At 72.4% G+C, this 56,275-nt stretch carries 53 protein-coding genes and 2 pseudogenes (1 of these 55 cut by a window edge); 22 read left to right on the forward strand and 33 right to left on the reverse strand.

Features of this window, described 5'->3' with window-relative positions; all coding sequences use genetic code 11:
• Together ACQP10_RS22085 and ACQP10_RS22090 are read right to left on the reverse strand one after the other, a co-directional pair.
• Positions 1-58, reverse strand: the beginning of a protein-coding gene (locus ACQP10_RS22085) for a rod shape-determining protein (RefSeq protein WP_433539626.1). 668 nt of this gene lie to the left of the window's left edge; 58 of the gene's 726 nt are visible here — the first part of the coding sequence; it begins with the start codon at positions 56-58; its stop codon lies off the left edge, out of view.
• A gap of 594 nt (positions 59-652) precedes the next feature.
• On the reverse strand, positions 653-1,042 hold the full coding sequence (locus tag ACQP10_RS22090) for a hypothetical protein (protein WP_346022264.1): 390 nt from the start codon (positions 1,040-1,042) through the stop codon (positions 653-655).
• Positions 1,043-1,265: 223 nt separating this feature from the next.
• On the opposite strand from ACQP10_RS22090, the gene ACQP10_RS22095 reads away from it, so the two are divergent.
• From ACQP10_RS22095 to ACQP10_RS22105, 3 genes are all read left to right on the forward strand, one after another.
• Complete coding sequence (locus ACQP10_RS22095) at positions 1,266-1,622, forward strand: hypothetical protein (RefSeq protein ID WP_346022265.1); 357 nt, start codon at positions 1,266-1,268, stop codon at positions 1,620-1,622.
• A 34-nt stretch (positions 1,623-1,656) separates the two neighbouring features.
• Entirely contained in the window at positions 1,657-3,957 is a 2,301-nt protein-coding gene (gene secD / locus ACQP10_RS22100) for a protein translocase subunit SecD (protein WP_433539627.1), read from the forward strand.
• Positions 3,958-4,106: 149 nt separating this feature from the next.
• Positions 4,107-4,814, forward strand: coding sequence for an RraA family protein (locus ACQP10_RS22105; protein ID WP_433539628.1), 708 nt, complete (start codon positions 4,107-4,109; stop codon positions 4,812-4,814).
• A gap of 283 nt (positions 4,815-5,097) precedes the next feature.
• Here the strand turns inward: ACQP10_RS22105 and ACQP10_RS22110 are convergent, their stop codons facing one another.
• The gene (locus ACQP10_RS22110) at positions 5,098-5,493 is read right to left on the reverse strand and encodes a cupin domain-containing protein (RefSeq protein ID WP_399500878.1); all 396 of its coding nucleotides are present in this window, start codon (positions 5,491-5,493) and stop codon (positions 5,098-5,100) included.
• 52 nt (positions 5,494-5,545) lie between these two features.
• Here ACQP10_RS22110 and ACQP10_RS22115 point away from each other — a divergent pair, with 52 nt between their 5' ends.
• A complete protein-coding gene (locus ACQP10_RS22115; RefSeq protein WP_433539629.1) occupies positions 5,546-6,550 on the forward strand; it encodes a GlxA family transcriptional regulator in 1,005 nt (334 codons plus the stop codon).
• Positions 6,551-6,633: 83 nt separating this feature from the next.
• Here the strand turns inward: ACQP10_RS22115 and ACQP10_RS22120 are convergent, their stop codons facing one another.
• The 13 genes from ACQP10_RS22120 to ACQP10_RS22180 all read right to left on the reverse strand — a co-directional run bounded on the left by ACQP10_RS22120 (position 6,634) and on the right by ACQP10_RS22180 (position 19,961).
• On the reverse strand, positions 6,634-9,618 hold the full coding sequence (locus ACQP10_RS22120; RefSeq protein ID WP_433539630.1) for a BTAD domain-containing putative transcriptional regulator: 2,985 nt from the start codon (positions 9,616-9,618) through the stop codon (positions 6,634-6,636).
• A gap of 74 nt (positions 9,619-9,692) precedes the next feature.
• Positions 9,693-9,833 carry a hypothetical protein gene (locus ACQP10_RS22125; RefSeq protein ID WP_433539631.1) on the reverse strand — a complete coding sequence of 47 codons (141 nt, stop codon included), beginning with the start codon at positions 9,831-9,833 and terminating at the stop codon, positions 9,693-9,695.
• Between the two features lie 54 nt (positions 9,834-9,887).
• Positions 9,888-10,664 carry a hypothetical protein gene (locus tag ACQP10_RS22130; protein WP_346022272.1) on the reverse strand — a complete coding sequence of 259 codons (777 nt, stop codon included), beginning with the start codon at positions 10,662-10,664 and terminating at the stop codon, positions 9,888-9,890.
• 2 nt (positions 10,665-10,666) lie between these two features.
• On the reverse strand, positions 10,667-11,857 hold the full coding sequence (locus ACQP10_RS22135; RefSeq protein ID WP_433539632.1) for a hypothetical protein: 1,191 nt from the start codon (positions 11,855-11,857) through the stop codon (positions 10,667-10,669).
• A complete protein-coding gene (locus tag ACQP10_RS22140; protein ID WP_433539633.1) occupies positions 11,854-12,984 on the reverse strand; it encodes a hypothetical protein in 1,131 nt (376 codons plus the stop codon). The genes ACQP10_RS22135 and ACQP10_RS22140 overlap by 4 nt, the downstream gene beginning before the upstream one ends.
• Positions 12,981-14,171 carry an MFS transporter gene (locus tag ACQP10_RS22145; protein WP_346022275.1) on the reverse strand — a complete coding sequence of 397 codons (1,191 nt, stop codon included), beginning with the start codon at positions 14,169-14,171 and terminating at the stop codon, positions 12,981-12,983. Before ACQP10_RS22145 ends, ACQP10_RS22140 begins: the two co-directional genes overlap by 4 nt.
• Complete coding sequence (locus ACQP10_RS22150) at positions 14,168-14,881, reverse strand: hypothetical protein (RefSeq protein WP_346022276.1); 714 nt, start codon at positions 14,879-14,881, stop codon at positions 14,168-14,170. Before ACQP10_RS22150 ends, ACQP10_RS22145 begins: the two co-directional genes overlap by 4 nt.
• Entirely contained in the window at positions 14,865-15,590 is a 726-nt protein-coding gene (locus ACQP10_RS22155; protein WP_433539634.1) for a hypothetical protein, read from the reverse strand. Before ACQP10_RS22155 ends, ACQP10_RS22150 begins: the two co-directional genes overlap by 17 nt.
• 478 nt (positions 15,591-16,068) lie before the next feature.
• Positions 16,069-16,272, reverse strand: a complete 204-nt coding sequence (locus ACQP10_RS22160; RefSeq protein ID WP_346022278.1) for a penicillin acylase family protein — start codon at positions 16,270-16,272, stop codon at positions 16,069-16,071.
• Complete coding sequence (locus ACQP10_RS22165; protein WP_433539635.1) at positions 16,263-16,403, reverse strand: hypothetical protein; 141 nt, start codon at positions 16,401-16,403, stop codon at positions 16,263-16,265. Before ACQP10_RS22165 ends, ACQP10_RS22160 begins: the two co-directional genes overlap by 10 nt.
• A 14-nt stretch (positions 16,404-16,417) precedes the next feature.
• Positions 16,418-18,730 carry an FtsX-like permease family protein gene (locus ACQP10_RS22170; RefSeq protein WP_433539636.1) on the reverse strand — a complete coding sequence of 771 codons (2,313 nt, stop codon included), beginning with the start codon at positions 18,728-18,730 and terminating at the stop codon, positions 16,418-16,420.
• Positions 18,727-19,437 (reverse strand): ABC transporter ATP-binding protein, encoded by a 711-nt coding sequence (locus ACQP10_RS22175; RefSeq protein ID WP_346022281.1) that lies wholly within the window; start codon positions 19,435-19,437, stop codon positions 18,727-18,729. Before ACQP10_RS22175 ends, ACQP10_RS22170 begins: the two co-directional genes overlap by 4 nt.
• Positions 19,434-19,961: a PadR family transcriptional regulator gene (locus ACQP10_RS22180; protein WP_179828522.1), complete on the reverse strand. Its 528-nt coding sequence runs from the start codon at positions 19,959-19,961 to the stop codon at positions 19,434-19,436. The genes ACQP10_RS22175 and ACQP10_RS22180 overlap by 4 nt, the downstream gene beginning before the upstream one ends.
• 138 nt (positions 19,962-20,099) lie before the next feature.
• Here ACQP10_RS22180 and ACQP10_RS22185 point away from each other — a divergent pair, with 138 nt between their 5' ends.
• From ACQP10_RS22185 to ACQP10_RS22210, 6 genes and pseudogenes are all read left to right on the forward strand, one after another.
• Complete coding sequence (locus ACQP10_RS22185) at positions 20,100-20,633, forward strand: PadR family transcriptional regulator (RefSeq protein ID WP_346022282.1); 534 nt, start codon at positions 20,100-20,102, stop codon at positions 20,631-20,633.
• The gene (locus ACQP10_RS22190) at positions 20,630-21,370 is read left to right on the forward strand and encodes an ABC transporter ATP-binding protein (protein WP_346022283.1); all 741 of its coding nucleotides are present in this window, start codon (positions 20,630-20,632) and stop codon (positions 21,368-21,370) included. The genes ACQP10_RS22185 and ACQP10_RS22190 overlap by 4 nt, the downstream gene beginning before the upstream one ends.
• Positions 21,371-21,375: 5 nt before the next feature.
• Positions 21,376-23,163, forward strand: a complete 1,788-nt coding sequence (locus ACQP10_RS22195) for an ABC transporter permease (protein ID WP_433539637.1) — start codon at positions 21,376-21,378, stop codon at positions 23,161-23,163.
• Between the two features lie 100 nt (positions 23,164-23,263).
• Positions 23,264-24,022 carry a DeoR/GlpR family DNA-binding transcription regulator gene (locus tag ACQP10_RS22200; protein ID WP_229811600.1) on the forward strand — a complete coding sequence of 253 codons (759 nt, stop codon included), beginning with the start codon at positions 23,264-23,266 and terminating at the stop codon, positions 24,020-24,022.
• An 11-nt stretch (positions 24,023-24,033) separates the two neighbouring features.
• Entirely contained in the window at positions 24,034-25,347 is a 1,314-nt protein-coding gene (locus ACQP10_RS22205) for an MFS transporter (protein ID WP_433539638.1), read from the forward strand.
• 81 nt (positions 25,348-25,428) lie between these two features.
• Positions 25,429-25,602 (forward strand): annotated as a pseudogene (locus ACQP10_RS22210) (nitroreductase/quinone reductase family protein); the annotation flags it as partial.
• A gap of 9 nt (positions 25,603-25,611) precedes the next feature.
• Here ACQP10_RS22210 and ACQP10_RS22215 read toward each other — a convergent pair.
• Positions 25,612-26,376, reverse strand: coding sequence for a class I SAM-dependent methyltransferase (locus ACQP10_RS22215; protein WP_433539639.1), 765 nt, complete (start codon positions 26,374-26,376; stop codon positions 25,612-25,614).
• 135 nt (positions 26,377-26,511) lie between these two features.
• Here ACQP10_RS22215 and ACQP10_RS22220 point away from each other — a divergent pair, with 135 nt between their 5' ends.
• The 6 genes from ACQP10_RS22220 to ACQP10_RS22245 all read left to right on the forward strand — a co-directional run bounded on the left by ACQP10_RS22220 (position 26,512) and on the right by ACQP10_RS22245 (position 31,359).
• Positions 26,512-27,102 carry a TetR/AcrR family transcriptional regulator gene (locus ACQP10_RS22220; protein WP_433539640.1) on the forward strand — a complete coding sequence of 197 codons (591 nt, stop codon included), beginning with the start codon at positions 26,512-26,514 and terminating at the stop codon, positions 27,100-27,102.
• 79 nt (positions 27,103-27,181) lie between these two features.
• Positions 27,182-27,469, forward strand: coding sequence for a hypothetical protein (locus tag ACQP10_RS22225; RefSeq protein WP_433539641.1), 288 nt, complete (start codon positions 27,182-27,184; stop codon positions 27,467-27,469).
• Positions 27,466-28,569 carry a sensor histidine kinase gene (locus ACQP10_RS22230; RefSeq protein WP_433539642.1) on the forward strand — a complete coding sequence of 368 codons (1,104 nt, stop codon included), beginning with the start codon at positions 27,466-27,468 and terminating at the stop codon, positions 28,567-28,569. Before ACQP10_RS22225 ends, ACQP10_RS22230 begins: the two co-directional genes overlap by 4 nt.
• Positions 28,566-29,222 carry a response regulator gene (locus tag ACQP10_RS22235; protein WP_389998863.1) on the forward strand — a complete coding sequence of 219 codons (657 nt, stop codon included), beginning with the start codon at positions 28,566-28,568 and terminating at the stop codon, positions 29,220-29,222. The genes ACQP10_RS22230 and ACQP10_RS22235 overlap by 4 nt, the downstream gene beginning before the upstream one ends.
• Positions 29,223-29,487: 265 nt before the next feature.
• Positions 29,488-30,063, forward strand: a complete 576-nt coding sequence (locus tag ACQP10_RS22240; protein ID WP_346022291.1) for a TetR/AcrR family transcriptional regulator — start codon at positions 29,488-29,490, stop codon at positions 30,061-30,063.
• Between the two features lie 51 nt (positions 30,064-30,114).
• Entirely contained in the window at positions 30,115-31,359 is a 1,245-nt protein-coding gene (locus tag ACQP10_RS22245; protein WP_389998868.1) for an MFS transporter, read from the forward strand.
• Positions 31,360-31,541: 182 nt separating this feature from the next.
• On the opposite strand, the gene ACQP10_RS22250 is transcribed toward ACQP10_RS22245, so the two are convergent.
• On the reverse strand, positions 31,542-32,570 hold the full coding sequence (locus ACQP10_RS22250; RefSeq protein ID WP_346022293.1) for a DUF418 domain-containing protein: 1,029 nt from the start codon (positions 32,568-32,570) through the stop codon (positions 31,542-31,544).
• 551 nt (positions 32,571-33,121) lie between these two features.
• On the opposite strand from ACQP10_RS22250, the gene ACQP10_RS22255 reads away from it, so the two are divergent.
• Entirely contained in the window at positions 33,122-34,372 is a 1,251-nt protein-coding gene (locus ACQP10_RS22255; RefSeq protein ID WP_433539643.1) for a methyltransferase, read from the forward strand.
• Positions 34,373-34,464: 92 nt separating this feature from the next.
• Here the strand turns inward: ACQP10_RS22255 and ACQP10_RS22260 are convergent, their stop codons facing one another.
• Positions 34,465-35,229, reverse strand: a complete 765-nt coding sequence (locus ACQP10_RS22260; RefSeq protein WP_346022295.1) for a TSUP family transporter — start codon at positions 35,227-35,229, stop codon at positions 34,465-34,467.
• Between the two features lie 261 nt (positions 35,230-35,490).
• Here ACQP10_RS22260 and ACQP10_RS22265 point away from each other — a divergent pair, with 261 nt between their 5' ends.
• Positions 35,491-36,906, forward strand: coding sequence for an FAD-dependent oxidoreductase (locus ACQP10_RS22265; RefSeq protein ID WP_346022296.1), 1,416 nt, complete (start codon positions 35,491-35,493; stop codon positions 36,904-36,906).
• Between the two features lie 81 nt (positions 36,907-36,987).
• Here ACQP10_RS22265 and ACQP10_RS22270 read toward each other — a convergent pair whose 3' ends face one another.
• The gene (locus ACQP10_RS22270; protein WP_399500858.1) at positions 36,988-37,815 is read right to left on the reverse strand and encodes an alpha/beta fold hydrolase; all 828 of its coding nucleotides are present in this window, start codon (positions 37,813-37,815) and stop codon (positions 36,988-36,990) included.
• A gap of 576 nt (positions 37,816-38,391) precedes the next feature.
• On the opposite strand from ACQP10_RS22270, the gene ACQP10_RS22275 reads away from it, so the two are divergent.
• Entirely contained in the window at positions 38,392-38,679 is a 288-nt protein-coding gene (locus ACQP10_RS22275; protein WP_246424779.1) for a Fe-S cluster assembly protein HesB, read from the forward strand.
• A gap of 129 nt (positions 38,680-38,808) precedes the next feature.
• Here the strand turns inward: ACQP10_RS22275 and ACQP10_RS22280 are convergent, their stop codons facing one another.
• A complete protein-coding gene (locus ACQP10_RS22280; RefSeq protein ID WP_346022298.1) occupies positions 38,809-39,282 on the reverse strand; it encodes a hemerythrin domain-containing protein in 474 nt (157 codons plus the stop codon).
• A gap of 71 nt (positions 39,283-39,353) precedes the next feature.
• Positions 39,354-40,535: a zinc-dependent alcohol dehydrogenase gene (locus tag ACQP10_RS22285; RefSeq protein ID WP_433539644.1), complete on the reverse strand. Its 1,182-nt coding sequence runs from the start codon at positions 40,533-40,535 to the stop codon at positions 39,354-39,356.
• Positions 40,536-41,008: 473 nt separating this feature from the next.
• Here ACQP10_RS22285 and ACQP10_RS22290 point away from each other — a divergent pair, with 473 nt between their 5' ends.
• On the forward strand, positions 41,009-41,584 hold the full coding sequence (locus ACQP10_RS22290) for a hypothetical protein (protein WP_346022300.1): 576 nt from the start codon (positions 41,009-41,011) through the stop codon (positions 41,582-41,584).
• A gap of 332 nt (positions 41,585-41,916) precedes the next feature.
• Here ACQP10_RS22290 and ACQP10_RS22295 read toward each other — a convergent pair whose 3' ends face one another.
• The 9 genes from ACQP10_RS22295 to ACQP10_RS22335 all read right to left on the reverse strand — a co-directional run bounded on the left by ACQP10_RS22295 (position 41,917) and on the right by ACQP10_RS22335 (position 52,497).
• Positions 41,917-42,636, reverse strand: coding sequence for an aspartate/glutamate racemase family protein (locus ACQP10_RS22295; protein ID WP_346022301.1), 720 nt, complete (start codon positions 42,634-42,636; stop codon positions 41,917-41,919).
• The gene (locus ACQP10_RS22300; protein WP_346022302.1) at positions 42,627-44,045 is read right to left on the reverse strand and encodes an NAD(P)/FAD-dependent oxidoreductase; all 1,419 of its coding nucleotides are present in this window, start codon (positions 44,043-44,045) and stop codon (positions 42,627-42,629) included. Before ACQP10_RS22300 ends, ACQP10_RS22295 begins: the two co-directional genes overlap by 10 nt.
• Positions 44,046-44,163: 118 nt before the next feature.
• A complete protein-coding gene (locus ACQP10_RS22305) occupies positions 44,164-45,042 on the reverse strand; it encodes a family 3 encapsulin nanocompartment shell protein (protein ID WP_346022303.1) in 879 nt (292 codons plus the stop codon).
• A gap of 64 nt (positions 45,043-45,106) precedes the next feature.
• The gene (locus ACQP10_RS22310) at positions 45,107-45,937 is read right to left on the reverse strand and encodes a class I SAM-dependent methyltransferase (protein ID WP_179828481.1); all 831 of its coding nucleotides are present in this window, start codon (positions 45,935-45,937) and stop codon (positions 45,107-45,109) included.
• Between the two features lie 231 nt (positions 45,938-46,168).
• Entirely contained in the window at positions 46,169-46,996 is an 828-nt protein-coding gene (locus ACQP10_RS22315) for an SDR family NAD(P)-dependent oxidoreductase (RefSeq protein WP_189248851.1), read from the reverse strand.
• 373 nt (positions 46,997-47,369) lie between these two features.
• Complete coding sequence (locus ACQP10_RS22320) at positions 47,370-48,359, reverse strand: sulfotransferase (RefSeq protein WP_433539645.1); 990 nt, start codon at positions 48,357-48,359, stop codon at positions 47,370-47,372.
• A gap of 15 nt (positions 48,360-48,374) precedes the next feature.
• Positions 48,375-49,628 (reverse strand): MFS transporter, encoded by a 1,254-nt coding sequence (locus ACQP10_RS22325; protein ID WP_389998899.1) that lies wholly within the window; start codon positions 49,626-49,628, stop codon positions 48,375-48,377.
• Complete coding sequence (locus ACQP10_RS22330) at positions 49,628-51,127, reverse strand: DegT/DnrJ/EryC1/StrS family aminotransferase (protein WP_433539646.1); 1,500 nt, start codon at positions 51,125-51,127, stop codon at positions 49,628-49,630. Before ACQP10_RS22330 ends, ACQP10_RS22325 begins: the two co-directional genes overlap by 1 nt.
• Positions 51,128-51,900: 773 nt before the next feature.
• Complete coding sequence (locus ACQP10_RS22335; RefSeq protein WP_346022309.1) at positions 51,901-52,497, reverse strand: TetR/AcrR family transcriptional regulator; 597 nt, start codon at positions 52,495-52,497, stop codon at positions 51,901-51,903.
• A gap of 117 nt (positions 52,498-52,614) precedes the next feature.
• Here ACQP10_RS22335 and ACQP10_RS22340 point away from each other — a divergent pair, with 117 nt between their 5' ends.
• Together ACQP10_RS22340 and ACQP10_RS22345 are read left to right on the forward strand one after the other, a co-directional pair.
• Positions 52,615-53,445 (forward strand): SDR family NAD(P)-dependent oxidoreductase, encoded by an 831-nt coding sequence (locus ACQP10_RS22340; RefSeq protein ID WP_389998905.1) that lies wholly within the window; start codon positions 52,615-52,617, stop codon positions 53,443-53,445.
• A 97-nt stretch (positions 53,446-53,542) separates the two neighbouring features.
• The gene (locus ACQP10_RS22345) at positions 53,543-54,436 is read left to right on the forward strand and encodes an SDR family NAD(P)-dependent oxidoreductase (RefSeq protein WP_433539647.1); all 894 of its coding nucleotides are present in this window, start codon (positions 53,543-53,545) and stop codon (positions 54,434-54,436) included.
• Positions 54,437-54,507: 71 nt separating this feature from the next.
• On the opposite strand, the pseudogene ACQP10_RS22350 reads toward ACQP10_RS22345, so the two are convergent.
• Both ACQP10_RS22350 and ACQP10_RS22355 read right to left on the reverse strand, forming a co-directional pair.
• A pseudogene (locus ACQP10_RS22350) lies at positions 54,508-54,672 on the reverse strand (transposase); the annotation flags it as partial.
• A gap of 113 nt (positions 54,673-54,785) precedes the next feature.
• A complete protein-coding gene (locus tag ACQP10_RS22355; protein ID WP_433539648.1) occupies positions 54,786-56,060 on the reverse strand; it encodes a C39 family peptidase in 1,275 nt (424 codons plus the stop codon).
• Positions 56,061-56,275 lie beyond the last annotated feature (215 nt).

A 56,275-nucleotide genomic window follows, 5' to 3' on the forward strand; every position in this document is an offset into this window, starting at 1 on the left:
GCCGGTCGGCGATGGCGCACCCGCCCGACGACACCGACCGGGTGCGTGCGGTGCCCACGTCGAGCGCCACGAAGCCCCGGCGGGCGGGGGCTCATCGGAGGCGCCGCCGGTGAGCTCCGGGGTGCGGGCGTCCGCCGGTTCCCGGCCCGCCGCCGCGCGGGACCGCGGAACGGCGGTGGCGAGCCGGTCGTGCGGCAGCCCGCCGCCCTCCTCCGGCCGGGCCGGGGACTGTTCGCGGTGCTGCGGATGGGTGTGGGCTGATCTGACATCGGCCATGGCGGTGATCGCTCCTAGCGTGTGCCCGAAAGCAGGCTCACCCCGCTCACAGGCGGGGGCCACGGCGGCGTCTCGGCCCCGCGGCAGGCGGCGAGGAGCCCGGCGCGCGCTGCGCCGGGTCCCCGCGGCGTGAGCGGCCGAGGACACCGGATGAACGAAAGGCGGCGACCAGGTCCCGTCCCGTGGCTCTCCGCCGCGCCGCGCGCCGGCCGTACGGCGCCCCGCAGGGCAGGACGGCGAAGGCGGCGTAGACGGCGAAGGCGCGGCCCCGGACGTGTTCCGCGGGCGCGGCCTCGGGGCGGAGCCCGCGGCTGACGGCGGCCGCGACCGGCGGAACCGGTCCGGGCGGCCGCGGCGGAGAGCCGCGGGACGGGACCTAGATCGAGGAAACCCGGGCCGGCGGGCTGCGCGACCCCGCGATGCGGTGCGCGAACTGCTGCGGATCACGGATCAGGTCCGCGTCCGGGCCCGGCGACGGCAGCAGCGCCAGGTGAGCGGCGTCCTGCTGCCGCTCGCCGCGCGACGGCCACAGCGACAGGACGTGGTGCTCACGGGCTCCGGCGGCCTGCGGCGGCAGGCTCGCGGGCGCGTCGTCCCACGTGCCCGTGCCCCACACCGGGCCGGACGACTGCCCCGCCCGGTGGGCGGGCTCCCCGCCGTTCCAGGCGCCGGGCGAGCCGGACAGCAGCAGGGACAGCAGAACCAGGCCCATCACGGCGACGGCCGCGACGGACCCGCCCGCTGTGCTGCGCCGTGGCCTGGTCATGAGGCCGACCATAGCCCAGACGGTGCGAAAAGGCATGTCCATTCGTTGCGGCTCCGTTCCGGCGTGCATCGCGGGGGTGCGGGCGGGCACGGTCCGCCGAATCCTCCTGCCCGGGGAGGCCGCCGCGTGGACCGTGGGTGCGGGCGGGCACGCGCCGGGGTACGGTGGCCGCGACACCCCCCTTTTTTCTTTCCGTTTTTCTTTCCGTCGGCCAGGAGGAGACGTGCGCAGCAGACTGCCCGCCGTCCTGCTCCTGTTGCTGTCGGCGTTCGTTCTCCTGCCGCCTCCCGGTGACGCCCACCGGCCCGCCGACGCGGCGCCGGTGGCCTGGTGGAGCGGCCCGGCCCTCCATGCCGCGGCGGATCCGGCCGTCCACGCCGGGGCGGACCCGGTTCTGCCGCGCCTGCACCCCGCCCGTGGCACGCCCGCCCCGCCGGCGTGGCCTGCCGTCCTGCCGCCCGTCTGGGAGCCGGGCGGCACCCTGCGGCCGGCCGGCATCGCGGCCGGCCCCGCTCCGGCGGCGCCGCTGCCGCGCCCGCGCCGGGCCCCGGCCCGCGCACCGCCCTCCACGACGCGCTGACGTCTCTTTTCCCCGACAGCCCGTGGAGGCTTCCATGTCACGTGCGCCCCTGTGGCGCGCGGTGGCGGCGTTCGTCATCGTCGCCATCGCCGTATTACTCACCGTCACCAAATCGCCACGCCTGGGCCTGGACCTGCGTGGCGGCACCCAGCTGGTCTTCGAGACCCGGGACTCCCCCACCGCCAAGGCCGACTCCGAGGCCACCGACCGCGCCCTGGACGTGCTGCGCCGCCGCGCCGACGCGCTCGGCGTGGTCGATCCCACCCTGGTCCGCTCCGGCGAGCGGCGGATCATCGTCGAACTGCCCGGCGTGCTCGACCCGCGCCAGGCCGCCCAGGTCATCGGCAGGACGGCGCAGCTCACCTTCCACCCGGTGCTCGGCCAGGCCGACCCCGACCCCAGCCCCGGCGCCAGTCCCAGTCCCAGTCCCAGCACCGACCCCGGCTCCGAGGCGGCCGGGGACGGACAGGTCCTGGCCGACGAGTCCGGGCGGCGGCTGCGGCTCGGCCCCGCCACGATCACCGGGGACGGGGTGAGCGACGCCGCCGCCCGCAACGACCTCCAGCAGGGACCGGCCTGGTTCGTCACCGTCGACTTCCGCGACGCCGCCGCCTGGCAGCGGCTGACCGGCGAGGCCGCCTGCCACGACCCGGGCGACGACCGGCGCCGCGTCGCGATCGTGCTGGACAAGGAGATCATCTCCTCACCCCAGGTCGACACGACCGTGCCCTGCCGCACCGGCATCGCGGGCGGGTCCACCCAGATCACCGGCTCCTTCACCCACCAGCAGGCGCAGGACCTGGCGGTGCTCATCAAGGGCGGCGCCCTGCCCGTCCCCCTCGCCCTGATCGAGCAGCGCACCGTCGGCCCCACCCTCGGCGCCGAGGCCATCGAGGCCAGCGCCGAAGCGGCCATCGCCGGCGTCCTGCTCACCGCGCTGTTCATCATCACCGTCTACCGGTTGTCCGGGCTGCTGGCCGCCGTCGCGCTCGTCACCTACGGCCTCATCTCCTACGCCGCGCTGCTGGCGTTCGGCGCGACGCTCACACTGCCCGGCCTGGCCGGATTCGTGCTGGCCATCGGCATGGCGGTCGACGCCAACGTGCTGGTGTTCGAACGGGCCCGCGAGGAGTACGCCCGCGCGCCGAGACGCGGCCTGCGCGCGGCCCTGAACGCGGGGTTCAAGAACGCCTGGAGCGCCATCGCCGACTCCAACATCACCACGCTGCTGGCCGCCGGGCTGCTGTTCTGGCTGGCCTCCGGGCCGGTGCGCGGTTTCGGCGTCACCCTGGCCATCGGCGTGCTGGCCTCGCTGATCTCGGCGATGCTCATCACCCGCGTCCTGGCCCACCCGATCATCGGCAGGGTCGGCCCCCGGCTGTCCGGGCTGGCCACCCAGGGCCGGGTCCGGACCTGGATCACCCGCCGCGAACCGCGCCTCATGGCCCGCGGCAGACTCTGGCTGGCCCTGGCCGCCACCGCTTTGGTCCTCGCCGTCACCGGACCGCTCCTGCACGGCCTGAACCTCGGCATCGAGTTCACCGGCGGCCGGCTCGTCGAGTTCACCTCTGCCGCACCGGTGAACACCGAGACGGCCCGGCAGGCCGTGGCCGAGGCCGGGCACCCGGCGGCGGTCGTGCACACCTCCGGCACCACGATCTCCGTACGCACCGGCCAGATCAGCGCCGACGACGTGGCCGGAATCGAGCGGGCGCTGGACCGCGACGCCGGCGAGGTGACCAAGCAGCGCGACGAGCTCATCGGCCCCAGCCTGGGCGAGGAGCTGCGCCGCAACGCGGTCATCGCGCTCGCCGTGGCGCTGGCGGCCCAGCTGCTGTACCTGGCGGTCAGGTTCCGCTGGACGTTCGGCACCGCCGCCGTCATCGCCCTCGCCGTGGACACCGCCGCGGTCGTCGGCGTCTTCGCCTGGCTGGGCAAGCCCATCGACGGGGTCTTCCTGGCCGCGATGCTCACCGTCGTCGGCTACTCCATCAACGACAAGGTGGTGGTCTTCGACCGGGTCAGGGAGCTGTGGCAGGCCCGGCGGCGGGACCGCTTCGCCGACGTCGTCAACTCCGCGATCCTGCAGACCGTCCCCCGCACGGTCAACACCGGGCTCGGCGCCCTGTTCATCCTCGTCGCGCTGGCCGTCTTCGGCGGCGACACCCTGCGTGACTTCGCCCTCGCGCTCATCATCGGCATCGTGGTCGGCACGGCGTCCTCGTCGTTCGTGGCCGGCCCGCTGGCGATCGAGCTCGAACGGCTCAACGAGCAGCCGCCGCCCGAGGCGCCCCGGCCGCGCGCCCGCCGGGAGGGCACCGGAGCCGTGGTGTAGGCAGGAGACCCGAAACGGCCGGGGGCCGGGCTCATTGATCCCGGCCCCCGGCCGTGCCAGTCTCGATGGCGACGGCACGGCGGGCGACGGCGCGCCGGGTGACGCCGTGGCAGGCGATGGCGCGGCGGGCGGCGAAAGGGAGCACGGCCATGGACCACCATGAACTTCACAAGCGGTTCGCCGCTCTGACCACCGCCCACCTGGCGGACGCCTGCATCCGCGCCCGCGTCCCGGTGCGGTGCGCGCCCGCGGCCCTGCGCGCCGTGACGCCCGGCGACCGCCTGGCCGGGCGGGTGGCCCCCGCCCGGCACGCCGGCAGCGTCGACGTCTTCCTGGAGGCGTTCGAACGGGCCGCGCCCGGCGACGTGCTGGTGGCCGACAACGGCGGCCGCCTCGACGAGGCGTGCGTCGGCGACCTGGTGGTCCTGGAGGCACAGGCCGCCGGGCTGGCCGGGATCGTGATCTGGGGGCTGCACCGCGACACCGCCGACATCCACCGGATCGGGCTGCCCGTCTTCAGCCTGGGGGCCCTGCCCACCGGCCCGCTGCGCCTGGACGAACGCCCCCCGGGCGCCCTCGCGTCGGCGGACGTGGGCGAGTGGACGGTGGGCCCCGGCGACCTGGTGCTGGGCGACGACGACGGCGTGCTCTTCATCCCCGCAGACCGCGCCGAGGAACTCCTCACCCTCGCCGAGGCGATCCGCGACACCGAGCGGCGCCAGGCCGAGCGGATCCGCGGCGGCGACACCCTGCGCGAGCAGGTGCGCTTCGGCGCCTTCCTCGCCGGGCGGCGGCAGAACCCCTCGCTGACCTTCCGCGACCACCTGCGGGCCGTGGGCGGCGCCATCGAGGAGTGACCGCACCGCCCCGGCGCCGCCGCCGGCGGCCTGACGCCCCGGCTCCGCCACGCCGAACCGTCCGGTACGGCCGCTGGCGCAGCCGGCGCAGGGCCGCGTCGGCGCAGTCCTCGGGGCCGCTGCTGAAGGCGATGGCCGCGCCGGGCGCGTGCCGCCGGACCAGGTTGACCACCCTCTCGAAGAACTCGAGCACCGGCGCGATGGTCTCAGGTGGCGCCGCCCGGGGCCGTCCACATCGCCGATCTTCTCGCCGGTCTCCTCGCCGGTCTTCTCGTCGGTCTCCTCAGAGGTCGAGCGCGTGCCCCGTCGTCGCGTCGATGTGATCGGGGATCTCGGCGTGGCGGTCGCCGACCGTCGGTGTCCCGGTGGGCTCGAACATGAGGATCGCGGCCGCGGCGGGAGCGGACGGCCTGTGCTCCACACCCCGGGGGACGGTGAACACCGCCCCCCGGGGGAGCCGGACCGTGCGCTCCCCGCCGGGCTCGCGCAGGGAGATGTGCAGTTCCCCGTCGAGCACCAGGAAGAACTCGTCGGTGTCGTCGTGGGCGTGCCAGATGTGCTCGCCCTCGACCTTGGCGACGCGTACGTCGTAGTCGTTGACGCGTGTGACGACGCGGGGGCTCCACAGAGTGTCGAAGGAGGCCAGGGCCTTGCCGAGGGTGATGGGTTCGTTGCTCACGAGTGCATCCTGGCCCATCGGGCACGACCGGCGGGAGTGCTAGGAATAGCACATGACGCAAGAATCCTCGCATGACGCTCATGCGGCGGTCCCGCGCCGGGTCGTCGTGATCGTGGACGAGAACTCCAACCCCTTCGAGCTGGGCTGCGCGACCGAGGTCTTCGGCCTGCGCAGACCCGAGCTCGGGCGCGATCTCTACGACTTCCGCCTGTGCTCCCCCGAGCCGCGCACACTGATGCGGGACGGGTTCTTCACGCTCACCGGCGTCACCGGCCTGGAGGCGGCCGAAGCGGCGGATACGTTGATCGTTCCCAACCGTCCCGACGTCGAGGTGCCCCGCCGCGCCGCCGTGCTCGATGCGATCCGGCGGGCGCACGCGCGCGGCGCCCGCCTGGTCGGCTTCTGCAGCGGCGCCTTCACCCTGGCCGAGGCCGGGATCCTCGACGGGCGCCGGGCCACCGCGCATTGGCAGTGGGCGGATTCCTTCCGGGCCCGCTTCCCTTCCGTCCGGCTCGAAACAGACGTGTTGTTCGTGGACGACGGTGACATCCTCACCTCCGCGGGGAGCGCCGCCGCGCTCGACCTGGGCCTGCACATCGTCCGCCGCGACCATGGCGCGGAGGTCGCCAACTCCGTGAGCCGGCGGCTCGTCTTCGCCGCGCACCGCGACGGCGGGCAGCGGCAGTTCGTGGAGCGGCCCGTGCCCGATGCGCCGGATGAGTCCCTGGCGCCTGTCCTCTCCTGGGCCCAGGAACGCCTGGACGCCCCGCTCACGGTGGCCGACCTCGCAGCGCGCGCCTCGGTCAGCCCGGCGACACTGCATCGCCGCTTCCGGGCGCAGCTGGGCACCACGCCGCTGGCGTGGCTCACCGTGGAACGGCTTGCCCTGGCGTGCCGGCTGATCGAGCGGGGCGAGCCGCACCTTGAGGCGGTCGCGCGGCGCAGCGGGCTGGGCACCGGCGCCAATCTGCGCGCGCTGATGCGCCGCAGGATCGGGCTCACCCCGTTGGAGTACCGGCGCCGATTCGGCCCGGGAACCGGCCAGGGACCGGCCTGACCCCTGGCAGGACCCTGACAAGCCGTGACTCGACGGCGTTGGACGAGTCGGCCCGGTGCTCCCGAAGACGCGCCCGGTTCCGATCACGCCTCGGCGATCTGGCGTTTGAGCTCGTCCACGGCCGGCAGGCCGAGGCGGTCGGCGATCTCCAGGGCGTCGCCCCAGTGCGTGAGCGCGGCCTCGCGGTGACCGCGGGACGCCGCGACCTTGCCGAGCCCGTCCAGCGCCGTGACCTGCTTGAAGCTCTGGCCTGTGCTCCCGGCGAGGGTCAGCGTCCTGGTAAGGCACTCCTCGGCCAGGTTCGGCTCGCCCATGTCGTGGTGGATCAGGCCGAGGACGAGGAGCGCGTGTCCCTCGATGTCCTGGCTGCCCATGGCGCGGGCCGCGATGAGGGCGCTCCTGGCCTGTTCCAGGGCCGGCTCGTGGCGGCCGAGCCGGCGCAGGCAGTCGGCCAGCAGGAACATGGCGCGCCCCGCGTCCTCCTTCGCGCCGACCTGGTCACTGAGCGTGAGCGCGCGCTGGAGGTAGTCCATGGCCTCCTCCAGGCGGCCCGCGCGCGTGTAGGCCCAGCCCACGTTCATCAGGCCGTTGACCTCGACGGCCTGGTTGCCCAGGGTGCTGTTCAGTTCAAGAGCCGACAGATGGCAGTCGGCAGCCTCGTCGTAGCGGCCGCGGTAGGTGTAGACGACGCCGAGGTTTCCGAGCAGCGCCGCGCGGTCGCGGGGCGTGCCGAGCCGCTCGATCGCGGGCGAGGCCCGGAGCAGGTGGGAGAGCGCGTCGGCGTACTCACCGAGCCGGATGTGCGCGATCCCCATGTTGGCCAGCATGCGGGCCGCGCCGTGGGCGTTCCCGCGCGCCTCCTCGATCGCCAGGCCCTCGCCGAAGGTACGCAGCGCGTCCCGGAACCGGCTGCGGTTGATGTAGGCGAGTCCCAGGCTGCGGCAGAGCAGCGCCTCACCCTCGAGGTGATCTGCCGCGCGGGCCGCCTCGATGCCGTGGGCATAGCAACTCAGCGCCTCGTCCGCGTATCCCTGCCCGAGCAGGAGCGGGCCGAGGACGGCCGCGAGCTGATACGCCCGTGGTCCCGCACCCGCGGTGACCGCCGCGATGGTGCGGTGCTCGGCGGCGATGACCGCTTTCACGTCCTCCGGAGTGGACAGGTCGGGCAGCGCGGAGAGGTAGGCGGCCGTGATTTCCGACGTCTGGCGGCCGGAGTCGATCAGGCGCTCGCACGCGAGGCCCAGATTGAGCAGGTGTTCGTCCAGGCGACGGCGGGCGGCCTCCCGCTCCTGCTCCGGCTCCTCCTGCTCTGCCCGCATTCTGGCGTACTGGGCGATCAGGTCGTGGAAGTGGAACCGGCCGGCGTCGTGCTGGATGAGCAGGTGCACGTCGAGAAGGCCCTCCAACGCGTCCGTGGCCTCCGCGACGGGGACGTCCATCAGCGCGGCCAGGCCGTACTCGTCGAAGTCCGGCCCCGGGTGCAGGCCCAGCAGCCGGAAGGCTTGCTGTTGGGCGGGCCCGAGATGCCGGTAGGACACGGTGAAGGCGGCCATGACGCTTCGGTCACCCGCGGACAGCTCGGCCAGTCTGCGCCGTTCGTCGCTCAGCCGCCTGACGAGGTAGGCGAGCGTCCAGGCGGGACGGTGCCGGAACCGGGAGGCCGCGATCCGGATGGCCAGCGGCAGGAACCCGCACAGCGTCACCACCCTCCCGACCTCGTCGGGAAAGTCCTCGGTGCGCTCGGGCCCGGCGATCCGCCGGAACAGCTCTCGGGCCTCCGAGTCCGTCAGCACGTCGAGGGAGAGCGACGTGGCCCCCTCCAGGGCGGCGAGCCTGCGACGGCTCGTGATCAGGACGGAGGAGCCGGCGGTTCCGGCGAGCAACGGCCGGACCTGGGCGTCGTTCTCGGCGTTGTCCAGCACCACGAGGAAGCGCTTGTGCGCGAGTTCGGAGCGCCACCTGGCCGCGCGCGACACCAGGTCGTGGGGGACGAGTTCCGGGGGGATGCGGATGGAGCGCAGCAGCAGGTCGAGAGCGGCCGCCGGGTCGAGCGGGCGCTGGCCCGGCGTGTGCCCGTGCAGGTCGACGAAGATGCGGCCGTCCGGGTAACGCTCGGTCAGCAGGTGGGCCGCCCTGACCGCGAGGGCGGTCTTCCCCACGCCCGGCATGCCGTCGATGGAGGTGATGACCACCGTCGGGGCATCCGTGCCGTCGGCGGGGTCCAGCAGACGCTCGAGTTCCTTCGCCCGCCCGATGAAGTCGGCGATCTCGTACGGCAGGGTGTCGCTGGGGGCCGGCGGTTCCGGCGGGGGAGCGGCGGCCTCCAGCTCGTTACGGAGGATCTGGGAGTGGAGCGTGCGCAGGTCTGGCCCGGGATCGACGCCGAGTTCCGTGGCGAGGAGCACCCGGGCCTCCTCGTAGGCCGCCAGGGCCTCCGATTGCCGCCCGGCTCGGTAGAGGGCGGAGATCAGCTTGTGACGGAGGCTTTCGCGTAAGGGGTTCTCCGCGACGAGGGCGGTCAGCTCGGGGATCAGGTCGGCACCCTCGCTGTCCGCGAGCCTCAGGCTGATCAGGGTCTCGCGCGCGGCGAGCCGCTGTTCGTTCAGTTTGGCGGCGGCGTTCTCGACGGCCTGCCCCGTCAGGCCGGCCAGCGCGGGCCCCCGCCACAGGTCGAGCGCGGCGGAGAGCGTGCGGATCGCCAGCGCGCGCTCACCCTGCCTGGCCTGCCTGCGGGCGTCGTCGACCCCCTGCTCGAACAGCGCCACGTCGAAGAACGCCTCGCTCGCGCGGATGCCGTACCCGTGACGCTCCGTGAACAGGAGAGAATGCGCGGAGTTCAGCCCTCTGCGCAGCAGATTGATCGCGTTGTGGAGTTGCCGGCGGGCGGTGTCCGGCGGGTTCTCCTCCCACAGGACGTCGATGAGAACGTCCATCGTGACCAGGCGATCGGGGTTGAGGAGGAGAGCGGCGAGCAGCCTCTCCTGCCGTGGTCCGCCCAGACGGTGGGATATCCCGTCGACCCGTACTTCCAGTGGACCTAGGAGCCGGAACTCCACCTCTGCTGGCATGAAGGTGATTATCCACAGTCACCCGACGAATGGACATCCCACCTGATCTATGGAGATCGGGCACCCGGTCGCCACTACCAGCACCACCCCATGCCGACGCAGCCACCGGCCAGCGACCGGGCTTCGGCGGAGGTGGAGGCGGAGGTCGTGCCGAGACCGAGGAGGAAGGCGCAGGCCAGCGCGGCGATGGCGGCGGTAGCACGAGAGATCTTCATGGGAGCTCCTCATGTGGAATTCTGCGAGACCTCGACTGTGGCGGGTGACGCTCTTCAAACGCCATCGGATTTACATCGAGCGAGATAGCGGACCATGTGCTCCAGATCGGTGACCCGCTGGCGGAGCACCTCCGTCTCGCCAGCCACGTCCCTGCCCAGGCGGCTGTCCGGCGGCGGGCAGACGGGGCCGATGAGATCGCGGACGTCGCCGATCCGCAGGATCCCATCCCCCGCCTGGACGAGCAGTCCGTCGCCGTCGGCGGCGAGGACGGTGCCGGGCGGCGCGCACGCGGAGGGCAGGTCCGTGAGGCCGGCGCTGCCCACGGTCAGGCGCATGCCGTCCACGCTGGTCCAGGCGCCGGGGGCGGGGCTGCCGAGCGCCCGGATGAGTGACGCGGTCCGGCCCGCCGGCGCCGACCAGTCGATCAGCCCGTACGGCAGGAGCGGCGGTGGCCCCTCCGGCACGTGAACCAGGGGCGCGGGCCTGCCGGCGAACCGGTCGCGGACGGTCTCGGCGAGCCTGAGCGCGGCCGTACGCAGGTCGTCCTCGCACTTCAGCGGCACGGGTGCGGGGGCCTGCCCGCCGAGGAGGACATCGATCCCGCCGTGCCCGCTCGCCAGCGCCCACGGCAGCGCGTCCAGCCGGTAGGGGAGGTGCCGCCCCCACTCCACGAACACCGGGGCCGGATCGCCGGGCCAGGTCAGGACCAGCGCGTGCCGCTCCCCGGAGGGGCCGTCCTTCGGCGCGGCGGGAGGCCAGCCCAGTTCGGCGAGCGTCTGCGCCACGGCCAGGGTCGTGTATCCGCCTGCGGACGTGATCCCCGGAAGCATGCTCACATCTCCAGCGGGTTCGGACGGCCCGCGTCCCAGTGCCACAGCCGGGCCGCAGAGAGCAGCGCGGCCACGCTCTCGCCGATGTCGCGCAGCGGCACCGACCGGAAGTCGTCCACCGACATCGGCCGGGGCCCGGTCCGGTTCAGCCACCTGGCGAGCTGGCCGGCGAGCCCGCTCATGGTCTGGTGTTCGAAGCTGTGCGTCACGGCGGCCAGGTGCCGGGCCCTCTCCAGCCGTTCCCGGCCGGCGGAGAACTCCGGATCGCCGTCGAACAGCCGCCGCATGTCCCGCAGGACGGCCGCCGAGGGCTGTGCCGTCCCCCAGCTCAGCACGGCCAGATCATGCGAGCCGCCGTGCAGGACGGCCGCCCCGGTGACCCGATGCCCGTGACGCCTCGACACCCGCTCGATCAGTCCGTCGCCGTCGAGGGCGACCTTTCCGGCCACGGCCGCCGCCACGCCCTGAGATGTGGCGGACCTGCTCACCGCCAGCGTGGCCACCCAGGTGCCGTCCAGCTCGGCTACGGCGGGGCTCGCGACCGCGCCGGGCGGGTCGTCCGCGCGCAAAGGGTCGTCCGCGCGCCAGGGGCCGTCCCACGCGGACAGGTGCGTCACGATCTCATCGGCCGGAACCGGCGAGGCCACGATCAACCGCGCGTTGCCGGGACGATAGTGCCGGTCGAGGAAGACCTTCATGTCTTCGTGGCCGATGGCGTGGACGGTGTCCGCGCTCGCCTCGCCCAGCCGGGCCAGATCCGAGCCCGGCAGCGCGGCGGCCGCCATCAGGGGCCCCAGCCGCAGGGCCGGCCTGCCACCGGTGCGCTCCATCTCGATCAGCATGGCGGAGGTCTCGGCGGCCAGCCCGGCGTTGTCCAACTGCCCCGGGTCGAACATCGCCAGCACGCGGTCCACCGCGCTTCTCCAGGTGGTCACGTCCGCCGAGCACTGGAACCGGGTCCAGCCCGACTCCGTCAGCCCGTTGACGGTCACCTCCGCGGCGGGGACCAGCCGCGCCGCATGGGCGATCCGCTCGTGCTCGCACAGATGGGCCAGACCGGCCAGCCCTCCCAGGTCGGCGCCGCATCCCGAGCCCACCTGGAGCACCGCCGCGAACGACCGCGCCCACGGGACGGTGGCCAGGCACACCTCCAGTCCCCCTACCGTGACGTGCGTCAGTTCCACCTCGCTCACCAGGCACTCTCCAGTTCATGTTCCATGCGGTCGTCCACGGCTCCGATCACGGCTCGCGCGGGCCCGCCGTCCGGACGCGGCGGCGTGGCGGCGAGCCGCTCGGCGGTGGCGACGGCCCGCGTCGACATCTCGGCGAGCGTCGGCTGGCCGGCCGACGCCCGCCTGCGCTCGGACACCGCGGCGAACGGATCCTCAAGCGCGGCCCGGGCCTTGACCTGCACCCTGCGGGCCGCCGTTCGCCACTCGACCTCTGAGATGTCGCCCACCCCCGTCGTGAGGGCGACCAGTTCCGCGGCGCACACGCCCACATGCTCGGCGAGTGTCGAAGCGGTGGCCATCAGCACCGGCCGCCCGTGCTCACGCCGGTAAATCGCTCCCCCGCTGTAGGCGATTCCCCGGCGTTCCCGCAGCCGGGCCAGTATCCGGCCCGGCGTCATCGTGCCCAGTGCCTCGCTGATGACGGCCAGCGTCACCTCATCGGCCTCGTCGGCGGAGAACGGCACCGCCACCGCCACCGTGAAACGCGTGGCCGTCGTCCTGACGAATTCGACCCCTCCTGTCCACGTGGCGCCGAACTCCTTCTCATACGCCTGACCGCCGCCGCCGACGAGGGTGTCGCCGGCGAAGCAGGAGTAGCTCAGGCCCTTCACGCATTCGGCGAGATAGTCGCGGAAGTCGGTCACGCCTATCGCGGCCAGCGTCTCGGCGTCGCCGAGGCTGTGGACGCATCCCCGGTGCCCCCATCCCGCGACGTGCAGGCCGTACAGGATGTCCTCGACGTTGGAGTATCTGCGGGCTCCCGCATGAGCGAGCTGGGCCGCCTTGAGCTCCTCCAGCAGGGCTCGCGACGGACTCGGCTCGATCCTCTCCGCCACCATGGCGATGCTCTCCGGGTCGATGCCCGGCCCCCAGAGCGAGAACTGGGAACGGTCGGGCTGCATGGCGTGCCGGTGGACCCAGCCGTTCTCCGCCGCCAGGGCGCCGATCCCCCCGGAGCGCACGTCGACGAGGTAGCGCGCGGTGAGCGCCGCCCGTCCGGCGACCTCTTCCGGGTCGTGCCCGGGGCCGAAAGGCAGGTCCCACGCCGCGGTGTCACCGCGCGAGACGGTCAGTTTCCCGGTTCTCACGCTCGTGACTCCTCGGCGGGAACGGCGAGCCGCGGTCGCATGAGCCGGACCCCGGCCGTGCCCACCGTCGCGATCACCGCCATGATCAGCAGGACCTGGCCGATGCCGAGCGCGACCCCCAGGGCCGGCAGCCCGATCGTGGACACGCCCAGGCAGGCGTTGATGAGCGCGCGGCGCATCGCGAAGATCCGGCCCGCGTTGTCCTTATCCGTCTCGGCCTGGTAGACGATCGAGGCGCCGCCGGCGACGGCCAGGTTCGCCATGCCCGCGACCATGCCGCACACGAAGCAGGTCACCGGGTTCCACCCCACCGCGACCCACTGCAGGACGGCGACGGGAACGGCGCAGAGACCGGCCACCCGCACCACCTCAGCCGCCCGCCCGCCGAAGCGCGTCAGGATGACGGTCGAGGTCAGCAGCCATCCCGCGCCCATGCCGGCGACGTACAGGCCGCTCAGCGCGTCACCGAGGCCGCTGCTCGCGAGGATCACGCACAGCGCGGTGGAGCCGCCGATGAACAGGTAGTAGACCCCCTCGGTCAGGGCCACGGGCGCGAGCCTGGCGCTGCGCATCACGTGCCCGAGCGCGCTGAGCGTCGCCGTCGCGATCCCCCGCTGCGAACGCGCGCCGGGACAGGGGGAGACGGCCGCGGTGAGCCCGGCGCTGACGAGGAACGAGGCCAGGTTCGCGTAGAGCACCCATTCGATGCCCGCCGCCGCGTACACGGCGCTTCCCAGCGCCGGGCCGGCGATGATGGCGACCGAGTTGACCAGGTCGAACCGGGCCGAGGCCCGCGGCAGGAGATCCTCGGGCACCTTCGCGCGGATCATCGCCTGGGTGGCGGGTACCGTCGCGGTGTTGAACGTCCGCACGGCGAAGGCCCCTATGTACACCCCGATCACGCTCGTGTGCTCGGTGGACAGCAGGAGCACCAGGACCGCCACCCCCGAGACGGCCTCGCAGACGATCGTGAGAATCCTGCGGTCGACACGGTCGGCGAGATAGCCGGCCACCGGCGCGAGCAGGACGGTCGGCAGCACGCTCATCGCGAACGCCGAACCCGTGGCCACCGGGGAGCCGGTGACGTCCAGGACCCACAGGGGTAAGGCGATGTACTGCATGTAGCTGCCCAGCAGGGACAGCCCGCCGCCGGTCCAGAGAATCCAGTAGTCCTTGGGCAGCCTCATCGCGTGCCGTCCCATCCCATGAGCCGGGCCGCCATCTCGGGCTTGGTCAGCTCGTGCGGAGCCCTGCCCACGGCTGCCGTGATCTTCCCGGCCAGGTCGCCGAGTTCGCGCAGCGTCCCTCTCCCCGGCTCGTTGCACTCGATCTCCAGCCAGGTCCGCTCATCGAGCGGCTTGGGGTCCGCGGGCCGGGAGATCGACGTGCGGTCCAGGCTGAGCGCGAGGGCTGTGCCGAGCCGCGCCTGCTTCCTGACCTGCACCGCCGTCGCGTACGGCGACAGCGGTAACCGCTGGTGGAAGTACCGCGCCAGGTGGCGCAGCGGCAGGAGCTCCCAGTCCTGGAGGCTCTCCTCGGCCCTGCGGGGATCCACACGTACGGCCAGCTCGGCCGCGTCGCGTCGCCCGTCGCGCCATTCGAGGGTGTGCTTGGCGACCAGCGCGCCGAACGCGCGCATCGTGCCGTGGTAGACCCGCAACGTCAGTGAGAGACCGGCCCTGGCCAGGCTCCAGCCGGGATCGTCGAAGTACACGCTGGAATGGGTCACGTCGTTCGCCGTCCGCACCGGGTAGCCGGCGCTCAGCCCCATCGACCCGAGTGCCTCGGGCACGTCGCCGGGGGTCTGGTCCAGCAGCCACTTGTACTCGTGTTCCACACCCACGGTGTAGGCCGGCAGCCGGTTGATCCCGGAAGCGACCTCATGATCGTCTGTCATGTCCGTCTCCAGTGTCAGGCAGTTCGAGGGTGAAGACATCCACGTCGCGCCGGTCGAGTTCGAGCACGGCCGAGCACACCCGGCGGATGGTGTCGCGCGTGGCGGGCGGAGGCCGGAAGTGCCCGGACTTGGTGTTGGCGACGACGGCGCACACCCTCGGCTCCCCCACGAACACGATCTCCCCGGCCGCCTGCGCCATGAGCCGTTGCGGCACCAGCAGCGGATGGGCGACCCGGACCCCCGCGGCCATCGCGGTGGCCCGCCCGAACACCAGATCGCGCAGCCGGAAGGCGCGGTTCCAGACCACCAGCGTGCCTCGATCGTCGATCACGAACATGTACGGCACCCCCGCCCGGAGCGGGCCGAGCAGAGGACCGGAGACCTCGACGAGCCGGGGGCTCACCACGGGGACGGCCGCCGCGTAACGCTCTTCGAACCGATCGCGATCGAACTCGATCACCAGCGGAGACTCGGACACCACCCTGCTGGACGGGCTGGGCAGCGCCGGGAACTCGCTCACCCGGTAAAGGTCCTGGATGGCCTCGCGCAGCCGGTCCACCCGCGCCGCGATCACCATCGCCCCCGGGTCCCCCGCCAGCACGGTACGCAGCCTGATCAGCTCTTCGGTCAGGACGAACACGAGCGCTTGCGACCTCGGGCCGTACCGCTCGGCCGTCAGCCGTGCCAGCGTGTCGTATTCGGCCGTCAACTCTCTGTGATCGTTAAAGGCAGGCGTCAGCATGTGTTTCCCGGCCCTTTGTCGTAGAGGTGGTGCGCCGGAGGCCGGCGCACCACCTCGCTCCCGTATTAGTTGGGGCTCAGACCGGCCTGCTCGGCGGCGAGAAGCTCGCGGCCGTCGGCGGTGACGTCCAGCTCCTGCAGCGAGGCCACCAGGGTGTTCACGTCCATGTCGTTACCTCCTTTCGGCGGGGATTCCAGCGGGGACCGCTGTGATGTACATGCTTGCGATCCCCGCCATCGAACATCCATCCGGACGCCACCCGGTCGCCACCGAATGCCTTTGACCTGCGTATCTGAAGCTCACCGGCTCGCGCAGGCCGAGGAGCCGGACCCGGTCGGACCTCGTGCCGGCCGGCACCACCGATCCGGCGTCGTGGCCGTGCCGGACGGCTCCCCTGGGACCCGTCCGGCGGGCGCGACGAGGATCGTCCGCGGTGCCCCGGCCTTCAGGCCGGGGGTGAGGACGGCCGCAGCGGCGTCGTCGTCAGGTGCGAGTACGCCCTGATCTCGGTCTCGGTGAACCGCTCCGTCACCCACCCGCCGCGGGAGAACAGCTCGCTCTGGTCGGTGTGGTGCGGCGAGGCCACGCCGGCCGACAGCGAGTACGTCAGCACGGCGCGGGTGCGCGGCCCGGCCGGGGTCAGTTCCACGGCCTCATGAAGCTGGAGCCGGTGTTGACGTCCGGATAGCGGCCCGCCTCGCCGAGCGGGCCGCCGGTGGCGCCCGCCACCACGAGGAGGGAGGCGGCGAGCGCCGCGGCCGGCCGCCGGACACACTTCATGATCATCAATGGTCCTATTCGAAACGGGCGCCCTCGGGCGCGGTCACGCGCCTGAGCAGCGGCAGGCCGGCGAGGACCACCAGCAGGGCGACCAGCAGCCCACCGCCGACGGTCAGGAAGTAGGCGGGGCCGGGCAGCACCGCCGGCGCACTCTTGATCGCCAGCTGGTCGATCAGCGGTTCGGCCACGCCGAAGCCCGCGCCCGCCGCCACCAGGGCGGCCAGTACCACGGGAGCGGCCGTCTCCAGCAGCACCACCTTCGACAGGGTCCGGGTCGGCGTGCCGCACAGCCGCAGCAGCGTGAACGGCTGCCTGCGCTCCACCACGCCTCCGGCAACCGCCACCAGCAGGCCGCAGCCCGCCACCAGCAGGGTCAGCGCGACGATGGCCAGCGCCACGCGTTCCACCTGGTCCAGCAGCACCGCGCGGGCCTGGGCGACCTCGGCGAACGTCAGCGGCGTCTCGGCGCTGCCGGAGCGGGCGACGTACGGGGTGAGCAGTGTGCGGATCCGCTCGCGGACGGCCGGGTCGTCCGCGCGGACCAGCACCGCCGCCAGGGACAGACGGGCCGGGGCGGCTTGGCCGGCGGCCGGGCCGGCGCCTTGGTCGGCGGCCGGGCTGGAGGCGTCCACGATCGGCAGGTTGCGGTCGACGGAGAGCATGTTGTCGCTGGTCAGTAGCCGGTTGAAGTCGGCCGTCACCGCGCGGGCGCCCGGGGCGCAGCGGCCGAGGGCCGGGAAGGCGGTCAGGGCGTCGCACGCGACCACGTGCCCGAGCATGAAGTCGGGCCGGCAGCCGGGGCCCGGGTCGCACGGCGGGGGCCCGTCGGGCGGGGCCGGTTGCCCGATCCTGCGGTGGATCGGCAGCACGGTGACGCCGGGGCGGGAACGGAGCTCGGCGAGCAGTTCGTCGGCCGTGCCGGGCGGCAGCGGCAGGCCCGGGGCGGCGTCGGCGTATCCGAACGACGTCCGCAGGACCTCGCCCAGCGTGCCGCCGCCCGCCGCCGCCTGGCCCGAGACGACGGCGGGGACGATGCCGGCGACGGCCGTGCCGATGAAGACCGCCAGCACGATCCCGCTCACCGACCGGAAGGCCCCCTTCGGGTCGGCCGCCAGCCGCTGCGCGGCCAGCAGCGTCGCCGCGCCGCGGGTGAGGCGGGCGGCCAGCCGCGCGACCAGCATCGTCAGCCACGGCCCGGCCACCATGAGACCGACCATGATCAGCGCCAGGCCGACATCGAGAAGCAGCGCGTCCGGCTCCCTGCCGCCGCTCGCGAACACCGGGCCGGCGAACAGCCCCAGCCCCGCCAGCAGCGGCAGCACCCGCCACCATCCCGGGGCGGAGGCCCGCACCTTGCGCGCGGCGCCGAGCGGTGTGATCCGTACCCGGCGCAGCGACCACAGGGCGGCGCCCGCCGCGGCGAGCGGCACGCCCGCGACCACGGCGGCGTACTGCAGCGGGGTGGGCGCGACCACGTCGGGGAAGAAACGCGAGCCGGTGACGGCGACGCCGGCCAGCGCGGGCCGCACCGCCTGGAAGACCGCGATGCCGGCGAGCGCGCCCAGCAGCGCGCCGAGCGCCGCGTCCACCGAGGCGATCGCGTTGATCTGCCGCGCGGTGGCGCCGGCCAGCCGGATCGCGGCGAAGCGCGCCTCTCGGCGGGCGGCGGCCAGGCGCGTGGCGGTGCCGATGAGGACGATCAGCGGGACGATCAGGCCGATGGCGGCGATGCCGAAGCCGTGCTCGTACAGGGCCGTGGTGTCGTCCGCGGCCGGGGCGGTGGCGACGGCGTCCACGGCCACCGTGCCCGCCATGCCGGCCAGCGCGTCGGGACTCTGGCCGACGACGACGACCAGGTCGTCGGGACCGGACAGCGCCGCCCGTCCGATGAGGCCGGCGCGGGCGCCGGGGAAGCGGTCGGCGAGCTGCTCACGCGGCACGGCGTCCATCAGTTCGGCGAGCGCCGGCGAGACGTAGTGGCGCCCCGCCCCGGGCAGCGCGGAAAGACCGGGAACACCCGGGGCCGGCGTCCGCCCGTCGAGGACGGCGACGTCGAGCCGCTTGATGGGGCGGCCGGCGTAGGAGTCGAGACGGTGGTTCCACAGCACCGCGCCGGGGGTGGCGCCCAGCGCCCAGCCCGCCGGCGCGGAGCCGGTCGTGCACTCCCAGCACGGCCGGTCCGCGGTGGTCCGGAAGGCGTTGAACAGCGCCACCGTGGACAGCAGCACCGTCACCCCCGTCGCCACGGCGGCGGTGACGAGCACCAGCCGGACGATCGCCTCCCGACCGCCGCGCAGCGACAGCCGCAGGCCCAGCCACAGCGTCATCGGACGACCTCGCCGGCGTAGGGGTCGGTGACCCTGCCGTCGCGCACCATGACCTCCCGGTCGGCGCAGGCGGCGACGCGGGCGTCATGGGTCACCACGATCACCGTCGTGCCCTCCTGACGGGCCAGGCCGACGAGCAGCTCCATGACCTTCTCCCCGGTGAGCGAGTCGAGCGCGCCGGTGGGCTCGTCCGCGAAGATCACCTTGGGCCGCGTCACCAGCGCCCTGGCGACGGCCACCCGCTGCGCCTGCCCGCCGGACAGCTCGCCGGTACGCCGCCCGGCCAGGTCCTCCAGCTCCAGCCGCCGCAGCCAGTCGCGCGCCCGCTGGTAGGCCTGCCTGCGCCCGGTCCTGCCGAGCAGCAGCGGCAGGGCGACGTTGTCGGCCGCCGTGAGCTCCGGCACCAGCTGGCCGAACTGGAAGACGAAGCCGAACGCGGTACGGCGCAGCTCCGACCGCCGGGCGTCGCCCAGAGTGTCCAGCCGCCGCCCGTCGAACCAGACCTCGCCCGAGTCGGGGGTGAAGATGCCGGCCAGGCAGTGCAGCAGCGTGGACTTGCCGGAGCCGCTCGGGCCCATGATCGCCAGGACCTCTCCCGCCGTCACCGACAGGCTCGCCTCGCGCAGCGCCGGCGTCCGGCCGTAGGAGCGCCCGACGGAACGGGCCTCCAGCAGCGGGCCGGCCATGGGAAGCGCGTCGATGGTCATGCGCGGCGCACCGTCTCCGCCAGCGCGCCCAGCCGGGCCGTGGTCACGTCGATCCAGCGCAGGTCGGCCTCCAGGTGGAACAGGGCGTGGTCGGCCAGCAGGGCGTCCACGAGGGCGCCGTCGCGTTTGATCTCCGACAGCTCGCGCATGCGCCGCATGTGCGTGGCGCGCTGGACGTCGAGGAAGCGCTGCGCGTCGTGGCCCAGCATCAGCGCCAGCACGACCTTCGTGAACAGCACCGTCTGCAGGAACGGCTCCGCCGCCGCCGGCTCGGCCAGCCACGCCTCCACCTCCTGCCTGCCCAGCGGGGTGATGGCGTAGCGCTTGCGGTCGGGCCCGTCGCCGGGCTCGCTCGGACCGGCCGCGACCTTGCCGTCCCTGGCCAGGCGGCCGAGCGTCGAATAGACCTGCCCGAAGGGAAGCGGCTTGCCCTTGCCGAAGTAGGTGTCGTAGTCGCGCTTCAGGTCGTATCCGTAGCTGGGCTCACGGTCCAGGAGGCCCAGCAGGGTCAAGGGGACTGTCATGACGATCAATATATACCGGGGGTATATACGCGGCGCATACCGCGGCGCGCGACCCCCACCGGCGGCCAGGGGCCGCCGCGGCGCTTTGACACCTCGTACGGCTAACCGCTATCTATTGGCTAACCGTTAGGGGATGGAATGCAGGACGCGGTGCTGGCGATGCTCGCCAAAGAACCATCACACGGGTACCACCTGCGCGCCCGGCTGCGGCACAGCCTCGGACCTCTGGGCGAGTCGATGAACCCCGGCCAGATCTACGTGACCCTGGCCCGGCTGGAAAAAGCCGGGCTCGTGGTCTGCGAACGGGCCGACGGCCTGCCCGAGAAGCCCGAACGCAAGGTCTACGCGCTGACGCCCGCCGGACAGCAACGGGTCGCCGCCTGGCTGACCGAGATCGGCTGGCCGAAACCGGACCTGGCGGAGTTCCACCTCAAGCTCGCCACCGCCGCCGCGGCCCGGCTCGCCGACCCGGTCGAACTCATCGCGGCCCAGCGCCGCGAACTGCTGCGCCGCCTGCGCGAGGCGCAGCAGGCTGCGCTGGCCGAGCCGGCGGGATCGGGCGCCGCCCTGCTGCTGGAAGGGGTCATGCTGCGGCTGCAGGCGGACCTGCGCTGGCTGGACGCCTGCGAACGCGCCTGGTCCAAGGTCGATCACGAAGTCGAGGGTGCATGAACGTGTCAGGTGCCGCAGTCCGGGCCCGCGGCCTGGTGAAGACGCACGGCCAGGGGCAGAGCCGGGTCCGCGCGGTGGACGAGATCGACCTGGAAGTGCCCCAGGGACAGACACTGGCGGTCATGGGCCCCAGCGGCTGCGGGAAATCCACCCTGCTGCACCTGCTCGGCGGCCTGGAACGGCCCACCGGCGGAGAGGTGTGGATGGCCGGACGGCGCATCGACGCCCTGAGCGAGCGAGCCCTGGCGCGCATGCGGCGCCGATCGGTCGGATTCGTCTTCCAGGCATTCCACCTCATGGACGAACTGTCGGCCGCCGAGAACGTGGAACTGCCCGCCCTGCTGGCCGGCCGCTCGCGCCGCCAGGCCAGACGGCGCGCGAACCTCCTGCTGGAACGGGTCGGGCTCGCCGACCGCGCCCGGCACCTGCCGTCACAACTGTCCGGCGGGCAACGCCAGCGGATCGCCGTCGCCCGCGCCCTGGTCAACGACCCCCTGGTCGTCCTGGCCGACGAACCCACCGGCAACCTCGACACCGCGGCGAGCCTCGACATGCTGAGAATCTTCGATGACCTGCGCGCCTCGGGGCAGACCCTCATCATCGTCACGCACGACGAACGGGTCGCGGCCACCGCCGACCGGCTGGTCTCGATGCGCGACGGGATGTTCGTCGACGACACCCGGCTGGCCGGCACCGGCACCGGACGGCTCGGCGGCCTGATCGGGCTGGAGGGCTGAACATCATGGGCTCCACCGTGCTCATCGTGCGCCTGGCACTGGCCGACGTGCGCCGGCACAAGGTCCAGGCCGCGACGCTCCTGCTCGCCGTGATCGTGGCCACCGCCACGATGACCCTGGGCCTGTCCCTGCGCGGTGTGAGCGACGCGCTGTACGAGCAGACCCGCGCGGCCACCGCCGGACCGGACGTGGTGGCGCTCTCCGGCGAGACGGGCCCCACCATGACGTCGGCCCTGACCTCGCTGACGAACGACCCCGAAGTGGTCGCCCACCACGGCCCCTACCGCATCGTCTACGCCGGCCTCACCACGCGCGACTCCATCTCCTCCCCGGTGGTGGTGCAGGGCTTCGCCGAGACACCCGGCACACTCAACCGGCCCCTGGTGACCTCGGGCCACTGGGTACGCCCCGGCGGCACGGTCCTCGAACGCGGCTTCGCCACCGCCCTGGGCGCCGGCGTCGGCGACCACGTCACCATCGCCGGCCGGTCCTACCCCGTCGTCGGAATCGCCGTCACCGCCGCCACCTCCATCTACCCCTGGGCGGCACAGATCGGCCCGTACGGCGGACCCAGCGACTACACCGGCCTGGCCTGGATGACCCGATCGGACGCCCGCGCACTGGCGGCGTCCCGGGACCTCCCGGTGACCACGGCCCTGGACCTCAAGCTGCGCGACCCCGGCGGGGCCGAGGCATTCCTGGCCGCCCACCGAGGCTTCACCCTCAGGGTGAACCTCCACACCTGGCGGTTCACGGCCGAGCAGGACATGGTCATCCTCAAAGACACCCAGCCGATCCTGGTCGTCGGCAGCTGGCTGCTCGGCTTCCTGGCCATCACCGGAGTGGCCGCGCTGGCCGCCGGACGCGCCATCGAGCGGACACGCCGGGCCGGACTACTCAAGGCCGTCGGCGCCACCCCGGGTCTGATCGCCACCGTCCTGCTCACCGAGTATCTGGCGCTGGCGCTGATCGGCGACGCGCTGGGACTGGTGATCGCCCGCCTGACCCTGCCCGCCGTCGCCAGCCCCACTGCCAGCCGGATCGGCACCGCCGAGCTGACCGGCTCCACCGTCGCCGCGGCGACCGTCCTCGCCATGGCGGTGGCGGTGCTGTCCACACTGCGTCCCACACTGCGGGCCATGCGCACGGCGACCGTCACGGCGCTGACCGCCACCGCGCACCAGCCCCGTCACCGCCCCCGGCTCACCGCGCTGTCCGCACTACTGCCCACACCGCTACTGCTCGGGCTGCGGCTGACCGCCCGCCGGCCGGGCCGCGCCGTACTGCAGGCATGCTCCACCGCCACCACGGTGATCGCGATCGTCGCCCTGCTGACCCTCCACGTCCAGCCGGAGAGAGGCTACGGACTGGACGGCTCCTCCGTCCTGCCCAACCTGCGGGGCGAGCACGACCGCCGGCTGCTGCTCGCCGTCACCGTCCTGCTGATCGCACTCGCCGTCGTGAACACCCTCACGTTCACCTGGACCACCGCCATGGAGGCCCGGGCGAGCATGGCCGTCGCCCGCACACTCGGCGCCACCCCGGGACAGATCTCCGCGGGACTGTCCGCCGCCCAGCTCCTGCCCACGCTGCCCGGCGCCGCCATCGGCGTCCCCCTGGGCGCCGGCCTGCTCTCGCTCTTCGCCGCCCACAACGCCGTGGAACCCCCCTCCTCCTGGCTGCTCGCCGCCGCGCTCGCGACCGTCCTGACGACGGCCGCGCTCACCGCCCTGCCCGCACGGCTGGCGGCCCGCGTGCCCGTGGCACAGACCCTCAGCGCCGAAACGGCCTGACCGGCCCGGTACTGCGGACACCGGCGATCCCGGGGAGGGCGGGTGGCCGGGCTCACCCGGCGGCTTGCCAACCGAACATTCATCATGTTCAAATGAACTCGTGGAGAGTTCAGATCGCCTGCGCGCCATCATGTCCGAACTGCGCGCCAAGGACAGCGTCTCAGTGGCCGAACTGGCCGTCGCCCACGCGGTCTCAGAAATGACCATCCGCCGCGACCTCGACGAACTCGCCCAGCAAGGAGTCGTCAGACGCGTCCGCGGCGGCGCCATCAGCCTCCTGCTACGCGGCGAGGAACCCCCCTTCGGCGTACGCGAACGCGAGGCGACCGACATCAAACGCCGCATCGCCGCCGAAGTCGCCACCCTGCTCGCCGACGGCGAGGCCGTCCTGCTCGACGGCGGCACCACCACCCTGGAAGTCGCCCGCGCGATCCGCGACCGCCGCCTGACCGTCCTGCCCCTATCCCTGCAATCCGCCGACGAACTCGCCACCGCACCCCGCATCCGCCTCGTCCTCCCCGGCGGCGAGGTACGGCCCGGCGAACTCAACTTCTCCGGCCCCCTCACCGAGACCTCCATCCGATCCCTGCGCTTCGACACCGCGATCATCGGCTGCTGCGGCCTGTCCGCCGAACACGGCCTGACCGCCCACGACCTGTCCGACGTCGCCGTCAAACGAGCCGCCATCGACTCCACCCGACGCGTCATCGTCGCCACCGACTCCGGCAAGTTCACCCGCACCGCCTTCGGCGCCGTCTGCCCCCTCGACCGCCTCGACATCGTCATCACCGACACCGCCATCCCCCCGGGCGAACACGACGCCCTCACCGCCGCCGGCGTCACCGTCCGCACCGTCTGACCGGAGCGCCCATGCACGTCACCACCCCCGACCGGACGGCCCTCACCCGCGCCCGCATCGCGGTCTACCTGCTCTTCACGCTGGCGGGCATCGCCATCGGCACCTGGACGGCGCGCATCCCCTCCATCAAGGAGGGACTCGACCTCAGCGACGGCCGCCTCAGCCTCGGACTCCTCGGCATCGCGGCCGGGGCCATCACCGGCATGCAGGTGGTGGGCCGCCTCATCGACCGCCACGGCAGCGCCACCGTCATGATCCCCATGGCCTTCGCCCAGGGCATCGTCCTCATCCTGCCCGCCCACGCCCCCGGCCTCACCGCGCTCGCCGCGACGCTGTTCGCCTTCGGCCTGGTCCACGGCACCCTCGACGTGGCAATGAACGCCAACGCCGTCGAGGTCGAACGAGCCGCGAACCGCCCCCTCATGTCGTCCTTCCACGCGGCGTTCAGCATCGGCGGCTTCCTCGGCGCCACCACCGGCGGCCTGCTCGCCCAGACCGGGCTCACCCCCGCCGCCACCTTCACCACCACCGCCGCAGTCCTCACCCTCATGGCACTGTGGGCCGCCCGCTGGGCCCTCCCCCGCTCCGCCGCACCTCCCGGACACCCCGCCGAACCCGCACCCACCGGGCTCCCCGGAACCGCCGGTCCCGCCGCACGGACCACCCCGGAAACCACCACCGCCACCACCACGACCACCGCGGAAGCCACCCCGGCGGCCGCCGCGGGAGCCGCCCCGGGAAGCAACGGGAGCAACACCCCCGCGAAAGGCGCCGCCCACGGCGTGCTCGCCCTGGGCGTACTCGCCATCTGCTGCATGATCGGAGAAGGCGCCGCCGCCGACTGGAGCTCCGTCTACCTCCGCGACAGCCTCGACAGCTCGGCGGGATTCGCCGCGGCCGCCTACGCCGCCTTCTCCATCATGATGACCGCCGGCCGCCTCGCCGGAGACCGGCTGGCCGCCCGGTTCGGCGCGGTGACGCTGGTACGCGGCTGCGGCACGCTCGCCGCGGCCGGACTCGGCGCCGGCCTGCTGGCCGGCAACCAGATCATCGCGGTCCTCGGGTTCGCCTGCTTCGGCGCGGGCCTGTCGTGCATCATCCCCCAGCTGTTCTCCGCCGCCGGCCGCCGCGACCCCGCCCGCGCCGGCCAGGCCCTCGCCCGGGTGGCCAGCCTGGGATACGCGGGCTTCCTGGCCGGCCCCATCCTGATCGGCGGGCTCGCCGAAGTCGTCGGCCTTCCTCTCGCGCTGGCCGTTCCCGCCTTGCTTGCTGGTTTTGTTGCCTTGGGTGCTGTTTTTCTTCGGACAATGACCTTTACAAAGTAGATTATTTATCTCGTGGTCGCCGCCACCGGCGGCGCCGCCGGCCGTCCACTCTGACTCCACAGCCCGCTCGCCCAGCCGCAGGTCGAGGCGCAGGTCGGGGCCGAGGTGTCCGGCGCGGCGGCCCGTCCGGCGACCGAGGGCGAGCGGCTCCGCCCCTGGGAGACGATGACCGGGACATGGCCCCGCCACATCGGCTGCCGGCGAGAGACGTCACGGCGGATCCCGATCGTGGCCATCGAGCGGGCGGCGACCTGACGGATGGACTCAGCGGGCGCCGGCGCGTACGGCGGTCGCGGCCAGGGTGGTGTAGTTCATCGTGAAGCGTCCGCCCAGGGAATCGATGGCCTCCCCGACCGCGCCCAGTATCCCGGCCAGCTGATCGGGACGGAGCCGGGTGAGGCCGCCGGTGGTGGGCAGCAGGTCCAGCCACTGGTCGCGCGTGTAGGACCGCTCCCAGTCGAACCGCCACTGTTCCGGATCGTGGAACTGCCCGGTCTCGCGGATCTGGTCGGCGAACTTCGCGTACGCCGCCTGGTAGAGGCCGAGCGGACGCCGGGCCGGTTGGCCGTTGAGCGGGGAGTCGGGCGCCGCCCGCCGGTAGGCGGCGGCGAACGGTTCGGCCACCTCGGCAGGCGGCTCGTACACGTGCCCGAAGATCGCCAGCCGTCCCCCTGGGCGCAGCACACGTGCCGCCTTCGCGGCACCGGCGACCGGATCCACCCAGTGCCACGACTGGGCGGCGATGACCGCGTCGAACGTCCGGCCGGTCGGCCGCCAGGCTTCGAAGGTCGCCACCTCGACCCGCAGGCCACGGGCTCGCGCGAAGTCGGCCATCCGCGCATCGGGCTCGACGCCGAGCACGGCGCAGCCGGCGGCCTGGAACTGGCGGGCGGCGATGCCGGTGCCGCAGCCGACGTCGAGCACGTCAGGCCCGGGGCTCCCGGCGACGATCCGCGCCACCAACGCATCGGGGTAGCCGGGACGGGCCTGGTCGTAGCGTTGTGCGTCCACGCCGAACGACTCGGCCATCTGCCGGGACGTTCGCGGCTCGGTCAGGGGTGGTTCCGGTTGCTCTCGCGGTAGTATGGGCATGCGCCCACCTTAGTGGGCACATGCCCACTGGGCAACGGATGCCGACGGGCTGACACACGAGAGGATCTGCGAGTGCCGACCGGAGTGCACCTTCGCGACGCGCGGCGGCAGCTGTTCGAGGCCGCCGAACGCGTGCTTCTGCGAGACGGGCCGAACGGGCTGACCAGCCGGGCCGTCACCGACGAGGCGGGCTGCGCCAAAGGCGTCCTGCACCGGCACTTCCCCGATTTCGACGCCTTCCTCACCGGCCTCGTGCTCGACCGGGCCGCGCAGCTCGAGACACAGGCGAGTGCGCTGCGCGAGTCCGCCGGCACCGGCACGGTGGCCGGCAACCTCACCAGCGCGCTGACCACCCTGTTCGGACCGGTTCCGGTGGCGATCATCCCGCTCATCACCTTCCGGGATGAGCTGCGCGCCCGGCTGCGGCAAGCCATGCCCGGAGGCGGCATCGCGATCCTCTCCCAGGCCACGGCCGCGATCTCCGCCTATCTGACGGAGGAGCGTGAACTGGGCCGTATCGCGGCCGACGCCGACATCGACTCGCTCACCCTCTCCCTGGTCGGTGGCGGGCACCTGCTGTTCGCGGACCGCGACCCCGGGCCGCCGGCCACGGCGGCCGTCGACAGGTTCGTGACAGCGGTCATCGCCGACGCCGGCCGCTGAGGATCGGAGATCAGAGGGCGGAAGGCGAGCCGCCGTACATCGATCGGTGTAGCCGGATACTCCGATGGCGCAGGCTCAGGTGACGTGCGAAGGACTCACTCTGCGCTGGCGGCGCGAACCCGCGTGGGCGTCGAAGGCGCGGGGGCTGACCGTCCTGGCTTGGGCGTCGTCGGTAGCATTCCTGCTCTTCGTGGTGGCGATGGTGGATTCGATGGCCTTCACGCACACGGCTCCGCTGGGCCTGGCCGAGCGGGTCCTGCTCGGTCTGTACCTGCTCTGGCTTGTCCTGGCCGCCACCGGCCCGGCGAGGAACCGATCCCTGGCCGCGGGCTCCGAAAGCCCCGTGACGGTGGGCGACAGGGCGTGAGTGCAGGCGCGATCAGGTCGCGCGAGACCCGGCTGGTGGATCTGGCGCTGGCCCTGCTGGCGGGCGTGGGCGTCGGACTGGGGCCGGCCATGATGGGCGCGCCGCTGCTGTGGCACGGCGCGCCCGCCCTGGGGGTTCTTCTGGGGGGACTGCTGCTGGCTCGCCGGTACCGTCCCCGGCTCGTGCTCGTCCTGTCCGCCGTCGTGCTCATCGGCTACCAAAGCTCCGGTCTGTTCGAGGGCGGCTGGGTCTGGCCGCTGTCGGCCGCCCTGTTCACCGCCTCGCTCACCCGGCCCGGCTGGGCCGCGGGCGTCGGCGTCCTCACCTTGGCGTACGGCATGGGCTGGCAGGGGCTGGGCGTCGGCGAAGTGCTCGCTCGCGGTGGCGTCGAGCTGCTCTGGCTGGCCGTGATGCTGGCCGGGGCGAGTGCCACGCGCCAGTACAACCGGTGGAGGGCCGAGCACCAGGCCCGTCTCCTGCAGCTGGAACAGACGCGGCTGGCCGAGCAGCGCCTGCACATCTCCCGAGAGGTTCACGACGTGGTCGCCCACACCTTGGCCGTCGTCGGCGTTCACCTGAATGTCGCCGTCGAAGCCCTGGACGACTCGCCCGAGGAGGCGCGGGCCGCTCTGCGCACCGCGATCGCCGTGCGGAACCAGGCCACAAGAGACCTCAAAGCATTCGTGGGCGAGCTTCGCGACACCCCGCAGCAGGGGTTGGAGTCCGTCGCCGTCCTGGTCGCGCAGGCTCGGGCCGCCGGGCTGGAGGTGCGCTATGAGCCGGAGGGCGACCTCGCCGCCATCCCGGCGGCCCAGGCGCTCACCGCCTACCGAGTCGTCCAGGAGGCCGTCATCAACACGTTGCGCCACTCCAACGCCGACTGCCTCACGATCCGGCTCCGGGTCGCGACCCGGGACCTGGAGGTGAGGGTCGTCGATAACGGGAGCGCGGCGGCGGACTTCACCGCGGGGCACGGCCTGACCGGAATGCGGGAGAGGGTCACCGCCCTCGGGGGAACATTGCGCATCGATGCCGGCCGCGGCTTTGCGGTCCAGGCCGTCCTGCCCCTGACGGCTCACCTGAGCGGCTTGGCGCCATGACCGTCAACGTGCTGCTCGTCGATGATCAGGCGCTCCTGCGGGCGGGCTTCCGCGCCCTTCTGGCCCGCGCCAAGACCCTCGCCGTCGTCGGTGAGGCCGCCTCGGGTGAGGAAGCGGTGAGCCAGGCCGTCCGGCTGCGGCCGGATGTCGTGCTGATGGACATCAGGATGCCGGGGATGAACGGCATCGACGCCACCCGCCGCATCCTGAGGGAGCTGCCGGCGACCAAGGTGATCATCCTGACGACGTTCGACACCGATGAGAACGTGTTCGACGCCCTGCGGGCAGGGGCGAGCGGCTTCCTCACCAAGGAGGTCGACCTGGCCGAACTGCGCCGGGCGGTCGAGGTCGTGGCGGCGGGCGAAGCCCTGCTGTCGCCGAGCGTCACGCGCCGCGTCGTCGAGCGCTTCGCTCACCGCCCGCGGCCCGCCGCGACGCTGCACGCGCTTACCACGCGCGAGAGCGAGGTGGTCAGGCTGGTGGCAACAGGCCTGTCCAACGACGAGATCGCCGCCGCGCTGGTGATCAGCCCGCTGACCGTGAAGACCCACATCACCAGGGCCATCACCAAGCTGGGAGTTCGTGACCGCGTGCAGTTGGTCATCCTCGCCTACGAGCACGGTCTCGTCAGCCCCTCGCCCACCGACATCTGAACAAGCGGCCACCGGTGAAAGCGAGATCCTTGAGGACGGGGTTCCCGCAAGTGACCAACATGCCTGACAACCCCGGATAACCCGTCAGGCGTGTTCCTCGGGGCCCCCTGCCTTACATGTCCGACGCCTCCTCGGCACCCCGGATGACACCGGGATCAGCCGCGATGCACCACGCATGCCGGCACATGATGTGTACACTCGTACATATGATGCCCGAGGCGGATGGCCGTTCGATGCGCGACCCGATGCTCGAACCGGACCCGGCATGAGCGACACCGCCCCGCCGCGGCCACCCGCCGCGCGGCGGCCCCGCCGGCACGACCCGGGCCGGCGGGACAGGCTGATCGACGCGGCGCTGACCGTGATCGCCGAACGCGGCGTGGCCGCCACGACGCACCGGGAGATCGCCCGCGTCGCCGACGTGCCGCTGGGCTCGATGACCTACCACTTCACCTCGCTGGAGGAGGTGCTCGCCGAGGCGTTCACCCGGCACGCCGAGTCGGTGGCCCGTGTCTTCGACGAACGGCTCAGTGCCGCGCCCGACCGAGAGGCGGCGATCGAGGCCGTCATCGCACTGGTGGCCGACGACCTGCTCGGCTCGCGGCACGACCTCGTCCTCTCCGTGGAGTTGTACGTCGCCGCGGCGCGCAACCCGACCCTGCGCGCCGTCACCCAGTCCTGGATGACGCGCAGCCGCCAGGCCTTGGAGCGCCACTTCGACGCCACCACCGCCCGCGAGCTGGACGCGCTCATCGAAGGCCTCGTGCTGCACAGCGCCCTGTCCACCGACCCGATGACGCCCGAGCAGATCCGCCACGCCGTCCACCGCTTCCTGCGCTGACCCCCTCCCCGCTCCCCCGCACGCACCTGTTACGCCGTGATCGGAAAGCCGATGTCCTCTGCCGTCCCTTCCACCGCGCCCACCCGCCGGGCGTTCCTGGCCCGCGCCGCCGTCGCGGCGCTGTTCCTCACCAACGGTGCCGTCTTCTTCAACATCGTCCCGCGCTACCCGCAGATCAAGGCCGACCTCGGCGTCAGCAACGCCGTCTTCGGCACCGCGGTGGCCGGCTACTCGATCGGCGCGCTGCTGGCCGGGCTGCTCGCCGGCGCCGCGATCCGCCGCTTCGGCTCCGCCCGCGTGGCCGCCTTCGGCATCGTCATCACCGCCCTCGCGACCCTGGCCATCCCGTTCGTGCCGAACTGGGTCGCCTTCGGCGGCGCGCTGTTCGTCGTGGGCGCACTCGACGCGATCGTGGACGTCGCGCAGAACGCCCACGGCCTGCGCGTGCAACGGCTCTACCGGCGCTCCATCCTCAACTCGCTGCACGGCGTATGGAGCATCGGCGCCGTCCTGGGCGGCCTGATGGGCTCGGCCGCCGCCGGCCTCCGCCTGCCCCTGACGATCCATCTCGGCATCTCCGCGACCCTGTTCAGCCTTGTGGCCGTCGTCGCCCACCGCTTCCTGCTGCCGGGACCGGAAGACGCCGAGCGCTCCGCCGAAGCCCACGATCCGGCCGCGGCCGACGACCACGCAGCCGCCCCGCCCGCCCGGCGCGCGGGCCGGCGCTCGTTCACCGGCCCGGCGGTACGGATGCTCGCCGCGCTCGGCGTACTGGCCGCGTGCGGCGCGCTGGTCGAGGACGCCGGCGCGTCCTGGGGCGCCCTCTTCCTCACCGGTCTGCACGCCGACGCCGCCACCGCCGGCCTGGCCGTCGTGGTCTTCCAGACCGCCATGACCATCGGCCGCCTGTCCGGCGACCGCGTGGTGGACCGCTTCGGGCAACGCGCGGTGGCCCGCGCGGGAGGCGTCCTGGCCGCCGCCGGCATGGGCGCAGCGCTGGCCGTGCCGTCCATCCCGGCCGCGCTGGCCGGCTTCACCCTCGCCGGGCTCGGCTTCGCCACCCTCGTCCCGGCCGCCATGCACACTGCCGACGAACTGCCCGGCCTGCCGCCGGGCACCGGCCTGACCATCGTCAGCTGGCTGCTGCGCGGCGGCTTCCTGCTGTCCCCGCTGCTCGTCGGAGCCGTCGCCGACCTCCTCAGCCTGCGCGCCGGCCTGCTGTCGGTCGTCCTGGCCGGCCTCGTCACCATCGTCCTCGCCCGCGTCCTGACCGACCGTACCCACGCCTCGGCCTGAACACCCGGCCGGCCACAGAGACGCCGTCCACGGGAACCCGAGGCGGCGGAGGCGGCGTTCCCCGCTCTCCGGAACGCGGCGCGGCGGGCCGCCGCGAGGCGCGAGCTCTCCGGAATACGGCGCGGCGGGCCGTCGCGAGGGCGCGAAGGTGAGGGCGAGGCGGACGGCGAGGAGGACGACGGTCAGGCGGCGCGGCGCAGGGGCGGGCGACCGGCCCAGGTGACCCATCGCCAGAGCCACTCGACCGGCCCCTGACGGTACCGCCGCAGCCACAGCACCGACCACAGCCACTGCACGGCGAGGATGACGCCGGCGACCGTCACCACTGTCGCCTCCGACCAGCGGTCCGGCACTCCCCCGAGGACGCGGGCGGCGACCAGGACGAGGACCGTGGCGGTCAGGTAGTTCGTCAGCGCCATCCGGCCCAGCGGCGCGAAGACCGCCCGCAGCGCCGGCCGGAGCGGCGTCCGCATCAACACCAGCAGAACGCAGACGTACACTCCGGCGACCAGCAGCCCGGCAGTGGAGAACGCCAGGCTGAAGCCGGGGTCGTACGGATCCAGCCCGCTCTGCCACCACAGCGCGGGCACCGCCCCCGCCGCCAGGACCAGGCCCAGCACCGCCGGCCCCCGCGCGGACCGCTCGACCCGGTCGATCACCCCGTACCGGGTCAGCGCCGAGCCCAGCAGGAACAGCCCCGGAACCAGCGCGTGCCAGCCCCCGGTGGCCAGCAGCGACACCGCGAGGAGTACGGCCGCCAGGCACGCCACGGCCCACCGCGGCAGCCAGGTCGAGGGCAGCAGCACCAGCAGACCGACGACGGCGTAGGCGGTCAGGATGTCCCCCCGCCACAGCAGCAGGAAGTGCACCAGGCCGATCGCCAGCAACGCCAGGAGCCGGCGCGCCAGGACCAGCCGCGGCCGGGCGGCGCGGACCGCCGCCGACTCCAGCAGCAGCGAGAACCCCACACCGAACAGCAGGGAGAAGATGGGGAAGAAACGCTGGTCGACGAACAGCCCCGGCCACGCGGCCGTGTCCCCCGCCGGGACGGGCGCGGCGGGTGTGAGGGCGTCCCCGACGTGGGCTATCGGTTTGACGTTGGCCAGCAGGATCCCGCACAGCGCGAACCCGCGCACGACGTCGAGCGCGGCGATCCGCGCCCGGCCGGACCCGGCCGGGCGGTCACCGGGGTCCGGCGTTCGCGACGACACCCGCCCGGGACGCGAGCCTCCGGGACGCGGATTTCCAGGACCGGGCGGGTGTCCAAGGCCGGGCGGGTTTCCGGGAGCGGGCGGGTTTTCAGGGCTGGGGGGAAGATCTTCGTACGGCATGGGCCCATCGTGCGGATCCGGCCCGCCGCCGGCATGGGCCGAAAGCATGATCCGCACCACGGGCGGCCGTACTTTCGGCCGGTTCCCCGCCTACCCCGGGGAGATCCCGCCGCCCGGAGGTCGCGGCCGCCGCGCGACGAGGACGCCACCGGGGAGCGACGGGCCGCGCCGAGCGGGAAGCCGGCCTTCCCCCGCCCCACGGGCCGGTTTGCCCACGGGGAAGGTCTGTGCGACCCTCTTACGTCATCTCTCCGAAAGGGCTGATCGTGACACTCGGCATGGTTCTCGGCGACTTCCCCGCTCGCGCTTCGACGCGGGAGCGGTAGCCCCACCTGCCCTGACACCCGCCCGTGCGCCGCACGGGCCGTTTCTCCCGCTCCTCGTCGAAGTGCTCTTCGTGCCCCTGCACGTTCGACCACGAGGAGTACGTGGTGTCCACGATCCGCTGGACCGAGACGAACACCCCCCGTTCCGCCCACTGGCATTCCGAGAGCGCGACCCCGCCTCCCCGCCGGGTCATCGACGCCGACGACCGGATGAAAGCCGACACCGCCTACCGCCTGGCCTGTGAAGGCACCGGTCTGCTGTGGCGGGGTGACTTCCACGGCGCACGACGGCTGCTGCAGGCGATGAGCCGCCGCATCGACCGGAAACCTCCCCGGCGAGGTGACAGCCCGGCAGAGTCCTTCCACCTGCACCGCCGTGCCCGCGGCCACCGTGCCCGCGTGCTGGGCCGGCTCCTCGTCCTGCTGGAGGACGACTACCGCCTGAACCTGCGCAGAGCCCCCGATGTGCGCCGAGCCTGCATCGAAGCGTACGGTCCGCGGTCCGAGCCGGTGGCCGTCTCGCTCACCGAACTGCTGGGCGTGATCGGAGCGCATCAGTGGCGCACGAAGGGCGTGGAGGTACCGGCCCTCCGTGCCCGCATCCACCCGCACTACGGCGTGTTCTCCCCCGTCAGGGGCGAGTACGTCGACCTCGTCGCGCATGCGCCACTCCCCCCGCCGGCGGGCCCTCGCGCGGGCCGCCGCACCGCGTTCGACCTCGGCACGGGAACGGGAGTGCTCGCGGCCGTCCTGGCCCGCCGGGGAGTCGACCACGTCGTGGCCACGGACATCAGCCCGCGCGCTCTGGCCTGCGCGGAAGAGAACGTCCGCCGGCTACGCCTCACCGGCCGCGTCGACGTCGTGGGGCCCGGCCTTTTCCCCGACGGGCGCGCGGACCTCATCGTCTGCAACCCGCCCTGGATTCCGGCCCGGCCCACCTCCGCCGTGGAGCAAGGCGTCTACGACCCGGATGGCAGCATGCTCCGCGGCTTCCTGACCGCGCTCACCGCGCACCTCGAACCGGGAGGTGAGGGATGGCTCATCCTGTCGGACCTGGCCGAGCACCTCGGGCTCAGGACGCGCGGGGAACTACTGGCCGGCATCGAGGAGGCGGGCCTGCACGTGGTGGACAGGATCGACACCAGGCCGCGGCACCCACGGGCGAGGGACGCCGCCGATCCCCTCCACGCCGCCCGGGCCGCGGAGGTCACCTCGCTCTGGCGTCTCGCCGCCGGACGACGTCCGGCATCGGCTGTCACCGGGAGCGAGCCGGCCCCGGCACCGCCTCCGGATGAGGACGGAGGCGCTTCCGCGTGTTCCACGGCTTCTCGTGCCGGGACCTCGTCATCGGCGTGACCGCACTCGCCCCGGCCTCGCCTGCCCAGGCGAGGCCGGGGTTTCTGTCGTATTCACGAATTTCAACCAGCCAGTCGGCTTCACAATGTAGATCAGGAGAGGAACTGCTCGTAGCCGAGTTTCGCCACCATCGCGCACACCACGCACAGCAGCACGATCCGCACGAACCCCGAACCGCGGCGCAGCGCCATCCGCGCCCCGACCTGGGCCCCGACGATGTTGCAGACGGCCATCCCCAGCCCCAGCGACCACAGCACGTGTCCCTGGGAGGCGAAGACGATCAGAGCCCCGACGTTGGTGCAGGAGTTGATGATCTTCGAGTGCGCCGAGCCGTGCACGAAGTCCATACCGAGGATCGTGGTGAAGGCGATGATCAGGAAGGTGCCGGTGCCGGGCCCGAGGATGCCGTCGTAGAAGGCGATCGCCGCGCCGGTGACCGCGGTCGCGGCCAGCACCCTGGCCCGGGTGCGCAGGTGCGGGTGGGAATGGGCGCCGAACGCCGGGCGGAGGGTGACGAACAGCGCCACGCACAGCAGGGCGGCCATCACCAGCGGGGTGAGCGCGTCCTTGGAGATCGACGCCGCCGACGCCGCACCGAGACCGGCGAACACGACCGCGGCCAGCCCGGCGGGCACCGCCACCCGGCGGTCGATCTTCGTGGTGCGGGCGTAGGCGACCGCCGCCGATGAGGTGCCGAAGACGGCGGCGAGCTTGTTCGTGGCCAGCGCCTGGACCGGCGAGACCCCGGCGACGAGCAGCGCGGGCAACTGCAGCAGCCCTCCCCCGCCGACCACGGCGTCGATCCACCCCGCCCCGGCCGCGGCCGCCAGCAACAGGAGGATCTCCACCGTGCCCATCCTGAAATCCCCCGAACCATCCGTTATCCACCGTCAGCTCGGCAGAGCGTACCGAACACCGTCCCCCGCGTCCTCCGCGCGGGGGACGCGCTCCCCTGCCGGCTGGAGGGCGGGCGGTCACCGTACGGGACGGCCGCCTGTAACCGGGCGTGCGCAACCGGCCCCGGACCCCGGCACGGCCGCCGCCGCGCGACACGTCATGATCGGGGCGATGCCGTTTGGGACGGGCGGGCGGAGGAACTCCTTTCCCAGCGGCACACGATGACGGCTTGCGAGACGGGCGGGACGATGGCGGAACGGCTGGTGGTGATCGGCGGCGACGCCGCGGGGATGAGCGCGGCCTCCCAGGCGCGGAACCGGCGCGGCCCGGACGACCTGCGGATCGTGGCGCTGGAGAAGGGCTTCCACGCCTCCTACTCCGCCTGCGGGATCCCCTACCTGGTGGGCGGCGAGGTGGGCGGCGTCGAGGACCTCGTCGTCCGGCGCCCCGAGGTCTTCCGTGACGAGCAGGCCATCGACCTGCGCCTGCGCAGCGAGGTCACCGAGATCGACCTGGACCGCCGGGCGGTGGCCGTACGCGACCACGAGGAGGGCCGCGACTACTGGGAGCCGTTCGACCAGCTCGTCGTCGCCACCGGCGCCCTGCCCAGCCGTCCCGGCCTGCCCGGCGCCGACGCCGCCGGCGTGTACGGCGTGCAGACGCTGGACGACGGCGCCGCGCTGCTGCGGGCCGTCGAGGCCGACGGGGCGGAGCGCCCGCGCGCCGCCACGGTGGTCGGCGGCGGCTACATCGGCCTGGAGATGGCCGAGGCCCTGGTCCGCCGGGGCCTTTCGGTGACGCTCGTCGAGGCCGGTGAGCAGCCGATGGGCACGCTCGACCCCGACATGGGCGCCCTGATCGCCGACGCCCTGCGCCGGCTGGGGGTCGAGGTGCTCCTCGGAGAGGGGGTGACGGGCTTCTCCGCCTCAGGCGGCCGGGTGGACGCGGTGTGCGTCGGAAACCGGAGCGTACGGACCGACCTGGTCGTGCTGGGCCTCGGGGCCCGCCCGAACACCGCGCTGGCCGAGGCCGCGGGCATCCCGGTGGGCGAGACCTCCGGGATCCGGACCGACCGGCGGATGCGCACCCCCGTCGAGGGCGTGTGGGCGGCCGGCGACTGCGTCGAGACCTTCCACCTGGTCTCCCACCGGCCGGTGGCGATCGCGCTGGGCACCCACGCCAACAAGCAGGGCCGCGCGGTCGGCATCAACATCGGGGGCGGGTACGCGAGCTTCCCCGGGGTGGTGGGGACCGCGGTGTCCAAGATCTGCGAGTACGAGGTGGCCCGCACCGGCCTGAACGAGGCCGAGGCCGCCGCGGCGGGGTTCGAGTTCATCACCGAGACCGTGGCCTCCACCACGCGCGCCCACTACTACCCCGGCGCGCGGGAGATGCGGACGAAGATGATCGCCGACCGCCGGACCGGACGGCTGCTGGGCGCTCAGATCGTCGGGCAGGAGGGCGCGGCCAAGCGGATCGACACCCTGGCGCTGGCCGTATGGCACGGGATGACCGTGGAGGAGATGACCGGCCTGGACCTGGCCTACGCTCCCCCGTTCGCCCCGGTGTGGGACCCCGTGCTGATCGCCGCGCGTAAGACGGCCGAGCGCCTCGAACGCCTCCACACCGGCGGCTGAACGAGCCGGCCCGCCGAAGGCCGGGGGGCCGGGGGGCCGGGCGGATCGGCGGCGTGTCCGGCGCGGAGCGGATCCCGCCGTTCAGGCGCGCAGGAACTCGAGCAGGTCGGCGTTGAACTGCTCCTTCTGGCCCGGCACCATCGCGATGCCGTGCGAGCCGCCCTGATACACCCTGTAGACGTTGTCCGGAATGATCCTGGATGCCTTCTCCCCGGCCGCCGCGATCGGCACGACCTGATCGTCGTCACCGTGGACGATCAGCGTGGGGATGTCGAACTTCCTGAGATCCTCGGTGAAGTCGGTGGCCGAGAAGGCGTCCACGCAGGCCACCCCGGCTTCGATGTTCTCGGCCATGGCCATCAACCAGAAGGCGTCCTTGTTGCCCTGCGTCACCTTGCCGCCCGGCCGGTTGGCCCCGAAGAAGACCTCGGCGGTGTCCTTCCAGAACTGCGAGCGCTCGGCGAGGATGCCGTCCTTCAGGCCGTCGAACACCTCCTGCGGCGTTCCCTCGGGATTGCCGTCGGTCCTGAGCATGAGCGGTGGGATCGCGGACAGGAGCACGGCCCCGCGAAGGCGGGACGTGCCGTGCCGGCCGATGTAGCGAGCCAGTTCCCCACCGCCCATGGAGTGCCCCACGAGGGTGACGTCGCGCAGGTCCAGGCTTTCGATGAGGTCTCTGAGGTCGTCGGCGAAGGTGTCGAAGTCGTAGCCGCCCGCCGGGTGGCCGGAGCGGCCGTGGCCGCGCCGGTCGTGCGCGATCGCCCGGAACCCGTTGTCCTTGACCAGCTTCAGCTGGTCCTGCCAGGCGTCGGCGTTCAGCGGCCAGCCGTGGATGAAGACGACGGGCGGGCCACTGCCCCAGTCGTAGAAGAAGATCCGCGTGTCGTCGCGGGTGGTCGCGTAAGGCATCGTGAAGCGCTCCGAAGGGACCGGCGGTCGTACCGAGGAAAGGGTGGATGACGGCCGGCTCCGCGCATCCGGCCGGTCGGCGGTCGGCCCGCCGGCCGGATGCGCGTCTCCGGGGCCACTCACCTCGGTCGATACCGCGGTCATGATGCGCCTAAGGCCATGGTCCGGTCTGCCGTTCTTTGCCCACGCTGTGTTCATGGCGACGCTGTGTTCATGGCGACGCTGCGCGTCGCGGCTCGGGGATTGTGTTCATGGCGACGCTGCGCGTCGCGGCTCGGGGGCTCTTGCCCGGTGTCTTCCCTCGTCGTTCACTCGCTGCGCTCACTCACTCCTCAGTCCAGACACCGGCGCCCCCTCGCGGGTCCAGACACCGGCGCCCCCTCGCGGGTCCGGTCAGCGGCGCCCCCTTGCGGCGTTCACCGCGGGGGTGCCTCACGCACGGAGCCGCCGGGCTGGCCGGGGGTGGGTACGGCCGGCGCCGGGGGGAAATCCCCTGGCTCAGGTGTCGGCTCTGCCGTAAGCGGGCAAGGGCGGAGAATCCAGCCTTAATTCGGACAAGGAGTAATAATGCTCACAATGACCGACACTGCCGCGCAGGTGATCCGGAATCTCAGCTCGCAGGTGGGAGGCTCGGCGGACACCGGGGTCCGCATCTCCTCGCAGAGCGACGACACGGACTCGCTGCTGCTGTCGATCGTCGAAGGGCCGCAGTCCGAGGACAAGGTAGTCGAGACGGACGGAGCGCACATCTTCCTGGATCCCAAGGCGGCGGACCTGCTCGACGACAAATCCCTCGACGCCGACGTCGACGAGGGTGGAGGGGTGACCTTCACGATCACCGAACAGATTCCCCGGCAGGCGTGACGGCCTTTCGGGAAGCGGGCCCCGGCCTCGGAATGAGGCCGGGGCCCGCGTTGTACCGGGCGCCCTGACGGGCGCTTCGGGGGGCGTTCCCACCGCGTCCCGGCGGCGCCCCGCCGCGCCGCCGGCGCCCTACTGGCGGGCGCTGGCCAGCGCGAGCGGGTCGGACGGGGCCTCGGCCTTGGCCTTCTCCATCCGCTCACCGAGCTCCTGGAGCCTGTTACGCCCCAGAGCCTCGCGGACCTGGGGGAACCAGTCCTCTTCCTCCTCCTTGATGTGGTGGCGCACATTCTCGATGAGGACGGTCACCTTGGCGTCGAACCGCTCGTCCTTGGGGTCCATCCCCTTCAGCTCCGACAGCAGCCAGGCCACGACGTGGTGCTCCTCCACGCTCTCCAGGACGTGGTCGGAGGTGTCGGGCGCCTCGGCACGCGCCTCCGGGTAGAAGATCGCCTCCTCGATGTAGGCGTGCTCGCACAGCTCCTTGGAGATCTTCTCGACGATCTCCTGCTTCTTCTTGTAGGCGGTCTCGCCCGCCTGCTCGAACTCCTTGAACAGCTTCTCGACCGTCTTGTGGTCGTCCTTCAGCAGCACGATGGCGTCCATGGCCTCATCTCCTTCGGATACCGGGTCGCGGGGACCCGCCTGTTCGGGGGGACGTCTTCTCTCGGGGATCGTCAGGGGGTCAGGAGGACCTTGATGGCCCCGTCCTGCTTCTTCTGGAAGATCTCGTAGCCGTGCGGTGCCTCCGCCAGCGGCAGCCGGTGCGTCGCCAGGTCCATGACGCCCAGCGGGTCGGAGTCGTCGGTCACCAGCGGCATCAGGTCGTCGATCCAGCGCTTGACGTGCGCCTGGCCCATGCGCAGGGTGATGCCCTTGTCGAACATCTTCAGCATCGGCATCGGGTCGGCCGCGCCGCCGTAGACGCCGGAGATCGAGATCGTGCCGCAGCGCCGTACCGTGTCGATGGCCTGGTACAGGGCGGCCAGCCGGTCCACACCGGCGTTGGTCATCAGGGGGGCTGCGACCGCGTCGGGCAGAAGCCCGGTGACGGTCTGCGCCATCTTGGCGACCGGGGAGCCGTGTGCCTCCATGCCGACCGCGTCGATGACGGAGTCGGTGCCCCGTCCGCCGGTCAGCTCGCGGACCGCCTCCGCCACGTTCGGGGTCGCGGAGGAGTCCAGGATCTCCACGCCGTGCCGGCGGGCCATCTCCAGCCGCTCGGGCACGCCGTCGACGCCGATCACCCGGTATCCCAGGTGCTTGGCGATCCGGGCGGACATCTGCCCGATCGGGCCCAGGCCGAAGACCGTGACGCTGCCACCATCAGGGATGCAGGCGTAGTCCACCGCCTGCCAGGAGGTGGGCAGGACGTCGGAGAGGTAGACGAACCGCTCGTCCGACGGCCCGTCGGGCACCTTGATCGGCCCGAAATGGGCCTGCGGGACCCGGAGGTACTCGGCCTGTCCCCCGGGGACCTGGCCGTACAGCTTGGTGTAACCGAGCAGCGCGGCCCCGGTGCCGTACTCGCGCACCTGCGTGGTCTCGCACTGGGCGTACAGCTTCATCTCGCACATCCGGCAGCGGCCGCAGGAGATGTTGAACGGGATGACGACCCGGTCACCGGGCTTGATGTGCGTGACCTCCGCGCCGACCTCCTCCACGACGCCCATCGGCTCGTGCCCGAGGACGTCCCCCTGCCCAAGGAACGGTCCCAGCACCTCGTACAGGTGGAGGTCTGAGCCGCAGATCGCGGTCGTGGTGACTTTGATGATCGCGTCGGTGGGCTCCTTGATGATCGGGTCCGGGAGGTCCTCGACACGTACGTCTCGCTTACCGTGCCAGGTAAGTGCCTTCATCGCTCTCCTCCTATCAGGACGCCGGACGGCGTGTCTCGTCCACGCCTGAGCTGCGACGACGTCCCCCTTACCCACTGAACCGCCCTCAAACGAGAACCCCCGAGGGAGGACACCGGATCTGAGCCCTCGAGTCGTGACGCGCAGCGTCGCGATGAGCCCTCCCAGAACCGGCGCATTTCCCAACCATCCCCCGCTTATTTCGGTCGTCTTTTATTCCGTTTTCCATTCGCACTAATCAGGGAGTGGGTGTGAAGGGTAATTCGCGCGGCGGATCAACACTCACCCACGCGAAGGACGACCCGGTGGTTCGGCGGCCGTCACCATGAGATCGCGATCACCTGCGGCGGTTCTTTCCTCCGCGTGCAGGTGCCGCGCGGATGAGGTCGGCGAACCATCGGCCCAATAGCCGGTTCGTGCCGCCGCCACATGCGCTCTAAATACCTGGAAAGACGCCCGAAAGGAAACCGAGGAACGTGAAGAAGCGCGAGAAGGCCCTGCTCGCCACGACCGCCACGGCGGCCCTGGCCACCCTCGCCCTGGTGCCGGCGGCTCCCGCCACCGCCGCGAGTTACACGGTCGAGGTCCAGCTCCAGACCACCAGCACCGTGAAGGAATCCGCCGGAGTCACCTTCACCTGCCCCGCCAACCAGGTCATGACCGGCCGTTCGCACTCCGGAGATGAGAACGGCTACACGAAGTACTCCTGCAGCCGGATCCTCATCAACGGCGAGCAGGTGGCGGTGGAGTCCCGGAGCTGGAGCTCCAACCAGAAGGAGAGCAGCTCGAACTACGAGACCACCGACAACCGGGTCATCACCGGCCGGTGGCACAGCGGGAACGAGAACGGCTACACGAACTACGAGTCGGGCGCGCTGTGGTGGCAGGGCAGGCAACTGCGGCTCGTCCCCGGCCCGTGGACTTCGAACCTGCGTGAGAGCAGCCATTCCGTATCGGCGAGCCCCTACCACGTCATGATCGGCCGGAAGCACTCCGGAGACGAGAACGGCTACACGAACTACCGGTTCGCCTCGGTCACGGTCGACGGCTGAGCCCTCCTACCTCCACTCACCCGGCACCGCCCCGGGCGAAGGCTCTTCCGCCGCTGAAGCCTTCACCCCGGGCGGCCACCGAAAAGCCGGGAGCGGCTGAGCCCGGCACCGCGCCTCGCACCGCCGGATGAGCCGGTGGTCTGCACGCCCGGGTCCTGGCGCGAGAGTCAGGGCCCGGGTTCACCACAGCTCAGAGGCCACTTCGCCGGAACTTCCCCAGGGGCCGCCGGAAGCTCCGGCGGCCCCTGGGGCGCGGGAGTCGGCTTTCCGGTTTCCGCACACCGCAGAGCAAGGGCCCCGAGCCGCGACGCGCAGCGTCGCAATGAACATCGTCAATACGGCCGGCGGGTCAGGCTCAGGTGCACCATCTCGGTGAGCGTCACGATGTCGAAGACCGGCACGCCGGTCCGCTCCTGGATCGCGTGCGCGAACGGCACCAGGTCGGTGCACTCGATGACGATCGCCCCCATGTCGGGGTTGTCGCGCGCGAGCCGTACGGCCTGGCCCAGCACCTCGCGTTCCAGGCGGTCGGCGTCCAGTTCCACGCGCCGGCCTTCGAGCATGACCTCGCGGAACTCGGGTTCCTCCTCCATCCCGGCGACGCAGACCGGGACGTCCTCGGCTCCGACCGCCTCCAGGTGCCGCCGGGTCAGCGCGGCCTTCTTCGCCACCAGCAGTCCCACCTTCCGGCCGGGGCGGAGCATGCGGTGGACCATCGGCAGTTGGATCAGGCTGGAGGCGTAGAGGGGGACGCCGACCGCGCCGGCCAGTTCCCGCTGGAAGAGGACGAGGAAGCCGCAGGCGCCGGTGATCGCCGCCGCGCCCTCCTCCTCCAGTTCCCGCGCCGCGTCGACGAACGGGTCGAGCAGCCGGGGGTCGCCCATGCTCACCACGCGCTCCGGCGTCGCGCCCCGCACCACCTTGTAGATCACCGGGAAGCCGAAGGTGACCGGGTTCCTGATGTGTCCGGGGATCTTGGTGAACGAGGTCTCCAGGCACAGCACGCCTATCGGAGCCTCGCCGCCCGTCTTCTCCTCGCCGGTCATGGCCATCGCCTTCCTCCGTCTCGTCCGCGCCGCCGGGCCGTACGGTCGCCGTAGCGGCCCGGGTGGAACGGCGCGGGGTCCGTGTCGGGTGGCTCGCCGGTGAGGAGCTGGGCGAGCAGCCTGCCCCCGGACGGCGCCAGGCCCATGCCGATGTGGCCGTGACCGCAGGCCAGCCAGAGACCGCGGTACGACCCGGCCCGCCCGATGAGGGGAAGGCTGTCCGGGGTGCAGGGTCGCAGGCCGCTCCAGGTCTCGATGATCGGGGTGGTCTCCATCCCGGGGAGGTAGGACCGGACGGTCCGCAGGATGCCCGCCACGCGCCGCCGGGATACCGCGGGATCCATGCCGGACAGCTCCAGCGTCCCGCCGAGGCGCAGCCGGTCGCCGAGCGGTGTGATCGCGACCTTGCCCTCCCCCAGCAGGACCGGGTGCCGCGGCGCGTTGCCCGGCGCCTTGACCGTGACGGTGTAGCCCTTGGCGGGCTGGAGGGGGAGCCGCAGTCCCAGGTGACGGACGCACTCCGCCGACCAGGCGCCGGCGGCGACGACCGTCTCGGCGGGCGAGAGGTCGCCGCGCGTCGTCCGTACCCGCCGGACCGCGCCGCCCGCGGTCTCGAAGCCGACGACCCCGGTCTCCTCCAGGATCTCGACTCCCATGTCCCGCAGCGTCCGGGCGAACTCGCGGAGGAACTCCGGGACGCGCAGGTAGGCGCCCTCCTCGTTGTACAGCGCGCCGCGGACGTCGAACTCGACGCCCGGTTCGAGTGCCCGCAGCTCGTCCGGGTCGAGGACGCGCAGCGGCACACCGCGGGCGACCGCCCGGGGTACGGAGCGGCGTCCCTTCTCGAACCCCTCGGCCGTGTTGAACGCCAGCAGCATGCCTCCCTCGGCGAAGGCGGAGGCGAGACCGTTCGGACCGGCCGCTCCACCCGGTCCGGGCGGGCCGGTCGGCGCGCACAGTTCGCGCAGCATCGCCAGGCTGCGCCTCTTCATGTCGGCCAGCACCCGGAAGGCGGCGTCGGCGGCGCGTTCGTCGCAGGCGCGGCGGAAGTGCCACAGCCAGCGCGCCAGCTCGGGGTCCCAGCGCGGCCGGACGGAGAACGGGCTCTCCGGGTCGAGCAGCCAGCGCAACCCCTGGGCCGGCACGCCGGGCTCGGCGAGGGGCGCCGCGCCCTGCGTGCCGACGAAGCCGGTGTTGCCGTGGGAGCAGGACTGCGGGCCGCCGACCGGCCCGCGTTCCACCACGGTGACCCGGGCACCGCCGAGCCGGAGGTGGTAGGCGCAGAACAGGCCGGCGATGCCGCCGCCGATGACGAGGACGTCCGGGTCGTGCCGCGCGGGGACCCCGTCGAGGGCTTCGAGGGCGCCGGGATCGCCGTGGTCACCACGGTCACCGGAGCCGCCGAGGGCGTCCATACCGTCGGGGACGCCAGCGCCGCCGGAAGCGCCGGAAGCACCGGAAGCGTCGGGGACATCGGGGGCGTCCATACCGTCAGGGGCGTCGGGGGAAGGCATCGCCGGCGTTCACCGTCCTTCACAGACTCACGACGAAGAAGTTGGTCGGGAGGTTGACCACGACGCGCTCGTGGATCTGGGCCATGAGCGCGAGGCCCCCCGGCTCGGCGAAGGTCCCCGGGGGCGGCTCGGCGAAACGGATCACCGAGCGGCCGGCGTCGAACAGCAGGGCGCCGTGCCCGAAGTCTCCGACGAGGGCGGTGCCCGGCTCGACCAGGCGGGTCCGCACGATGAAGACGCCGTTCCGTTCGATGTCGTCCATCAGACGGCCCTCGCCCATGAAGGCGTAGTAGTCGGCGGGGTTGATGATGAGGCCGTCGGCCGTGCCCCCCATCTGCTCCACCTCGTTGCACGCCGCCAGGATCGTGGAAGAGAACGACCCCCTGGAGGTCATGCGGGCGATCTGCGGCATGTTCAGCAGGCCGCCGGCGCCACGGATGATCGTGTCGTTCTCTGCGGTGGACAGGCGGACGATGAGCCGGTAGTTGATGAAGGACTCGAAGGTCTCGATGTCCTCCCACAGATCCGGCGGGACCTGGACCCAGGCGGTGGTGGGCAGCAGCTCGGGTACGGGTGAGCGGTGGAAGCGGTTGGCCGCCTCCCGCCGGAGGTCGGCCTCGTGGACCTGTGGAGCGCCGGGGTCCGGGAGGCTCTCGTGCCAGTAGTAGCGCCGGGGATCCTTTGAGAGGTCGACGACCTTGATCATGTTGCGCGCCGGGTAGCGCGGCTTGCGCCGGGAACTCGTCAGCGAGTCGGTGATCGTCACGTCGTACTCGACGACGGCGTCGGTCCCCTTGGCCGCGCAGGCCTCGGCGAAGATCCGTCCCGGGGACATCTCGGTCCTGCGCTGGGCGACGACCTCGGCCATCGTGCGCTTCATGGTGTCTGTCGGCTGCATGGCGTCCTCACTGTCGCGGTGCTGGTCACGGTCGGCGCGGTCGGCGCGGTCGATGTCGGCACGGTCAGCGTCTGCGGGCGACGAAGACCCCCCAGCCGAACTCCCCCCGGTCGATGGCAGCCTGGATCTCGCCACAGGACTCGGAGAAGGCGAGCATCCAGTCGCGCGCCGCGGCGTCCGGCGTCGTCTCGGCCCGCTCGCGCGCGGTCTTCCCCAGCACCCGGTAGGTCTGCCTGATGTGATCTTCGAGGTTGCGGGCGAGGAGGATCTCGAATCCGGCGTCCTCCAGGGCCCGCTGGTAACCGACGAGCGAGTAGCCGCCGCCCCACCGCACCCGGTCGTAGACGTGCTTGCGGGCGCGTTCGCCGATGTCCTCCCTGGGCTGGAGGAAGTCGGAGAAGGCGAAGATCCCGCCGGGCCGCAGGACGCGGTTGACCTCCGCGTGGCTGCGCGGCTTGTCCGGCACCAGGAAGAGCGCGTCCTGGCTGACGACGTGGGTGAAGGAACCGTCCTCGTACGGCATGCGCGTCGCCGAGCCGTGCCGGAAGGCGATGCCGGGACGGTCCCCGGCCAGCTTCCTGGCGAACGCGACGCGCTCGGCGCTCAGGTCGAGCCCCTCGCCGCGGCAGCCGTACCGGTCGGCAAGATGGATCAGGAAGTTGCCGCAGCCGCAGCCCACGTCGAGCACGTGGGAGGTCTCACCGATCCCGGCCTCGGCCGCCATGATGTCGGAGGTCCGTTCGGCGGCCGCGCGGTAGTCCTCGTCGTCGTCGCCGGAGAAGTACCCCGTGTGCAGGACGCCCTCGCTGTCCCAGAAGGTGAGGTAGGTCTGCGTGGTCTGGTCGAAGAAGTCCCCGACGTCCTTCTCGGTGTAGACATGACTGGTCAGCGACATCATGCGCTCCTTGTCTCCGTGGTGTCTTTTGTTCCTCGTCCGGCGGCGTCCCGTGCGAGGATCCCGGTGAGATGCCTCGTGCGGGACGTCTCCGGGACGCCTCGCGTCGACCGGGGGTCCGGTGGCGGTCAGGGGCCGTGGCCGTCAGAGGATCCCCGGCCGCAAGAGGTTCCCTCGCGGCAGAAGTCCGGCGGCGGTCAGGGGCCGTGGCGGTCGGTCGTCCGATGGCGATCAGGTGTAGGTGTTCTCCCCCGCGCCCGACAGGTGCGGCAGCTCCGGCCCCACGACGGCGGCGCCGCCGTCGATCAGGTGCACCGCGCCGGTGACGAAGGACGCCCGCTCCCCGGCGAGGAAGGCCACCACCGCGGCGATCTCCTCGGGGCGGGCCAGACGGCCGACGGCGTTGTGGTGGCCCATGGCGCGCAGCCGTTCCTCCACGTCGCCGCCCGCGGCCAGCCGGGCCGCGGCCCGCTCCATCGGCGGGGTACGGGCCCCGCCGGGAGCCAGCACGTTGACGGTGATGCCGTCGCGCCCCACCTCCGCGGCGAGCGCCTGGGCGAAACGCACCAGGGCCGCACGGGTCACGCCCGAGAGCGCCAGCGGCGGGATGGGGACGCTCGCCGTCTCCGAGGCCACGAACAGCAGCCGGCCCCATCCGGCGGCCCTCAGGTACGGCAGCGCCGCGAGGGCGAGGTCCACCGCGGGCAGCAGCACCTTGCCGACGGCCGCCTCGTAGTCACCCGTCGCGAAACGCGAGGCCGGGCCGATCGGGGGGCTGCCGCCGCTGACGAGGACGATGTGCAGGGCGCCGAGGTCGGCGGCCACCTCGTCCACCCAGCGGCGCGCCGCCTGCCCGTCGGTGATGTCCACGCTCCGGACGTGGACGTGGCCCGACGCCACCTCCTTGACGGCGCGTTCGGCCTCCCGGAGCCGGTCGGGATCGCGGGCGCCGATCGCGACGTGCGCGCCCTCCCTGGCCAGCTCCCTGGCGGCGGCGAGGCCGAGCCCGCTGGAGCCGCCGGCGACGAGCGCGACCTTGTTCGCAAGGCCCAGGTCCAATCGTGGTCCTCTCTGTTCTCATTGCGACGCTGTTCTCATGGCGACGCTGCGCGTCGCGGCTCGGGGGCTTGAGCCCGGTGTCTTCCCTCGTCACTCCGTCGCTCCGCTCCCTGTTCATGGCGACGCTGCGCGTCGCGGCTCAGGGGCTCCTGTCCGGTGTCTTCCCTCGTCACTCCGTCGCTTCGCTCCTCCGCTCCTCAGTCCAGACACCGGCGCCCCCTCGCTGTTCTCATTGCGACGCTGCGCGTCGCGGCTCGGGGGCTTGAGCCCGGTGTCTTCCCTCGTCGTCCACTCGCTGCGCTCGCTCTCTCCTCGGTCCAGACACCGGCGCCCCCTCGCGGGTCCGGACTCCGGTGGCCCCTTGCGGGTCCGGTCAGTGGCGACCCTTGGCGGTGTTCTTCAGGCCAGGCGCCGGGGCGCCTCTCGGGGCGCCGGTGGGCAGGGAGCCGCCGTACCGGTAGCCGTAGTGCCGTAGGAGCGGCCACGACAGCGCCGTCGCCGCCAGTCTGGCCGTGGCCGGCAGGCCCGTCCGCCAGGCGTCGTCCCGGTCCCGGATGACGGTCACGCCGGTGCGGAAGCGGTCCGGGTTACCGGTGACCGTGTGGTTGGGGCGCAGCTCGACGGCCCGGTCCCGCACCGGGTTGCCGGCCGGGTCGGCACCGCAGAGCCGCAGGAGCGTATCGATGGTCCCCGCCGGGTCGGCGGCGAAGTCCTCGTAGCGCAGGAGGAGCGACCGCTCCGGGTGGCGCCGGGTGATGGCCCGGGAGGCCAGGTTGAAGCCGTCCCAGTAGGCGGTGCTCTTCGCCGCGGACATGGCGTAGACGTACTCCTTGGGCCGGCGCCAGGAGTGGGCCACCGCCCGGGGGTCCCGTACGAGGTGGACGTAGTACGGCCGCACCCCGTCGAGGTGGGGCAGCAGGGCGGCCTCGCCGGGGATCTTCGTGGTGTCCACGATCACCCGCGCTCCGGTCCGCTCGGCGATGGCGTGGTAGGTGTGGGTCATCAGGGCGGCGTGCTCGCGGATGTCGTCGCGGTACGGCCCGCGGCCGAGCACGCGCCAGGTGTGCCGGGTCCGGACGCAGGAGAGCTGGCGGCGGATGACGGCGGCGGCATGCTCGTGCGCCGTCATCCCGGCCGGGCGGACGGTCTCCAGGATCTCCGACCAGACCGGGCAGCGGGTCAGCGTCTCGCCGCAGCCGCACAGGTTGTTGGCGCCTTTGCCGACGCTGTTCCTCCACAGGAAGTGCAGCTCCCCGACGTGGAAGAACCCCGGGATCTCGTTGAGGACGTTGCCGATGATGGTGCTGCCGTTGCGGCACCATCCGGTGATGCACAGGATCGTGAGGGGCGACGATGTGTCCATGGGGGCTCCCTGGCTTCAGCCGGTGGTCGCCGGCCGTACGGCCGGCCTGCGGACACGGAGCGCCACGGCCACGGCCGCCACGGCGCAGGCGGCGCCGGCGACGAACACGGCCGGGTAGCCGAATCCCGTCGCCACGGCTCCGATCAGCGGGCCCCAGAGGGCGAGGCCCAGGTCCCAGAAGGAGGTGTAGGCGCCGATCGCCGCCCCCTGCTCGGCGGGGTCGGCCAGGTCCATCACCATCAGGGAGAGCGAGGGGTGCAACAGCGAGAACCCCACCCCGGTGATCACACTGCCGATCAGGGCGACCGGCAGGTTCGGGGCCACCGCGACGACCAGCAGGCCGACGGCCTCGCCGATGCCGCACCAGACCGCGACCCTGCGCGGTCCGAGCCGGTCCGGCAGGTGGCCGATGAACAGCCTCGTACCGGCGTAGACGGCGCTGAAGCAGCTGAGCACGGCGACGCCGGAGTCGATGCCACGGGCTCTCAGGTGCAGGACGACGAAGGCGGCGAGACCGGCGTATCCGGCGGAGGCCAGGGCCAGCGCCGTTCCGGGCAGCAGCGCCGGGCGCACCAGCAGGCGGTGCCCGCTCCCCCGCCGCACGCCGCCCGCCGGGCCGGTGCCCCGCTCCTCTCCGCCGGAGGTTCCTCCGCCGGAAACCGTGCCGCCGGGAACCTCGCCGGGCCGCCCGGTGCGGGCGTGCACCGGGGACGCACTGATCAGCAGGAGGCCGACGAGTGCGGCCGCGCCGCTGAAGGCCCACACCGCGCCGTAGCCGAGCGGCAGCATCGCCGCCCCGAGGAAGGTGCCCGCGGAGATGCCGCCCCACATGCTCACGCCGTACAGGCCGATGAGCTGGCCGCGGCGCTCGTGCGGGGCGAGCGCCACGGTCCAGACGGCGCCCGCGGTGAACAGCGCCGCCTCCCCCACGCCGAGCAGCAGGCGCAGGGGGACGAGCCCGGCCACGCCGAGCGGCAGGAAGTACAGGACGCCGCCCACCGCGATGATCAGTGCGCCCGCCAGCATGACGAGGCGGTGGCCGTGGCGGTCGGCCAGGTGACCCGCGACGGGCCGGACCAGCAGCGCGGTGAACGCGGTGGCCATGACCACCAGGCCGACCGCGACGTCGGGGGCGCCGTAGCGTTCCCGGACGAAGCCCGGCAGCACCGGGATCACCGCGCTGAGGCCCACGTACCCGCAGAAGAGCCCGCCGAAGACCCCGACGAGGGCGAGGCGGGGAATCGCGTTTCCCGTGACCTGTGCGCTCATCACCGCCGCCCGGCCCGCGCGACGCCGGCCGTGCCACCGTCCGGTACGGCGCTCGCCCCCGCGGGCGGCACGGTGTCCGGCACGGTGTCCGGCACGGGCCGCGCTCCCGCCGTTCCTGCCGTTCCCGGGGCCGGTCCGGCGTGCGCTCCGGCCGGAAGGCCGCTCTCCGGTACGGCGAGCGCCTCCGCCGGGGGTCCGGCGGCCGGGCGGGCGGCCTCCGCGACCTTGCGGACCGCGCGGACGAGCTGGTCGCAGTCGGCCGGCGACAGGCTGGACGACAGCGGGACGTCGACCGCCTCCCGCAGGTGACGCGTCGTGGCCGGCAGCAGTGCCCTGACCTGCTCGGCGGTCAGGCCGCCGAACATGAACCGCCAGTTCCAGAAGACGCGGACGTTGACGTCCTCGTCGGAGCCGAGGTTGCGCGCGTCGATGCCCTCGTGGCGCAGCGCGCGGGCGAACCATTCGGCGTCCCCGCCCGGGACCCGGAAGATGAACGCCTCGCCGAGGTAGGCGCCGGGGGCGACCGGTTGCCGGATCTCGATCCCCGGGACGCCGGCCAGTGCCGCGGCCACGTAGGAGTAGTTGGCGCGGAAGCGTTCCAGACGGACCGGCAGCCGTTCCAGTTCGGAGCGGAGCAGCGCCGCGCGGATCTCGTCCATCCGGAAGCTGAGCAGCGGCAGGTCCAGATCGGTGCCGATCGGCGGGTCGCCGTCCGGGAAGTGCCGGCGGAAGCGGCCCTCGTAGGCGCCCGAGAGCACGACGGCGCGGGCGAACAGCACGCTGTCGTCGGTGACCAGGAATCCGCCCTCGCCGCAGTTGAGCGACTTGTCGGACTGGGTGCTGAAGGCCCCCGCGAGGCCGAAGGTGCCGAGCTTGCGGCCTCGCAGCTCGGCGCCCAGGGCCGGTACGGCGTCCTCGATGACCGGCACGCCCATCTCCGCGGCGAAACGCGTCAGCGCCTCCATGTCTGCGGCGAAGCCGCGCATGTGGACCACCAGGATCGCCTTGATCTCCGGCGTCCAGCGGCGGCGGAGGTCGTCGAGGTCCATGTGCAGGTTCTCGTCCACCTCCACCAGCAAGGGCGTGCATCCGGCGAGCACGATGGCGCTGGGGGTGGCGACGAAGGTGAAGCCGGGGCAGGCGACGAGCGAGCCCGGCGGGATGCCCGCCGCCATGATCGCGAGCGCGAGCGCGGCGGTGCCGCTGGACACGGCCAGCGCGTGCCTGCTGCCGAAGTAGCGGCGCAGTTCCTCCTCGAGCGCGCCGCACTCGGTCTCGTGCTGGGCGCGGTGGTCGTAGCGGAAGTAGAGGTGGCTGCGGACGGCGCGCATCGCCGCCTCCTCGTCCTCGGGATGGACGAAGACGGCTCCCTTGTCGTAGGTGGGCCACGGTGCGTGCCGGACGGGGCTGCCGCCGTACAGGGCCAGCCGCGTGTCCTCGGTCTGCCCGGTCCGTGCCTGCGGCCGGACCGGTGTCGAACTCTCTTCTGTGCCGTCCACCGTCGAGCTCCTCGTCGTCGGCTGTCGGTTTCCGTCGTTGACGGTGCGCGGGCACGCGGACACCGCCCCGGGCGGGGCCGTGGTCGCGTATCGATGACCTTTTGTGAAGGCGGTAGAAGGCGGGGAAGCGCCGGGGGCCGTGGGGCGACCGTCCCGGTGGCGCCGTCCGGCGGGGCCGGCGGGCCGGGGGTTTCGTAGGGGGCGGATGAGATTTTTTGAATGTTCTCTAAATACATTAGGGGTGTCAATGAGAGCTAATGGCCGGTATTGGACAGACAAAAATAGTCATATCAACATATTTACCTTTTGGCGCTTACGTCACTTCAACACCATGGGTTTCGTACGGCACACACGTCACACCGGTGGCACGGCGGCATCCCGCCCGGCCCGGCGCGAGCCCGAGGTGGCCGAGCAGAGCCGGTGCGCCGGTCGACGGGCGCCGCGCATCGGGCCGAGGATGCCGCCGACCTCGCCCGGATGCTCTATATCGACGCCGGTCAGCCATATCCGCTGGATTCTCGACGATCACCACCGGGACCCCTGGTGAGCCGGAGCGGCACCTTGGCCTCTCCGAGACGGGTGGCCGCCCACTGCCGGAGGTGATCGCGCGACTCAGTGGCCGCCGGACAACTCGCCGGACAGGGTGGCGCGCATCTTGGGTGCCGGATGGGGGCGGGCCGGGGAAACGGGACTGATCGCACCGCGCCCCGGCCCGCCCCGGCAAGGGGCGGCTTCGCCCCAGATCACCGTCACGGCCTCATCGGAGCCGAGCTCTACGACGAGCGCCGGCCTCGGCGGTCCGGCCCGGTCTGCAGGCCGTCGAGGATGAGCGCGAGGTAGCGCCGCCACGGTTGCACGGCGCCGGCGGCCGGCAGATCCATCACGGAGTCGATCATCGCAACGATGGGCGCGATGTCCTCCACCGTGACGTCGTCGCGCATCGTGCCCTGCTCCTGGGCGCGGGCGATGAGGTGGCCGCAGGACTCCACGATGCCCTCCCGGGTGCGCACGATCTGCTCGCTGTCGCTCGTGCCCTGCCGTATCAGTTCGCGGAGCCCACGATCGGCCGCGGCCTGCTCCAAGGCATGTTCGAGGAAGGCCCTCAGGGCTTCGTAGGCGTCCCGCCCCGCCAGCGCGGCCTGCGCCATGGCGCGGATGTCGTCGAGCTTGCCGGCGTAGACGGCCTCGGCGAGGGCCTCTTTGTTGGGAAACCGCCGGTAGACGGTGCCGACGCCGAGTCCCGCGTGGTGGGCCACGTCATTGAGCGTGGCTTGCAGCCCGCGCGCGGCGAACACCTCCCGCGCCGCCGCCAGTGTGCGCCGCCGGTTGTGCTCGGCGTCGCGGCGCAGTACCGGTGTCTCTTCGCTCATGACATCCCCGCTCCTCCGACTAACCGGATACAGCATATCCGGTTCGTGCTAGGCTGCCCGACATAAGCGGATACTGCATATCCACTTCGATGGGTATGCCGTGAGAGCAGGTGAAACATGCAGACCGTGGTCATCACCGGAGGCACCGACGGGCTCGGCAAGGGGCTGGCCCTCCACTACCTCCGGCAAGGCGCTCACGTCATCGCCGTCGGCAGCACCGCCGGAAAGGGACAGGCCCTGCTCGCCGAGGCCGAGACCATTCCAACCGGGCGGGCCGGCTTCGTGCGCTCCGATCTCACCTCGGTGTCCGCCTCCCAGGATCTCGTCGAACGCCTCGCCGAGGATCATCCGGTCGTGGACAAGCTGATTCTCTGCGCCCAGCGATACCGGCTCTTCGGCGACCGCGTGACCACCCGCGAGGGCTTCGAGCACAGCTTCGCGCTCGCCTATCTCAGCCGTTTCGTGCTGAGCCACGGCCTCCACGACGCGCTGCGGGCCGCCCGCCGTCCGGTCATCATGAACGTGGGCACGCCCGGTGTCCCGCTGGGCCGCATTCACTGGGATGACCTGCAGCTGACGCGCGCCTACAGCGGGACCAAGGCCACCCTGCAGTCCTTCCGGGCCAACGATCTCCTTGGAGTCGCCTTCGGCGTTCTGCATGCCGGCAGCGGCGTCTCCTACATCGGCTACAACCCCGGCGTGGTCTCCACCGGCATGCCCGAGAGCCTGCCGCAACCGCTACGCGCCGCGACGAAGGCGTTCTTCGCCATGTTCGCCACGTCGGTACCGAAGGCCACGGCACCCATGACCGCACTCCTGGACGACCCACCGGCCGAGCCCTTCACCGCCTACTGGCAGAAGCGCCGGCTGTCGCTGGACGGCCGCGCATTCGCCAGGCAGGACGCACTACGCCTCCACGACCTCACGCGAGAACTGATCCCGCGCTGACGCCCGTGCCGTACCCGCATTCGATGGCCTGCCCGACCGACCGGGACGACGGCGCCCCCGACCAGACCTGGAGAACGTACAGATGCACTTGAGCGACATGACAGGCAAGACTGCCCTGATCACCGGCAGCACCGCGGGGATCGGCATGGAGACCGCACGCGGCCTGGCCGAACGGGGGGCCTCCGTCATCCTCGTGGGAATCGATCGCATTCGAGCGCAGCAGGCCGCGCAGGACATCCGCGCCGGCGCCGGACACGATCGGGTGAGCGCCTTCGCCGCCGACCTCACCAGCCTCCACGGGCTGCTCCGGCTCGCATCCCGGATCGCCGAGCGCTACGAGGCCCTGGACGTCTTGGTCAACAACGTCGGTATGAACCGGCCGCACCGTGAGCTGACCGCCGACGGGGTGGAGAAGATGTTCGCCGCCCACGTTCTCACCCCGTTCACCCTCACTCACCTGCTCCTGCCGCAGCTGAAGCGCGCCGGCCACGCCCGAGTCGTCAACCTGACGGGCGGCATTCCCGGCGGCCCCATCGATCATGACAACCTTCTGGGCGAGCGCCGCTTCATCGGGTGGACGTTCAGCCACTACAACCACACCAAGACCATGACGATGGCGCTGACGGCCCGGCTCGCCCGGGAGCTGCGCGGCACGGGGGTGACCGCCAATGTGGTCTACCCCGGGCACGGCTACACGCCGATGAACAGATCGACCCCGATCACCGCTTTCCCGAGGCTCTACCGGCCGATCGCGCCCCTGGTCCTGAAGGTCGTCGCTCCGCTTTTCCTGTCGGATCTGACCCGTTCGGCTCGCTCCAGCGTCTATCTGGCCGCGAGCCCGGAGGTGGAGGGCCTCACCGGCGCCTACTTCGACGACAAGTGCCGCCGCAAGCCGTTGCCGGCCAGCGCTCTCGACGAACGCAACCAGAGCGCCGTGTGGGACCTCTGCGTCCGGCTGAGCGCGGACGCGCTCACAGGCACCCAGGCCTGATCGGACCCCCTGGCGGTCACCACTGTCATGGGGCTCGTCCGCCCCCTTGCGCCACCATCGGCACCCTGACGGCACGTCACGCCTGAGCGGCCTATCGCCGAGGATGGGACGTGGCGCCAGGCCACGCCGACGCGCAGGACGTAGATGACGCCGGCCAGAGCCAGGCGGTCATCGATCGGCCGCCGCCCCGGATGGCGTCGGCGACGTGGCGGGTAAGGCGGCGCGGGCCGTCTCCACGCCGGGAGCCGGGAGCCGGGCGGCGGGCGGCGGGCGGCGGGCGGCGGGCGGCGGGCGGCGGGCGGCCGGGAATCCGCGGGGCTCACCGCGGATTCCCGGGTGGAGGGTCCTCTCACCAGTTGGCGGGCAGGCCCGGCACGGTGGTGGGCAGGGCTTGGCCCGGCGGGCGGATGACGTAGACGATGCCGCCGCTGCTGGTGCTGCGCTGCCAGACGTTCTCGAAGTCGCCCCGCGGATAGACGTGGCGCACCGCGTCGTCGCTCGGCGAGGCGGGGTCGTTGGCGATCACGTCGCCGGTGGCGGTGAACCCGACGATCACCATGATGTGGCCGTCGGTGCCGTAGCCGGCGCCGGGCAGCTCACTCTCCTTGAACGACTGGGAGGTGATCACCGGGATTCCCGCGGCGATGAAGCGCTCCAGCTCGGTCAGCGACCGCAGCCGGGTGACGAAACCCTCCATCCCGTACCGCCCGGCGTAAGCGGTGTTGAACGGCCAGTTGCCCGCCCCCTGGTAGGCGTGGTCGTAGGTGTAACGGGCGGCGTGGTCGACCTCGGGATCGGGGTCGGACGGGTCCACCCAGGAGGTGTCCTCCTTGCTGGGCCAGGCGCCCCAGTAGCCGAGCACCATCGTGGTGGAGGTCGGGCTGCACCACGCCTGGCCGCCGCCGTCCCACTCGGGGTAGTGGCCCTTGTGGACGTTCTGGGAACGGCGCGGCACTTTCAGCTCGATGCCCCAGGCTTGGCCACCGGGACTGGCCGCCACGCGCTTGCGCTCGGGGACGGTCGAGGCCATCGCGCCCAGGCTCCGTACGACGGGGGTCACGGTGGAGCCGGGCGTGCGGTGCAGTGTGACGCGCAGCTGGTAGGCGGTGATCGGCCGGCCCGACGCGGCGACGAAGGTGTCGACCGAGACGGTGCCGTCGGCGTCGCCCTGGCCGGGGACCGAGGTGCGGCGGATGTCATCCTCGCCGTAGGCCCAGCGGCCCATGACGTACCACTTGCTCAGCCCGGCGGCGTTGCGGCCGCGCATCTCGACCTGCACCCAGCTCCCGGGCGGGGTGTCGGCGGTCCAGGACGCGACCAGCTCGGTGGCGGCGAAGCCGACCCTCTGCTCGGGACCGGTCCAGCAGGCGTACTCCCAGGTACGGGTGCCCAGGGCGTCGGTGTAGGAGGTGGTTCCGGCGGCGGAGGCGAAGGCCAGGGTGTCACGGGCCGTCACACCCTCGGCGACGCCGGCGGGGAAGGAGGCCCGTTGGTAGACGACGTCGGTCTGGGCCGGTGGCGGCTTGGTCACGGCCGCGGCGGGCCCCACCGCCGAGGCGGTGAGGGTCGCGGACGACACGACGGTGGACAGGAACGCGGAGAGGAACACGGTCAGCACGCGCATGGGCTCACCTTGCCTGGGGGTTCTCGACCCCGCAGACGGTAGGTCTCCGCGCCACACCGCGCATCGGGAACTTTACGTATCCGCGCCCCCACCAACGGAAAAGCCCGCGAGGGGGCGCCGGTGTCTGGACCGAGGAGAGAGCGAGCGCAGCGAGCGAACGACGAGGGAAGACACCGGGTCTGAGCCCCCGAGCCGCGACGCGCCAGCGTCGCCAT

It is taken from the genome of Streptosporangium sandarakinum (assembly GCF_050942225.1).
Taxonomy (GTDB): Bacteria; Actinomycetota; Actinomycetes; order Streptosporangiales; family Streptosporangiaceae; genus Streptosporangium; species Streptosporangium nondiastaticum.

Bases quoted from the DNA above. Each gene is read 5' to 3' on its own strand.
- ACQP10_RS22090 (WP_346022264.1), bottom strand. From the start codon at position 1,042: ATGACCAGGCCACGGCGCAGCACAGCGGGCGGGTCCGTCGCGGCCGTC.
- secD (WP_433539627.1), top strand. From the start codon at position 1,657: ATGTCACGTGCGCCCCTGTGGCGCGCGGTGGCGGCGTTCGTCATCGTC.
- ACQP10_RS22105 (WP_433539628.1), top strand. From the start codon at position 4,107: ATGGACCACCATGAACTTCACAAGCGGTTCGCCGCTCTGACCACCGCC.
- ACQP10_RS22115 (WP_433539629.1), top strand. From the start codon at position 5,546: ATGACGCAAGAATCCTCGCATGACGCTCATGCGGCGGTCCCGCGCCGG.
- ACQP10_RS22120 (WP_433539630.1), bottom strand. From the start codon at position 9,618: ATGCCAGCAGAGGTGGAGTTCCGGCTCCTAGGTCCACTGGAAGTACGG.
- ACQP10_RS22125 (WP_433539631.1), bottom strand. From the start codon at position 9,833: ATGAAGATCTCTCGTGCTACCGCCGCCATCGCCGCGCTGGCCTGCGCC.
- ACQP10_RS22130 (WP_346022272.1), bottom strand. From the start codon at position 10,664: ATGCTTCCGGGGATCACGTCCGCAGGCGGATACACGACCCTGGCCGTG.
- ACQP10_RS22145 (WP_346022275.1), bottom strand. From the start codon at position 14,171: ATGAGGCTGCCCAAGGACTACTGGATTCTCTGGACCGGCGGCGGGCTG.
- ACQP10_RS22150 (WP_346022276.1), bottom strand. From the start codon at position 14,881: ATGACAGACGATCATGAGGTCGCTTCCGGGATCAACCGGCTGCCGGCC.
- ACQP10_RS22165 (WP_433539635.1), bottom strand. From the start codon at position 16,403: ATGAAGTGTGTCCGGCGGCCGGCCGCGGCGCTCGCCGCCTCCCTCCTC.
- ACQP10_RS22170 (WP_433539636.1), bottom strand. From the start codon at position 18,730: ATGACGCTGTGGCTGGGCCTGCGGCTGTCGCTGCGCGGCGGTCGGGAG.
- ACQP10_RS22175 (WP_346022281.1), bottom strand. From the start codon at position 19,437: ATGACCATCGACGCGCTTCCCATGGCCGGCCCGCTGCTGGAGGCCCGT.
- ACQP10_RS22180 (WP_179828522.1), bottom strand. From the start codon at position 19,961: ATGACAGTCCCCTTGACCCTGCTGGGCCTCCTGGACCGTGAGCCCAGC.
- ACQP10_RS22185 (WP_346022282.1), top strand. From the start codon at position 20,100: ATGCAGGACGCGGTGCTGGCGATGCTCGCCAAAGAACCATCACACGGG.
- ACQP10_RS22190 (WP_346022283.1), top strand. From the start codon at position 20,630: ATGAACGTGTCAGGTGCCGCAGTCCGGGCCCGCGGCCTGGTGAAGACG.
- ACQP10_RS22195 (WP_433539637.1), top strand. From the start codon at position 21,376: ATGGGCTCCACCGTGCTCATCGTGCGCCTGGCACTGGCCGACGTGCGC.
- ACQP10_RS22205 (WP_433539638.1), top strand. From the start codon at position 24,034: ATGCACGTCACCACCCCCGACCGGACGGCCCTCACCCGCGCCCGCATC.
- ACQP10_RS22215 (WP_433539639.1), bottom strand. From the start codon at position 26,376: ATGGCCGAGTCGTTCGGCGTGGACGCACAACGCTACGACCAGGCCCGT.
- ACQP10_RS22235 (WP_389998863.1), top strand. From the start codon at position 28,566: ATGACCGTCAACGTGCTGCTCGTCGATGATCAGGCGCTCCTGCGGGCG.
- ACQP10_RS22240 (WP_346022291.1), top strand. From the start codon at position 29,488: ATGAGCGACACCGCCCCGCCGCGGCCACCCGCCGCGCGGCGGCCCCGC.
- ACQP10_RS22245 (WP_389998868.1), top strand. From the start codon at position 30,115: ATGTCCTCTGCCGTCCCTTCCACCGCGCCCACCCGCCGGGCGTTCCTG.
- ACQP10_RS22260 (WP_346022295.1), bottom strand. From the start codon at position 35,229: ATGGGCACGGTGGAGATCCTCCTGTTGCTGGCGGCCGCGGCCGGGGCG.
- ACQP10_RS22265 (WP_346022296.1), top strand. From the start codon at position 35,491: ATGACGGCTTGCGAGACGGGCGGGACGATGGCGGAACGGCTGGTGGTG.
- ACQP10_RS22270 (WP_399500858.1), bottom strand. From the start codon at position 37,815: ATGCCTTACGCGACCACCCGCGACGACACGCGGATCTTCTTCTACGAC.
- ACQP10_RS22275 (WP_246424779.1), top strand. From the start codon at position 38,392: ATGACCGACACTGCCGCGCAGGTGATCCGGAATCTCAGCTCGCAGGTG.
- ACQP10_RS22280 (WP_346022298.1), bottom strand. From the start codon at position 39,282: ATGGACGCCATCGTGCTGCTGAAGGACGACCACAAGACGGTCGAGAAG.
- ACQP10_RS22285 (WP_433539644.1), bottom strand. From the start codon at position 40,535: ATGAAGGCACTTACCTGGCACGGTAAGCGAGACGTACGTGTCGAGGAC.
- ACQP10_RS22295 (WP_346022301.1), bottom strand. From the start codon at position 42,636: ATGGCCATGACCGGCGAGGAGAAGACGGGCGGCGAGGCTCCGATAGGC.
- ACQP10_RS22300 (WP_346022302.1), bottom strand. From the start codon at position 44,045: ATGGACGCCCTCGGCGGCTCCGGTGACCGTGGTGACCACGGCGATCCC.
- ACQP10_RS22305 (WP_346022303.1), bottom strand. From the start codon at position 45,042: ATGCAGCCGACAGACACCATGAAGCGCACGATGGCCGAGGTCGTCGCC.
- ACQP10_RS22310 (WP_179828481.1), bottom strand. From the start codon at position 45,937: ATGTCGCTGACCAGTCATGTCTACACCGAGAAGGACGTCGGGGACTTC.
- ACQP10_RS22320 (WP_433539645.1), bottom strand. From the start codon at position 48,359: ATGGACACATCGTCGCCCCTCACGATCCTGTGCATCACCGGATGGTGC.
- ACQP10_RS22325 (WP_389998899.1), bottom strand. From the start codon at position 49,628: ATGAGCGCACAGGTCACGGGAAACGCGATTCCCCGCCTCGCCCTCGTC.
- ACQP10_RS22335 (WP_346022309.1), bottom strand. From the start codon at position 52,497: ATGAGCGAAGAGACACCGGTACTGCGCCGCGACGCCGAGCACAACCGG.
- ACQP10_RS22340 (WP_389998905.1), top strand. From the start codon at position 52,615: ATGCAGACCGTGGTCATCACCGGAGGCACCGACGGGCTCGGCAAGGGG.
- ACQP10_RS22345 (WP_433539647.1), top strand. From the start codon at position 53,543: ATGACAGGCAAGACTGCCCTGATCACCGGCAGCACCGCGGGGATCGGC.
- ACQP10_RS22355 (WP_433539648.1), bottom strand. From the start codon at position 56,060: ATGCGCGTGCTGACCGTGTTCCTCTCCGCGTTCCTGTCCACCGTCGTG.